The sequence below is a fragment of the Pandoraea sp. B-6 genome (assembly GCF_000282835.1).
GTDB classification, from domain to species: domain Bacteria; phylum Pseudomonadota; class Gammaproteobacteria; order Burkholderiales; family Burkholderiaceae; genus Pandoraea; species Pandoraea cepalis.
Window position 1 is genome coordinate 469 of record NZ_KB290522.1, and the last position, 44,079, is coordinate 44,547.

Annotated in this window: 34 protein-coding genes; 15 read left to right on the top strand and 19 right to left on the bottom strand. The window is 64.7% G+C overall.

The window, feature by feature from the left end; genetic code table 11:
- The 5 genes from A985_RS25265 to A985_RS25270 all read right to left on the bottom strand — a co-directional run.
- Window positions 1-1,254 (bottom strand): protein-glutamate O-methyltransferase CheR (locus A985_RS25265; RefSeq protein ID WP_017233681.1); only part of this gene is annotated, 1,254 nt, incomplete at its 3' end.
- Window positions 1,251-1,739: a chemotaxis protein CheW gene (locus tag A985_RS0112185; protein WP_017233682.1), complete on the bottom strand. Its 489-nt coding sequence runs from the start codon at window positions 1,737-1,739 to the stop codon at window positions 1,251-1,253. The genes A985_RS0112185 and A985_RS25265, both read right to left, overlap by 4 nt.
- Before the next feature lie 35 nt (window positions 1,740-1,774).
- Window positions 1,775-3,448: a methyl-accepting chemotaxis protein gene (locus A985_RS0112190; protein ID WP_017233683.1), complete on the bottom strand. Its 1,674-nt coding sequence runs from the start codon at window positions 3,446-3,448 to the stop codon at window positions 1,775-1,777.
- Between the two features lie 155 nt (window positions 3,449-3,603).
- Window positions 3,604-4,455: a 3-keto-5-aminohexanoate cleavage protein gene (locus A985_RS0112195; RefSeq protein WP_017233684.1), complete on the bottom strand. Its 852-nt coding sequence runs from the start codon at window positions 4,453-4,455 to the stop codon at window positions 3,604-3,606.
- Window positions 4,455-5,795 carry an aspartate aminotransferase family protein gene (locus A985_RS25270; protein ID WP_039830276.1) on the bottom strand — a complete coding sequence of 447 codons (1,341 nt, stop codon included), beginning with the start codon at window positions 5,793-5,795 and terminating at the stop codon, window positions 4,455-4,457. The genes A985_RS0112195 and A985_RS25270 overlap by 1 nt, the downstream gene beginning before the upstream one ends.
- Window positions 5,796-6,060: 265 nt before the next feature.
- Here A985_RS25270 and A985_RS25275 point away from each other — a divergent pair, with 265 nt between their 5' ends.
- Entirely contained in the window at window positions 6,061-6,993 is a 933-nt protein-coding gene (locus A985_RS25275) for a MurR/RpiR family transcriptional regulator (RefSeq protein WP_051060163.1), read from the top strand.
- Here A985_RS25275 and A985_RS0112210 read toward each other — a convergent pair.
- A complete protein-coding gene (locus A985_RS0112210) occupies window positions 6,977-8,194 on the bottom strand; it encodes an MFS transporter (protein WP_083902286.1) in 1,218 nt (405 codons plus the stop codon). The genes A985_RS25275 and A985_RS0112210 overlap by 17 nt on opposite strands.
- Before the next feature lie 130 nt (window positions 8,195-8,324).
- Between A985_RS0112210 and A985_RS0112215 the strand changes: the two genes are divergently transcribed.
- Complete coding sequence (locus A985_RS0112215) at window positions 8,325-9,689, top strand: PLP-dependent aminotransferase family protein (protein WP_017233688.1); 1,365 nt, start codon at window positions 8,325-8,327, stop codon at window positions 9,687-9,689.
- Between the two features lie 130 nt (window positions 9,690-9,819).
- Window positions 9,820-10,233, top strand: a complete 414-nt coding sequence (locus tag A985_RS0112220) for an RT0821/Lpp0805 family surface protein (RefSeq protein ID WP_017233689.1) — start codon at window positions 9,820-9,822, stop codon at window positions 10,231-10,233.
- Between the two features lie 112 nt (window positions 10,234-10,345).
- Here A985_RS0112220 and A985_RS0112225 read toward each other — a convergent pair whose 3' ends face one another.
- A complete protein-coding gene (locus tag A985_RS0112225) occupies window positions 10,346-11,581 on the bottom strand; it encodes an MFS transporter (RefSeq protein ID WP_017233690.1) in 1,236 nt (411 codons plus the stop codon).
- 411 nt (window positions 11,582-11,992) lie between these two features.
- Between A985_RS0112225 and A985_RS0112230 the strand changes: the two genes are divergently transcribed.
- Both A985_RS0112230 and A985_RS0112240 read left to right on the top strand, forming a co-directional pair.
- A complete protein-coding gene (locus A985_RS0112230; protein WP_017233691.1) occupies window positions 11,993-13,597 on the top strand; it encodes an EAL domain-containing protein in 1,605 nt (534 codons plus the stop codon).
- 608 nt (window positions 13,598-14,205) lie between these two features.
- Entirely contained in the window at window positions 14,206-15,057 is an 852-nt protein-coding gene (locus A985_RS0112240) for a TOBE domain-containing protein (protein WP_017233693.1), read from the top strand.
- Between the two features lie 27 nt (window positions 15,058-15,084).
- On the opposite strand, the gene A985_RS0112245 is transcribed toward A985_RS0112240, so the two are convergent.
- The gene (locus tag A985_RS0112245) at window positions 15,085-16,278 is read right to left on the bottom strand and encodes an MFS transporter (protein ID WP_017233694.1); all 1,194 of its coding nucleotides are present in this window, start codon (window positions 16,276-16,278) and stop codon (window positions 15,085-15,087) included.
- A gap of 180 nt (window positions 16,279-16,458) precedes the next feature.
- On the opposite strand from A985_RS0112245, the gene A985_RS0112250 reads away from it, so the two are divergent.
- Window positions 16,459-17,367 (top strand): LysR family transcriptional regulator, encoded by a 909-nt coding sequence (locus tag A985_RS0112250; RefSeq protein ID WP_017233695.1) that lies wholly within the window; start codon window positions 16,459-16,461, stop codon window positions 17,365-17,367.
- Window positions 17,368-17,466: 99 nt separating this feature from the next.
- Here A985_RS0112250 and A985_RS0112255 read toward each other — a convergent pair whose 3' ends face one another.
- A complete protein-coding gene (locus A985_RS0112255; RefSeq protein ID WP_017233696.1) occupies window positions 17,467-18,747 on the bottom strand; it encodes an MFS transporter in 1,281 nt (426 codons plus the stop codon).
- A 256-nt stretch (window positions 18,748-19,003) separates the two neighbouring features.
- Between A985_RS0112255 and A985_RS0112260 the strand changes: the two genes are divergently transcribed.
- Together A985_RS0112260 and A985_RS0112265 are read left to right on the top strand one after the other, a co-directional pair.
- The gene (locus A985_RS0112260; protein ID WP_017233697.1) at window positions 19,004-19,897 is read left to right on the top strand and encodes a LysR family transcriptional regulator; all 894 of its coding nucleotides are present in this window, start codon (window positions 19,004-19,006) and stop codon (window positions 19,895-19,897) included.
- A gap of 49 nt (window positions 19,898-19,946) precedes the next feature.
- Window positions 19,947-20,324 carry a hypothetical protein gene (locus A985_RS0112265; RefSeq protein ID WP_017233698.1) on the top strand — a complete coding sequence of 126 codons (378 nt, stop codon included), beginning with the start codon at window positions 19,947-19,949 and terminating at the stop codon, window positions 20,322-20,324.
- Between the two features lie 62 nt (window positions 20,325-20,386).
- Here A985_RS0112265 and A985_RS0112270 read toward each other — a convergent pair whose 3' ends face one another.
- Window positions 20,387-20,740, bottom strand: a complete 354-nt coding sequence (locus tag A985_RS0112270; RefSeq protein WP_017233699.1) for a DUF2288 domain-containing protein — start codon at window positions 20,738-20,740, stop codon at window positions 20,387-20,389.
- A 191-nt stretch (window positions 20,741-20,931) separates the two neighbouring features.
- Here A985_RS0112270 and A985_RS0112275 point away from each other — a divergent pair, with 191 nt between their 5' ends.
- Window positions 20,932-21,354 (top strand): hypothetical protein, encoded by a 423-nt coding sequence (locus A985_RS0112275; RefSeq protein ID WP_017233700.1) that lies wholly within the window; start codon window positions 20,932-20,934, stop codon window positions 21,352-21,354.
- A gap of 134 nt (window positions 21,355-21,488) precedes the next feature.
- Here A985_RS0112275 and A985_RS0112280 read toward each other — a convergent pair whose 3' ends face one another.
- The 3 genes from A985_RS0112280 to pepE form a co-directional block, all read right to left on the bottom strand.
- Window positions 21,489-22,403: a DMT family transporter gene (locus tag A985_RS0112280; RefSeq protein ID WP_017233701.1), complete on the bottom strand. Its 915-nt coding sequence runs from the start codon at window positions 22,401-22,403 to the stop codon at window positions 21,489-21,491.
- 41 nt (window positions 22,404-22,444) lie between these two features.
- Window positions 22,445-23,419 carry a fatty acid desaturase family protein gene (locus A985_RS0112285; RefSeq protein ID WP_017233702.1) on the bottom strand — a complete coding sequence of 325 codons (975 nt, stop codon included), beginning with the start codon at window positions 23,417-23,419 and terminating at the stop codon, window positions 22,445-22,447.
- Between the two features lie 232 nt (window positions 23,420-23,651).
- Window positions 23,652-24,365, bottom strand: coding sequence for a dipeptidase PepE (gene pepE, locus A985_RS0112290; RefSeq protein ID WP_017233703.1), 714 nt, complete (start codon window positions 24,363-24,365; stop codon window positions 23,652-23,654).
- Between the two features lie 462 nt (window positions 24,366-24,827).
- Here pepE and A985_RS0112295 point away from each other — a divergent pair, with 462 nt between their 5' ends.
- From A985_RS0112295 to A985_RS0112310, 3 genes are all read left to right on the top strand, one after another.
- Window positions 24,828-27,008 (top strand): malate synthase G, encoded by a 2,181-nt coding sequence (locus tag A985_RS0112295; protein ID WP_017233704.1) that lies wholly within the window; start codon window positions 24,828-24,830, stop codon window positions 27,006-27,008.
- A 95-nt stretch (window positions 27,009-27,103) separates the two neighbouring features.
- A complete protein-coding gene (locus A985_RS0112300; RefSeq protein WP_017233705.1) occupies window positions 27,104-28,381 on the top strand; it encodes a DUF445 domain-containing protein in 1,278 nt (425 codons plus the stop codon).
- A 751-nt stretch (window positions 28,382-29,132) separates the two neighbouring features.
- Window positions 29,133-29,378 (top strand): hypothetical protein, encoded by a 246-nt coding sequence (locus A985_RS0112310; RefSeq protein ID WP_017233708.1) that lies wholly within the window; start codon window positions 29,133-29,135, stop codon window positions 29,376-29,378.
- Window positions 29,379-29,477: 99 nt separating this feature from the next.
- On the opposite strand, the gene A985_RS0112315 is transcribed toward A985_RS0112310, so the two are convergent.
- Entirely contained in the window at window positions 29,478-30,785 is a 1,308-nt protein-coding gene (locus A985_RS0112315; RefSeq protein WP_017233709.1) for an MFS transporter, read from the bottom strand.
- A gap of 200 nt (window positions 30,786-30,985) precedes the next feature.
- Window positions 30,986-32,083 carry an iron-containing alcohol dehydrogenase PsrA gene (gene psrA / locus A985_RS0112320; RefSeq protein WP_026131907.1) on the bottom strand — a complete coding sequence of 366 codons (1,098 nt, stop codon included), beginning with the start codon at window positions 32,081-32,083 and terminating at the stop codon, window positions 30,986-30,988.
- 148 nt (window positions 32,084-32,231) lie between these two features.
- On the opposite strand from psrA, the gene A985_RS0112325 reads away from it, so the two are divergent.
- Window positions 32,232-33,095: a LysR substrate-binding domain-containing protein gene (locus tag A985_RS0112325; protein ID WP_017233711.1), complete on the top strand. Its 864-nt coding sequence runs from the start codon at window positions 32,232-32,234 to the stop codon at window positions 33,093-33,095.
- 63 nt (window positions 33,096-33,158) lie between these two features.
- On the opposite strand, the gene A985_RS0112330 is transcribed toward A985_RS0112325, so the two are convergent.
- The 3 genes from A985_RS0112330 to uvrA all read right to left on the bottom strand — a co-directional run bounded on the left by A985_RS0112330 (window position 33,159) and on the right by uvrA (window position 40,929).
- Entirely contained in the window at window positions 33,159-34,010 is an 852-nt protein-coding gene (locus A985_RS0112330) for an undecaprenyl-diphosphate phosphatase (RefSeq protein ID WP_017233712.1), read from the bottom strand.
- 415 nt (window positions 34,011-34,425) lie between these two features.
- Window positions 34,426-34,728, bottom strand: coding sequence for a DUF4148 domain-containing protein (locus A985_RS25285; protein WP_017233713.1), 303 nt, complete (start codon window positions 34,726-34,728; stop codon window positions 34,426-34,428).
- A 270-nt stretch (window positions 34,729-34,998) separates the two neighbouring features.
- Window positions 34,999-40,929 carry an excinuclease ABC subunit UvrA gene (uvrA, locus tag A985_RS0112340; protein WP_017233714.1) on the bottom strand — a complete coding sequence of 1,977 codons (5,931 nt, stop codon included), beginning with the start codon at window positions 40,927-40,929 and terminating at the stop codon, window positions 34,999-35,001.
- A gap of 272 nt (window positions 40,930-41,201) precedes the next feature.
- On the opposite strand from uvrA, the gene A985_RS25290 reads away from it, so the two are divergent.
- Entirely contained in the window at window positions 41,202-42,869 is a 1,668-nt protein-coding gene (locus A985_RS25290) for an SH3 domain-containing C40 family peptidase (protein ID WP_017233715.1), read from the top strand.
- Between the two features lie 63 nt (window positions 42,870-42,932).
- Here the strand turns inward: A985_RS25290 and A985_RS0112350 are convergent, their stop codons facing one another.
- Window positions 42,933-43,592 (bottom strand): TetR/AcrR family transcriptional regulator, encoded by a 660-nt coding sequence (locus A985_RS0112350; RefSeq protein WP_017233716.1) that lies wholly within the window; start codon window positions 43,590-43,592, stop codon window positions 42,933-42,935.
- Window positions 43,593-43,747: 155 nt separating this feature from the next.
- Here A985_RS0112350 and A985_RS29235 point away from each other — a divergent pair.
- The coding region (locus A985_RS29235; protein ID WP_232424611.1) for an FAD-dependent oxidoreductase at window positions 43,748-44,079 on the top strand (332 nt) is incomplete at its 3' end.

Consider the following 44,079-nt stretch of genomic DNA (forward strand, 5'->3'; position numbering starts at 1 on the left):
CTGAGCATCGCCCCGCGCGTCTTCGACCAAGCCGAGCAGATACTCGGCCTGCGCGTTCGCGCGATCGGTCGCAAGCACGGTGCGGCACAATGCGACGGCGCGCACAAAATCGCCCGCGTCGGCCGCCACGCGCGCCTGTTCGAGTTGCGCATCGACGGCAGCGGCATTGGACGCAGCGGCAGCAGCGGTAGCGGACGCAGCCGCAACAGCGGCGCGGGGCGCTGCGGGCGGCTTCGCCACAACGTTCGGCCTCGCCTGCAGCGGGGCAGGCGTGCCCGTGAGACCGACATGGGCCACGAACCGACCCTCGGCGCGTCGCTGCGCCGCGGCGTCGACGGCACTCACCGGCGGCATCATGTTGAACGATTCGAGCGTTCCCGCAATGCGCGACACGCCGGCGGGTGGTGGCACCACGTCGCGCACCGGCCCGGCGACGCGAAACGCGAACGCCTGCACGTGTCCGGTCGACGTCAAGCCATTGCTGGTCAATGTGCCGCCTTCCGCCGGCCCGGCGAAGAGTGTCGCGCCCATGCGCATGAGGCGTTCGAGCGCGGCGATCGCCCGGCGCTGCCCTTCGCGGTCGAAGTAGATCAGCACGTTGCGGAAGAACACGAAGTCGAACGTGCCCAGCCGATCGACCAGCGTGGCATCGAACAGATTGCCCGCGTGCCAGCGCACCTGTGTGCTCAGCGCCCCGACGACGCGATAGCCGTCGTCATCCGGCGTGAAATAGCGTTCGCGAAACGACAGCGATTCGGGCGGGCCGCGAAACGAGTTGCGACCGTAGCGCCCCTCACGCGCGAGGGCAAGTCCACGTTCACTGATATCGAGCGCGTCGACGGTGAAATCGCTGGCACCGAACCCCGCGTCGAACATCGCCATGGCCATCGAGTAGGGTTCCTCGCCCGTGGCACACGGCAGGCTCAACAGCCTCAGCGGCTGGCCTTCACGCACCGTGCCGCGTCGCGTGGCCCGTTCGTCGCGCGCCAATTGCCCCAGCACCGTGAACGCCTCGCGATGCCGGAAGAACCATGTCTCGGGCACGACGACCGCTTCGATCAACGCCTGAAGCTCCTGCGGCGATTGCTGCAGCCATTGCCAGTATTGCGAATAGGCGGGTGCGTCTTGCATCTCGGGTGGGAGCGCGGCAAGCCGCGCGCGCACGGCACGCTCGATGGCATGTGCCCCGAGCGTTTGCGCGTCGAGCCCCATGGTCTCGCGCAGCAGGCGTTCGATGTCGTGGACACGGCTCATGACGACGCCTCCGGTGTCTCGGCCAACGCGTCGCGCGCGGCGTCGAAGAGCAGCGCGCGCGCCTCGTCGGTCAGCAGTTGATCGATTCGCACCCACTGCACGAGGCCGTCGTCGGTGTCGAGCACGGGGCCGAGGTAACGGCCTTCGGGCAGATCGACACCGCTCGCCTGGAACGCCGAGGCGTCGGCGCGCAACGTGTCGGTCGCGCGCTCGACGCGCACCCCGAGACGGCGCGCATTGGGCCCGGGCGCCGGGTAATGCACGAGCACCAGACGCGTGGATCGGCGCTCGGGCGCGCTCACCCCCGTGGCCAGCCGCGTCAGGTCGATAACGGGCACCGGCTCGCCACGATAGCTGAACGCCCCGGCCACCCACGCCGGCGCGGCAGGCAGGTGCTTGAGCGCGAGCCACGGCAGCACCTCAGCCACCTGACTGGCTTCGATGACGTAGTGATCGGTCCCGATGGCGAAACGCAGGAACAACATGGCGAGGTCCGCGAATGACGAAGTGGCGCGTTACTTCACGCCAGCCCCACGGGCGGCAGCGTCTGCACCTTGAAGCGCGAGACGCCGCTCTTGAGTCCGTTGGCGACGTGATTGAGTTCTTCGATGGCCTGACTCGATTGCTGCAGCGATTCGGCGGTCTGCTGCGCCGCCTCGGAGAGTTGCACCAGCGCCTGATTGATCTGCTCGGCCCCGGTCGCCTGCGCCTGCATGCCTTCGTTGACGACCTGGAAGCGCGGCGAAAGCGTTTGCACCTGCGCGATGATCTGGGCGAGCTGATCGCCGACCTGACGCATCTCGTCCATGCCGCGCCGCACCTCCTCGGTGAACTTGTCCATGCCCATCACCCCGGCCGACACGGCCGATTGAATCTCCTTGATCATCTGTTCGATGTCGTAAGTGGCCACCGCCGTCTGATCGGCCAGCCGCCGGATCTCGGTCGCCACCACGGCAAAGCCGCGTCCGTACTCGCCCGCCTTTTCGGCCTCGATGGCCGCATTGAGCGAGAGCAGGTTGGTCTGGTCGGCCACCTTCGTGATCGTAGTGACGACCTGATTGATGTTGCCCGCCTTCTCGTTGAGGATGCCGAGCTTGCCGTTGACCGACCCCGCCGCCTCCACGACGTGACGCATGGCGTCCTCCATGCGCGTGAGGCCAACGTGCCCCGTGCCCGCCAGCGACGCCGCATGTTCGGCCACGCCCGCGACCTCGGTCATGGTGCGGGCCAGATCGCGCGACGTAGCGAAGATCTCGCGCGAGGTCGCGCCGATTTCCGTCGTCGTCGCCGCCGTCTCCGAGGCCGTGGCTTGCTGCTCACGCGACGTGGCGGCAATCTCGGTCACCGACGTCGTTACCTGCAACGCCGACTTCTGCGCCTGTCCGACCAGCCCCGTGAGTTCATCCGTCATCCGGTTGAAGCCCGCCTCCAGCGCGCCGAATTCGTCGCGCCGGTCCAGATCGAGACGCTGCGTCAGATCGCCCGAGCGCATCACTTCCAGAATCTGCATGACACTCCCGAGCGGCACACTGATGGCGCGGAACAGCAACCAGCCGCACAGCAACGCGCACGCGAGCGCCACGACCAGCGTGATGAGCAGCGTTGCCTGAGCCGCCGTCACAGACTGGCTGATATTGCGAGTCGACTCGTCAGCAAAGGTCTTGTTGGTATCGACCATATGCTGGATCGCCGTGCGCCCGCGGCCCCACTCCGGGTAAAGCTGCTCCGACACCATCGAACGCGCCGCGGCGATCTGACCGTCGGCAACCAGCTTGAGCACCTGATTGCTGACGCTGCCATACTGCTGGCGCACGCTGCGCACCTCGTCGTACTGGACGCGGTCGATGCTGCGGTTGACGGTCGTGCCGTATTCCTTGATCCAGTCGTCGATCTTGCCATTGGCGGCGCGAAGCACATCGAGATCGCTCGCTCGGGCCTTGTCGTTGTCGTCGACGGACACGACCTGCTGAAGCATCTGGTAGCTCTCGAACCAGGCGCCGCGCAGCATCGTGCTGTAGTACAGGCCGGGCGTGGAGTCGGTCTCCACGCTGATCGCCTCCTGCTGGATGGTCATCAGCCGCGTAAAGGCGATGCCGGCCATGAGGGCCATCAAGGCGATGATCAGGCCAAAACTGGCCAGAATGCGATGTCGGATCGACCAGTGTTTCACGCCGCGCTCCCGTTCGTTGTGCATACCCGGTGCCGGGGGAGGGGCGACGCGGGCCTGTTTGAGGTTACGCCGATTCTATTACAGTGGCCCGGTCGGGCAACGTCGGTCAGACCTTGTATTTGGGTTTATTTCTGAATTGAGGCGGTCCGGGCACCCGCGGCGGCGCCCGCAACGGCCATTCAGCGGGTCAGGTCGCGAAGGGCGTCGGCCGTCATGGGCACGAGCGCGAGTGGGGCTGCGGCCGCCGTCAACGCGCCGAGCGACGCCGCGTTATCGGGCGAGACGCTGCCATCCGGCAGGTAGAGATTGTTTTCGAAGCCGATCCGGGCGTGACCCCCATGCAACACGGCCGCCAGCGCGCACTCCGCCTCGCGCGGTCCGAACGCGCACATCGCCCACGGTGTGGCCGTGATCGCCTCGCCCAGCGCTTGTGCCCCCGTCTGCCAGGCCGCGAGAAACGGCAGCAGGTCCGACGGCGACGACAACTGCCCCTTGCTGTAGCGGCCCAGTACGAACAAGACCCAATGACGGCCCGGACGGATCGCCCCGCTGGCTCGCAAGCGCCAGTAGTGCGCCACATCCTGGGTGTCGTACAGGATGTACTGCGTCGTGATCCGGGCTTGCCAGAGCCACGCGAAGAACGCTTCGGCGGCGGGCGCATGCGCGGCGTCGGGCAGCACTTCGCGCAACGCCACCGAAATCGCTTCGGGATGCAAGGCACGCACCGTCGCGATTTGTTGCTCGGGGGTATAACAGCCGACTGCCTCGGTCGTCACCTGCAGTACGAGTTCGTTGCCGACGGCACGTTGCACCGCATCGATCCCCGCCGTGTAGTCGGACACTTCGAGGCTGTGCGTGCCATCGGCCTTGCGAACGTGCAGGTGGATCATCGCCGCGCCCGCGTCCAGACAGGCCTTGGCGCATGCACCGAGTTCGTCCGGCGTCATGGGCAGCGCACGATGATCGACGTGCGTGCGTCGGGCGCCGTTGGGCGCGACGGCCAGCGCGAAAGTCCGTGTCGTGCCGGTCATCATGCGCCTCCCGTCATCACGCCGGTGACGTCGGCCACCGCCAACGCCAACCGTTCCACGATGCGGTCGATGTCCGCCGGCTGACAGATGAACGGCGGTGCGATCAACGCGTGATCGCCATGCACGCCATCGACCGTGCCCCCCATCGGATAGATCAGCAGACCGCGCGCCTTGGCCGCCGCCTTGAGCCGTGCGTGCATCTTGTCGGCCGTCGGGAGTGTCTGCCTGGTCGCACGGTCGGCGACGAATTCGACACCGACGAACAGCCCCCGGCCACGCACATCGCCCACGTTAGGGTGATCTGCGAAGACTTCGCGCAGGCGCTCACGCAGTTGCTCGCCACGCGCTTGCACGTTCTCCAGCAGATGCTCCTCGGCAATCGTGCGCTGCACGGCCAGCGCCGCCGCGCAGGCCATCGCGTGCCCCAGATACGTGTGACCGTGCTGGAAGAAGCCCGAGCCGCCGACCACGGCATTGAAGATTTTATCGGTGCACAGCATCGCTCCGATCGGCTGATAGCCAGCGCCCAGTCCCTTGGCGATGACGAGAATGTCCGGCACCACGCCGTCTTCCTCGCACGCGAACAGGTAGCCCGTGCGCCCCATGCCCGACATCACTTCGTCGAGCAGCAGGAGCACGCCGTACTTGTCACACACGGCGCGAATGCGTTTGAAATAGTCGCCCACCGGCGGCACCGCGCCCGCCGTCGCGCCCACCACGGTTTCCGCGACAAACCCGATCACCCGATCGGCGCCGAGTTCGAGGATTTTCGCTTCGAGTTCGTCGGCCAGACGCTGGACATACGCAGCGTCACCCTCGCCCTCAAGCCGTTCGCGATACGCGAAGCAGGGCGAAACGTGGTGCGCCGGCACCAGCAGCGGCAGGAACGGCTCGCGTCGCCACGCGTTACCGCCGATGGCCAGCGCACCAAGGGTGTTGCCGTGATAGCTCTGACGGCGCGCAATGAAGTACTGACGCTGCGGCTGGCCGATCTCGACGAAGTACTGCCGCGCCAGCTTGAGCGCCGCCTCCACGCCCTCCGATCCGCCACTGACGAAATACACGTGATTCAAATCGCCGGGCGCGCTCGCGGCCAGCGTGTCGGCCAATTGCTCGGCGACTTCCGTCGTGAAGAACGAGGTATGCGCGTAAGCCAGTTGCGCCGCCTGCTGCTGCATCGCCTCGATCACACGCGGGTGACCGTGTCCGAGACATGAGACGGCCGCGCCGCCGCATGCGTCGAGATAACGCTGGCCCGTGCTGTCGATCAGCTCGATGCCCTGGCCGCCGACCGCGACGGGCAAGGTTTGGCGCGGATTGCGGTGAAACACATGAGTCATGCCTGAACCTCTGACGGAAAGATGGCGCGTCGCGCGATGACCGCCCAGCCACCCATTTACGCGAACGATGGGGCTCAGTGTAGGGGCATCGCGTCGCTTTTGCAACATATGTTTCACTCGTTTTGTTGTCGCAACACTTTGCTCAATCGCCTGAACTTGCCCGACGCTTGCGCATCGGCCGGGCCCACGGGGGAAAGCGCGTGCGTGGTCGGGGCATTTCATGCAACAATCGTTACATTCCCTCGTCGCCGTGTTGCCATCCCCTATGCCTGAAGCTCCCGCGTTGCCGCAGACGCTCGAACAACTCAACACCTTGCTGCGCGCGCGCTATCCCCAGCTCAGCCCGCAATTTCAGGCGGGCGCGCGTTTCTTGCTCGACCACCCGCAGCGTGTTCCGATCAGCTCCATGCGTGCGATTGCCGCCGAGGCGGGCGTGCAGCCGGCCACCTTCGTGCGACTCGCGCAGCATCTCGGCTTCGACGGTTGGCACGGCCTGCGCGAACTGTTTCTCGAATCGATCCGGCTGGGGCCGCAGCCCTATGCGAGTCGCGCTCGTCAGGTCATCCGTGAGGGCGATGCCGCCCGCATGGTGCCCGAGATGTTCCGCGTGCAGCACAACAACCTCGACCTGACCGAAGCGGGCGCGAATGCGTCGCTGGGAGCGGCCGTCGATTTGCTTGCCAATGCGGGCACCGTGCATGTCGCCGGCTTCCGGGCGTGCTTTCCCATCGCGTTCACGTTCCAATACATCTATCGGCTGTTCCGGCCGACGGTGCATCTGATTCGCGGCGAGGCCGGCACGCTCGAGATGGAGTTGCGTGCGCTCTCGGCACGCGATGTGGTGGTCGTCATCAGCTTTGCCCCGTATTCGAACGAAGCGCTGATCGTCGCGCGAGCGGCACGCTCGGCGGGGGCGCGTGTGCTCGCGCTCACCGACTCCACGGTCTCGCCGCTCGCCCTCGACGCCGATGCGACGGTGCTGTTCTCGCATGAGAGTCCGTCGTTCTTTCCGTCGATCACCGCCGGGATCGCCGTCGTCGAGACGCTCGTGGAAATGCTGCTCGCCCGAAAGGGACGCGGGGCGGTGCGCGCCCTGGAACTGGCCGAAGACCAGTTGCACGGCACCGGCGCTTACGTGAGCCCGACGGGGGGTGAGGGAAGCGCGGGAAGCGGCACCCGCGTCAAACGAGACGCGTGAGCGTAGCGGCCGGGCAGCGTAGCGTCACCGCGAGCGCGGCGCTGCCCGCGATCAACGCCGCAGCCAACAGGGCCAAGGCGACGAGCATGCCCACGTGGTCCGCGAGCCAGCCAATCGTGACCGCCGGCACCGAGAAGCCGAAATACGCGAACAGGAAGTACCCCGCCACCGCACGTGCGCGCATGGCCGGCGCGACCGCCGCATTGACCGCCGCCAACCCGCCCAGATAAGTGAAGCCGTAACACGCCGAACTGGCGATCGCCGCACCGGCCAGCAATACGGGCAAGTTCGCATAACCGACCCCGAACGTCAGCACCACGAAGCCGAGCGGCACGAGCAAAAGTCCGGCGCGCACCGCCTGAACGGGTGCCATGCGTCGCGCGGCTGGTTGAAACAACAATCCCGTCGAGATCACGAAAAACGTGGCAAATCCCGCCCACGCCTCGTGCCCGCGCGCTGCCAGCGCCGCTGGCACCACGCCGATGACGACGCCCACCGCAGCCCACGCGAGTAGTATCGCCATGCCCAGCGGGACGGTGCCGGGCGCAAGCACCGGCCAGCGCAACCACGATGTGCTCCGATGACGCACCGGCGCGGGCAGCGCCGCCACCGCAACGGCCGCCACAAAGGCGAACGGCAGATACGCCCACAGACTCACGGGCGGCAGCGTCGACGGTGCCGCCACGAGGCACACGCCGGTGAGGAGCGCGCCAGTGCCAAAGCCCAGCGATGTGGCCGCCGCGACAAGCGCAGCCCCGCGCGTGGCTGCGTCTTCGCGCGTGCCATATAGCTCGGTCATGTACGCGGTGCCGCTGCCCGCCACGAGTCCCGTCGCCAATCCATAACATGCCCTGGCGCCGCCAAGTGCGACGAGTGTCGGCCAGTGCAGCGTCAGCGCCGTGCCTACCAGACCAAGCAGCAACGCGATGGCCAACGGCACGCGGTGCCCCACACGATCGGACAATCCCGCGAGAAACAGCAATGTCGGCACGAGCGCGCCGACATAGCACGCGAAGGCAAGCGCCTGCGCCCCCGCGCCGTGCCCGCTTGCCGCGGCATAGTGCGGCACCAGCGGCGCTTGCAGATTCACGGCGAACGTGACGACGAATAACTGTAGCGCCAGCAACGGAATCGCCCAGCGCGGCGTTGTTTGGGGTGACTGGCAAGGGTCTGTGTCGACTGGGATCAAGGAATGAGTCATGCAGTGAGCCAACAATGAAGCGACCGTAAATGGCCAAGGAGGACGCGGTATGGCTTCAAGTATTGCCAGCTCGCCAATCCAGTGCAATTATTGAATTGTCCCGATATCAATTTCCGTCCCCGCGCTTCGCATGGCTGCCCCTGCCCGCTATATCGAACACGTCGAACGTCTCGCCGAAGCCATTGCGGGCGGCGAACTCGCATCGGGCGCCCGACTGCCACCGCAACGCGATTACGCCGATGCGCACGGACTTGCCCTCTCCACCGTTACACGGATTTACACCGAACTCGCGCGACGTGGCCTAGCCGTCGGCGAAGTGGGGCGCGGCACTTTCGTGCGCTCGCCTGCCGTCGGCGCGGCGGCGGCGTTCGCGCAATGGGCCCCCGCGCCGGGCGCGATCGGCGGTGTCGATCTGGCGTTCAACTATCCGGTCTTGCCCGAGCAGACCGACGCGTTGCGTCAAGCACTGCGAGAGACGGCCGCCGCTGGGGACCTGAGCGCCTTGCTCGCCCACACGCCACACGACGGGCATCCGTCCGATCGGCGAGCGGCGGCGCAATGGCTATCCCGGCGCGACGGCACGCCCGTCTCGCCCGATGAGCTCGTCATCTGTGCCGGAGGCCAGCACGCGCTTGACGTTCTGCAGTTGGCGCTGTGTCGCGCGGGCGAGCCGGTAGCCGTCGAAGCCCTGACGTATCCCGGCTGGAAAGCGCTCGCGGCCTTGCGTGATATTCCACTCGTTGCCGTGTCGATGACACCGGGAGGGCTCGATCCGGGGGCACTCGATACGGCGTGTCGCGCGCTTGCAGGACGTTTGCGCCTCGTCTACACGATGCCCACGCTGCATAACCCGCTGGGGGCTGTGATGCCGCTCGCACAGCGGCGGGCGCTAGTGGAGGTGGCGCGGCGTCACGACCTGCTGCTGGTGGACGACAGCGCCTACGGCTTTCTCGTCGCCGACGCCCCGCCCGCCCTTCGCCTGCTCGCGCCCGAGCGTACGGTTGAGGTTTGCAGTCTCTCCAAGCCGGGCGCGCCGGGCCTGCGTATCGCCTATCTGGTTGCGCCGCCCGCGTTGCTGCCACGTGTGCACGCGGCAATGCGGGCGAGCGCCTGGAGTGCGGCGCCGTTGATGGCGCAATTGGCGTCGCGCTGGCTCGGCGACGGCACGATCGATCGCTGGACGACGCGCAAGCGCGCGTTGGCGGCGCAGCGTCAGACCATCGCGCAGGCCTGCTTCGCGGGCCTTGGCGCTACGGGGTATGTCGGGGCGTTTCACCAGTTGCTGCCCGTGCCCGCGCCGACGCGCTGCGACGACGTCGTCGCGGCCCTGCAAATGCGGGGGATTGCGGTGACGCCCGTCGACGCGTTCGCTGCGCCCGGGCAGACGGCGCCCGCCGCCATCCGCATCGCCCTGGGTACGCCGCAGAGCGACACCGTGCTCAAGGCCGCGCTCGAGCAGGTCGCCGATGTCGTGAAAGCACTCGCGCGCCGATGACGCACAGGATGACGCCGCCCCTGGTTTCTTTTATGATCGATGCGCTCGCCTGCGGCGAAGGCGTCGACGCAAGACCCGACGCGGCGTTGCGCAGGATCCGTCCCCCTGTCGACACTCTCAAGGACTCCGAATGTCGCCTTTCCGTCTGTCGCTTGCCCGCTCGTTCGGGCTTGGCACGGCGCTCGTCGTCGGCGCCACCCTGGCCGCGCCGGCGTTTGCCGCCTCCAACCTTCTCTTCATGAGCAACTCGCCGCTGGCCTATCTGCACAAGGCCGACAATGCGTCGCTCGCCAAAGCGGCCAGCAACGTGCTGTCCCATCAGCAGGACAACGAAACCGTCGACTGGAGCAACAAGGGCACCGGCAACCCCGTGGCCATTACAGCGCAACTCACGCCGACCAACACCCAGAAAGACGACACCCGTACCTGCCGCGACCTGATCTTGGTTCTCGGCGCAAAGGGGCAGGAAGTCACCCTCAAGCTGCCGACCTGCAAGAAGGGCGATAACGGCCAATGGGAACTGCAAAAGCGCGGCGCTCAGTAAGCATTCAGTCGTCCTCCAGGCAAAAAACCGCTGGCCCGTGATTTTCGGGACCCGCGGTTTTTCATTGCGCCACCCGTGCGCCGGGCACGGGTGAATCCTGCCGACAGCCGCCTCAGGCCGCCGCCGTCTTCTTGTGGCCTTCGACGTCGGGCAACAGGATCGTCACGATCCCGAGCAGCGGCAAATAGGCACAGACGTGGTAGACGAAGTCGATACTCGTCGAGTCAGCCAGTTGTCCGAGCACGGCCGCGCCCACGCCACCCATCCCGAATGCGAAGCCGAAGAACAGCCCCGACACCGTTCCGACCTTGCCCGGAATCAACTCCTGCGCATAGACGAGAATCGCCGAGAACGCCGACGCCAGGATCAAGCCGATCACCACCGTCAGGATGCCGGTCCAGAACAGGTCCGCATACGGCAGCATCAGCGTGAAGGGTGCCGCCCCCAGGATCGACCCCCAGATCACATACTTGCGACCGATCTTGTCGCCCAGCGGACCGCCGATCATCGTGCCCGCCGCCACGGCGAACAGGAATACGAACAGATGCACCTGGGCGCTTTGCACCGACACATGGAACTTGCTGATCAGATAGAACGTGAAGTAGCTGCTGATGCTCGCGAGATAGAAGTACTTCGAGAAGATCAGCACCAGCAGAATGCCGATGGCGAACATCACCTTGCCGCGCGACAGGTGGGCGTGCCCGCCTCGGCGCGCGGCCGGTTTGCCCTTGCTCGCGGCGCGCTGCCCGGCGTACCAGCGACTGACGTGGAACAGCACGAAGATCGCGACGAGCGCGGCCACGGAAAACCACGCCACGCTGCCACGGCCATGCGGTGCAATGATGAGCGCCGCAAGTAACGGGCCGAGTGACGAACCAACATTGCCGCCGACCTGGAAAAACGATTGCGCCAGACCGTGGCGTCCGCCCGAGGCCATGCGCGCCACGCGCGACGACTCGGGGTGGAACACCGACGAGCCCATGCCGACCAGCGCGGCGGCCACGAGCAGCATGCCGAAGTTCGGCGCGACAGCCAGCAGCAGCAGGCCAGCCAGCGTAAAGCCCATGCCGACCGGCAGGGAATACGGCTTCGGATGTTTGTCGGTGTATAGGCCTACGACCGGCTGCAGCAACGACGCCGTGACCTGATAGGTCAGCGTAATCAGACCGACCTGCGCGAAGCTCAGATCGAAACTCGCCTTGAGCAGTGGATAGATGGCCAGGATCAACGACTGGATCATGTCGTTGAGCAAATGGGAGAAGCTGATCGCGGACAGCACACGGAACGCAGTGCCTTTGGCGGCCGGCGAGGGGGCGCCGGGAAGGGACGTGACAGGTTGGCTCGACATGGGAGGGGGATTTGACGTCAAAAGCTTCAGGAAATCAGCACGCTTCCGGCAGTTTTCGTGCAAATAGACATGACTTTGGGACTTGGCCTATTTTTTGCCGGAAATCTAATATGTGAAGTGTAGAGCATGCGTAAATTGCGGTTACGCCAACTTTTGTCGCGATTCCGCCATCCGGCCCGCCGCGGTACATCTCACAAAGACCGATAAAAGACGCTTGCCGGTAACCTTGAACCGCCCACCGGACATCCGCCGGGCCCTCTCAGGCACACGTCGCCAACGGCGCGTGCGGGTTTATCGGGCGTTGGTGACCGTCAGGGATTCGTGTAGAGTCGATTGACGAGTTGTGCCGTGCAACATGAAGCACGCGAAGCACACGAAAGGGCCCCCTCCTTCCTTGGTTGGCAGCAGAACATGATTCAACACTCCAGAGTCGTGCAGTGGCTGGTGACCGGGCTCGTCGTGACGGTCACGCTCTTTGTCGTCCTGATCCTGGGCTGGCTGCGCGTTCATCACATGTCGCAGGCGTTCCTGCAACAAGAAGCGCAACGACAGCGCGCGGCACTCGAGCGCATTGTCGGTACGGCCGAGGACACGCTCAAGGGCGCCGCGCCCTGGGTCGGCCGCGCTTGCGGCGAGGTCAACAGCTCGTTGCAGGCCACGGGCACGCTCAGCCCCTACTTCCGTTCCATCTGGCTCGTCTCCCACGGGAAGATGTATTGCTCGTCGGTGATTCGCTCCGACGAGGCCATCGAAATGCCTTTGCCGGCCGAACTCGTGCCGTTGCTGACCGGCACGCCCGAAATATTTGTCGACAGCACGCCCTATGTGCGCAATTCGCCCGCATTGGCATTGTTCATCCCGACGTCGGCCACCGACGGTGTCCTGGGCTTTATCGACAGCGTGTATCTCACCGAGTCGTTGCATAGCGTCAAGACCAACGAGCTTGCCTGGACGGCAATGACCATCGGAAAAGTGTCGCTGACGTCCGAAGGCCCGCGGCTCGAATCCGTCGGCATCGCCACCCGCGGGGCTCAGGTCACGCTCGACTCGGACCATTTCTCGACGTCGCTTGCCGGCAGCGCCACCCTGACGCGCTCATTGATCGCCACGCAGGCGCCGATCTTTCTGGCATTCGGCGTGGTGATCTCGATTTTGCTCGGCATCCTGACGTTCCGCCATCTCGGCCCGGCCCAGTTCATGCGGCGGAAAATCGCGCTGGGCATCAAACGCCATGAGTTCAAGGTCTACTACCAGCCCGTGATGGAGCTGGCCACGGGCCGCTGCGCCGGGGCCGAAGCGCTGATGCGCTGGCATCACCCTGAGGCCGGTCTCGTGCGCCCCGACGCCTTCATCCCGATCGCGGAAAGCAACGGCCTGATCATCGAACTCACTCGTTCGCTGCTGAAGCAGATTCGCAACGATGTCTCCCGAGGCGCGCTGCCGCAGGGGTTTCACATTGCGGTCAATCTTGCGGAGCGGCATTTGCGCGACACGACCATCGTGCACGACATCGAACGCCTTTACGGTTCGCTCAACGAGACGTATCCGATGATCGCGGAAATCACCGAGCGTTATGTGATTCGCGACACCGCCGCGGCGCGCCATGTGATGGCGGAACTCCAGCGTCACGGCGTGGAAACGGCCTTGGACGACTTCGGTGCCGAAAACAACTCCATCGGCTATCTGAAGCGCTACGACTTCAATTATCTGAAGATCGACAAGGAGTTCCTGCCCGTTACCGAAGACGATACGGTCACGCGCAATATCTGCGATTCCATCATCCATCTGGCCGAGCGGCTGGACATGACAATCGTGGCGGAGGGTGTCGAAAACGAGATGCAGGCGAGTTATCTGCGCGAACGCAACGTCACCTACGCCCAGGGATATCTGTTCGCGCGTCCGATCGCGTTCGACGAGTTGGTACAGTTTGCGATAGCCCACGCGGGCAGAGGCCCGGCGTCGGTGAACTCGGCGTCGGCGAGCGTCGTGCCACTCACGCCTCTCAAGGCAGGTTAAACGCGCATTGCCCTGGCGCGTACCGAAAGCGCCCGACCGGTGACGACCATCGGCCTGGCGCTTGCGTCACGCCGCAACCCGGTCAGAAGACCAATTGCGGCATGTTGCTGCGTGGCGTGGGCATGGCGGCCGCCCGTGTGCTGTCACGCATTTCGGCACGCAGCAACCACAACCGTCGCGCGACAAAATGTCTGAAGCGCATTTCACCTGCGGAGAAAGAGATTTGCATCTGATGCCGCTTGCCGTTGGGCAACATGCGAACCAGACGATAGTATCGAGCCCCGTCAACCGTTTCCTTGATATTCCTGACGCGCATCATTTCACCCCGTTTCTGTTGTGTCAGGTGAGTAGGCACTTCGACAACCGTCGCAGTCCCGGTGGACCCGTATCAGACGTGGACTTCAGCCTGACGCGCGACTCACCGGCCAGGGGGGGCATGCGGCGAAATTCAATGTAGAGGAGCAACGTCCCCCATTCGTCCCCCAAAGAATAATCCGGCGTCGGCTTCGTTGGTGCGTGGCAACACTTCCCTGTCCGGCGTCGGTGTTCGCAGGTCCGCCGGCCCTCTACAATGCGCTTACCTGCCAAGTCCAATAGAAAACATCTTTATGGTTTCCGAACCGCCTTCAACGCCCAACGGGCTTTCGCATCATGGACTGGACGATGCGCTGCAAGTGAGCGGATCGCTTTGGGTGCATCGTGGCAATGCGTCGCTTGGCGGCCACGCCAGAATTGCATTGCTCGAACAGATTGCCGCGCATGGGTCGATCACGGCCGCCGCGAAAGCCGCCGGCATGAGTTACAAGGCCGCATGGGATGCCGTGGATGCGATGAATCAGCTCGCCGGCGAACCGCTGGTGGCACGCAGCACGGGCGGCCGTGGCGGTGGTGGCACCCGTCTCACCGCACGCGGCGCGAAGCTCGTGGCGGCGTTCCGGGCGGTGGAGGTGGCGCAACGGCAATTCCTCGCGCGCGTGGCGACCGATCTGGAACATTTCGACGAGCAGTGGCCCATCATCGCGCGGCTGGGACTGCAGACCAGTGCACGCAATCAGTTGCACGGCACGGTCACCGCGATTCGGCGCTGCGGCGTGAATGACGAAGTGACGCTCACGTTGCCCGGCGGTGAAGCGATCACAGCATCGCTCACGCACCACAGCACGCAGACGCTGGGGCTGGCGACCGGCAGCGATGCGTTCGCACTCATCAAGGCCCCGTGGATCGAAATCGCGCGCGGCGGCGATCTCGCGGGTTTGGCTACCGCGAACCGCCTTGCAGGCACGGTGGACGCCATCGCCGACGACGCGGGACAGGCCGAGATCATTCTGGCGTTGCCCGGCGGCAGCCGGCTCGCCGCCGTCATGCCGCATGACACGCTGACCGCTCGCGGGTTGACGGTGGGTGTCGGCGCGACGGCCGCGTTCGCGGCCGCCAGTGTGATTCTGGGGGTCATGGCCTGACGCACTCGCGTCGGGCCCGCGCGTGGATCACAACGCGGGCGTTTCGCAGTTGGGCACGACGGATGGCTTTGCGTCGCGACGATCCAGACGCAGGCTCAGCAGCGCCACGCCCACGCCCGCCAGCGGCGCGAGCGCCGCCACCCAGGGCACGGCCGTCAGCCCGGGACCGTGTTCGATAACGAAGCCGCCGAGCCACGCGCCGATGGCGTTGCCGAGGTTGAACGCGGCGATATTGAAGCTCGACGCCAGGCTTTCCCCCGCCCCCGAGGCCTTTTCCATCACCCACAGTTGCAGCGGCGCGACCGTCGCGAAGGCGGTTGCGCCGAGCAGGGCCACGAAGACGATGGCCAGCCAGTGCGAGTGCAACGCGAACGTCATCAGCCCCAGCACCCCAGCGAGCGCCAGCAGGCTGCCCAGCACTGTCGGCACCACGCGACGATCCGCAAACTTGCCGCCCAGCAGGTTGCCGACGACCAGACCGCCACCGAAGATCAACAGAATCGGTGAGACCGCGCCCTCGGCAAAACCGGTCACTTCGGTCAACAGCGGGGCGATGTACGTGAACACGCCGAACACGCCCACCCAGCCGAGCACCGTCGTGAGCAATCCGAGCAGCACGGGACGGCGTGCCAGCGCCCGCAGATCCGCCCGCCAGTCACCCGCATCCTTAGGCGCGGCGATCTTCGGCACGAACCCGGCGATCACGAGAAACGCGAGCGCACCGATCAGCGTCACCGCCCAGAAGCTCGCGCGCCAGCCAAAGTGCTGCCCCAGCCAAGTACCGAAGGGCACGCCGAGAATATTGGCGACGGTCAGCCCCGTGAACATCACGGCGATGGCCGACGCACGGCGCTCGCGCGGCACGAGGCCGGTGGCGACCACCGAACCGACGCCGAAGAACGTGCCGTGCGCGAACGACGTCAGCACGCGGGCTGCCATCAGCGCCGCATAGCTCGGCGCCAGCGCACAGGCGGCATTGCCGATGGTGAAGATCGCCATGAGCACCAGCAGAACGGTCTTGCGCGGCCAGCGCGCAGTGACCGTGGTCATGAGCGGGGCGCCGACCACGACACCCAGGGCATAGCCGGAGATCAGCAGGCCGGCGGCCGCGATCGAGACGCCGAAATCGGCGCCGACGTTGAGCAGCAGACCCATGATGACGAATTCCGTCACGCCAATGCCAAAGGCACCGGCGGTCAGGGCATAGAGAGCGATAGGCACGAAAGACTCCTGTCTCGGGATCAAGGAAGGTCAGGCCACTCAGGGAATGGCGATACACGAATGTGCGGAATATAGACGCCCTTGCATTGGTGAAATAGACTGCGCAAAGGAACATGATTTGTGACTTGATGTCACAATGGCCCGCATCCCCTTTCACAGGAACGCCGGAGGACACCGCCGATGGGTCGACAGGACGTCAATCGCTCCGGCGATATGGAAGTTTTCTCGCGTGTGGTCGAGCTTGGCGGCTTCTCGGCGGCGGCGCGCGCGCTGCATATGACGCCGTCCGCCGTGAGCAAGCTGATTGCGCGGCTCGAGGCGCGTCTGGGTGCCCGCTTGTTCAATCGTTCGACGCGCCGCCTGCAACTCACCCCCGAGGGCACGGCCTTTCACGAGCGGGCGATGCGCGTGCTGGCCGACATCGAAGCCGCAGAGCGCGAAGCGGCGGCGGGTGCGGTGCCGCGCGGGCTGCTGCGGGTGAATTCCAGCGTACCGATCGGCTCGCACTATCTGCTGCCGGTCATTCCGGCATTTCTCGCGCAATACCCCGAGATCCGTCTCGATCTGACACTCACCGACACGGTCGTCGATCTGCTGGAGCAACGCGCCGACGTCGCCGTACGGGCCGGCCCGCTGCGCGATTCCCGGCTGGTCGCTCGCAAGCTCGGCGAGAGTCGTGTGCATGTGGTGGCGTCACCGGACTATCTCGCCCGCAACGGCCCATTGCGCACGCCGGCCGACCTGATTCACCACAACGTCATGGCCTTCAATTTCGACCGTCAGGTGCAGGGTTGGCCATTTCTCGACGGCGCCGGCGGCATCACGCACTACCCGCAGGTCGGCAATATGGTCGTGAGCGACGGCGAGATCATGCGCAAGCTCGCGGTCCAGGGGCTGGGGCTGGCCCGCCATTCGCGCTACCACGTCGACGACGATCTGCGCGCCGGCCGGCTCGTCACCGTGCTCGATGACTACAACCCGGGCGATCTGGAGCCCGTGCATGCGGTGTATGTGGGGCAGGGCGGCCATTTGCCCGCACGCGTGCGGGCGTTCCTCGACTTTCTCGTGGCGAACGTGCGTCTGCCGTAGCGGGGCAAGCGTGTGGCACGCGTCGAGCCCATTTCACGCGCTTCCGCCATTGACAGACGCAATGCGCCCGGGGCCTGGCGCCCAGGGCTGCGCGGACGATCAAGCCCGCGCCAGGCCGCGATGCGACCAGACAAAGAGCGGCCATGCCAGCGCGGCACACACGAGCCCGCCGGCCCACACCAGTCCCCAGCCGCCAATCGACAGCAGCAGCGGAATCGCGAGCGGCGTGAGGAACATCGTCATAAACACACCGGTGTTGCCGATACCAAGCGCCGTTCCCGCACGCGACGCCCCGGCAAGCGTGGCCAACTCAGTGAATGCCACCCCATGCCAGGCCGACGCCACCACACCCCCTGCAATCAGCAGCGCGATCATCCACGGCGTGCCATGCGCCAGCCATTCCGGGCGATGCGTCAGCGCCGTCACGAGCAGCGCCAGCGAGGCGAAGACCGCCCCCACCGCCATCGCGCACAGACGCAGATATTGCGGACGGTTGCGGCGCTTGTCGGTGAAGCGCCCGCTCCACACCCGCGTGATGGCGGCCCCCGCCTGTACGGCGCCAAGCGTGAGCGAGATGGTTGCCACGCTGGCGTGCGCCACATCATGCAGAAACACCGTGCCGAACGTGAGCACCGCGATCTGCGGCATCGCAAGGACCGCCATGCCCAGCGCCGTACTCAGCAGGCGGGCATCGCGCAACGGCGAATAGCTTGCGGCCGCGCGTGCGTCGGCGGCCGTCTCCCCGCGTGCCGACTTGCCGGCGTCCTCCTGCAGTGCCTCCGGCGGTTCGAGCAGCCACCGCCATGCTACGACCGCGGCAGCAAACGACGCCGCAGCCAGCCCGGCATAGACCGCTTCGAAGCCGAAGTGCTGCGCCGCGCCGGGCAACACCAGCGCGCCGACCCCGCCGCCGAGCGGCACGGCGCATTGCCGCACACTCATTGCCAGTCCTCGCTCGCGATCGTGAAACCAGCGCATGATGGCGCGCCCGCTCGAGCCATTGACGCTGCCACCGAGGATGCCGATCGCCAGCATCCCCGCCGCAAGCATCGGCATCGACGGGACGAAATGCGCCGTCGGCACACCCCAGATCGCCAGGCCAACAAGCGCGAACGCCGTCACCATCAATCCGACAAGCAGCACGCGCCGGTCGCCCCAGCGGTCGGTGAGCATGCCCCACGGCAGTTCGGAGACGGCGATGCCCAGCCCGATCATGCCGAGCACGATGCCGAGATCGCTATTGGCCAGGGCGTAGGCGCTGCGCATTTGCACTGCGGTGGCGGGAATGCCACCCATCGCAGCGGCAAAGCTGGCATTGGCGGCCACGCCAACACCCAGCACCTTCCAGCGGTGGTTGCGGCCCAAGCCGCGGGGGGCCATCGAGGCATTCGATGCCGGGGCCATCCGACGGGCAGTGGCGGGAGCGGTACACAGACGTTCGTTCATGTGTGACGGTGCGCGGCCCGCAGGCACACGGCTCATAGGGGAAGAGGGGGGGAGTCGCGGCGTCCGACGCGTGCCGATGCACAGTTCGGGCCACCATGAACCGCATCCTACGGATAGACATTGCATCGGAAAAGCGGGAAAATTCGATGCCGTATATCGTGTTTTCCGGATCATCATCGCAAGGGCCACCATGAACCCCCGCGCCTTCGACCTCACGCAGTTGCGTACGTTTATCGCCATCCACGACGCCGGCAGCATTTCGGCGGCAGCGGAGCAGATCTTCCTGTCGCAATCGACGGTCAGCGAGCAACTTCAGAAGCTCGAAGCGCGCGCCGGCCAGCCGTTGCTGGTGCGATCGCGCAAAGGCATGCGTCCGACCCCGGCGGGCACGCGGTTGCTCACCTATGCACGGCAGATCTCGGCACTGTCCGAGGCAGCGTTCGAGGATCTGCAGGGCGTGCTGCTCGATGGCGAGTTGCGCATCGCCATCACCGACTATTACCGTCCGCACGACGTCGGCCGCGTGCTCAAGCGATTCACGAGCCTTTACCCGCGCCTGCGGCTGCATGTGAGCGCCATGCAAAGCGCGCAGATCGAGCGCACCGCCCTGACCGGCGAACACTTCGACGTAGGGTTGGTGTTGCGTCTGATGAACGAGGATATCGGCCGTGGCGCGAAGGCGCTGGGCTACCGGACGTCGGGCACGCTGGTGCGCCGCGAGCGTCTCGTGTGGGCGATGTCGTCGACGCTGGGCGAGCCGCTGGGCGAGCCGCTGCCGCTGGTGACAATGCCGCCGTCATGCACGCTGCAAAGCCTCGTACTCACCGTACTGGAGCGGCACAACGTGCCCTATCGCATCTCCCACTCGGCGGCGGGCGTGGCCGGCATGCAGTTGGCGCTCGGCGCGGGGCTGGGGATTTCGTGCCTGAATGAATCGGCACTCACCCCCGATCTCGTCGTATGTCCACCGTCGCTTGGCCTGCCCCCGCTGCCGCGCGCGGAATTCCACCTGCTGCCCGGACGCGCCGACGAGACCGACCTGATCCGTCACGCCCGCAATGCGCTGCTGCGCCTGTTCGCGTGATACCTTTGCCCCCTGATCCCGATTTTGTCCGCTCATTGCGGTTGCCGTCATGCCGGAAGCCACGCCGATTCGTCTGAATTTCAACACCCGCCGCGCGCTGCTGTTCGCGCTGACGGCCGAGCGTCTGTCGGCCTTTTACGAACATGGGCAGTGGATGACGGACAAGCAGGGCGCGACGCTCGCGCAACTGTGGCTGTCGCGCTCGAAGCTTCAGCTACCGCTCGAAGAGCGCCGGCTGCTTTCAACGTTGAGCGACGATTTCGCGCGCGAACTGGCCGGCACGCTCTCGCGCGAAGCCGGCCTGTATACGGCGCATGAAATGACGGAATCGCTCGACGCGGACTATGCGTTTGCGTCGGCGGTAGCGCAGGATCTGTTGGAAGACTGCACGCGGCGCCTCATCGAGGCGGGAATTCCGGAGTCATGACGGCGTAGCGAATTCGAGGCGTTGACGGGGTTTATCAGCGCGCGCGTCACGCCATCACGCCATCATGCAACGATGCCACGTTCCTGTACGAGCACCCACGGCGCGACAACCACTGCCCAAAGCTCCGGCGTGCGCGCGGAGAAATCGGCGGCTTGCTCGGCCTGCATGCGCTGCACCAAGGCCGACGATAGCCATTGCGACACGGTGGCCTTATCGTCGTTGGCAACCGCCTCGGCGACCGATACGAGGTCGACGCCGGGCGCCACATACAGCAGCACACCGCGCGCGAAGAACGATTCCAGATCCTTCCAGTCGATCTTGGCGGTTTCACCGAGCAGGCGCAAATAGACGTCGCTGGCACCGGACGCGGCGGCTTGGGAAGCTTGAACTGATTGGGCGGACTTGGGCGAATCCATGACAACGGGCTCCAGAGGGCGCGGGTCGACGACAACGACTGCGCCGGGCAAGCGTAAATAACGAAAACCCGCATTGTAATGTGCCCCGGCATGCGCGACGGTGGTAGCATCGGAACCCCACGTAGCGCGCCGGTGCCGCAGCGACATGGCACGACCGCCGCGGGGTGGCTAACGTTTTACCGAGGAACCGCATGTCCAAACAAAAAACCGATCCCAAGCTGGAACAAGCGCTGACGCGCGGCGATCTCGCCATGCGCCAGATCAACTCTGCCCGTGCGACCGCGCTGCTGCGCGCCCTGGGCGAGATGATCGTGGCAGCGTCGGCAACGATCGGCGTCGAAGCGGTGGTCGACGTGCCCAATGGCGACAAGGTCTACGACCCGGAAGAGGGTGTGTGGCCGCAGGCGCTCATGCTGTCATTCGACGGCCCCATCGAAGAGGCCGACGAAGAAGAGCTGCGCACCGTACGGTTGAGCGCTGAAAAGTATCCGGAAACCTTCGAAGTGGTGTGGCACCGCGCCGATGGCAAGATGGGTCGCCATGAAGCGCGTCCGCTCGCGATGGTCGCGTTTCTGACCGACGTCGAAGTACCTTGGCTCGACGACGAAGCCTGATCCCGAATCGGTCCTGACACTGTCGCTGTCGCTGACGGTACGAGGGGGCGGCATCGCCGCTGTCGCGTGTGCTGCGTGCCGGTAAACCGCCGCCCGAGGCTCACACCTGGGCGGCGGTTTGGTTTGCGCAGGGGCTACACGTCGTAGCGTGCCGACGTTTCGCCATCCCCCGGTCGATCCCAGACTGCAATCACGAGTCCGATGGCGATGAAGCCTGCGCCGAGCAGGCCTTCCTGACTCAGCCGGTCGCCGAAGAGCGCGAATCCGAAAAGCGTCGCGAACAGGGGATCGCTGGTCTCGATGATCTGCACTTTGCTGGCCTGACCGCTCTCCACCGCCCGAGTGGTGAAATAGAAGCCCCCGATCGTTGGAAGCAGCACGAGCGCGCATAGCGTTATCCAGGCCACGCCGCTGGGCATGGCGAATCCCTCGCGCAGCAGGGGTATCGACAGAAAGGCACTGCCGAACCCGAACAGCCAGACGAGCTGCGGCAGTCCCGACCCGATCCTGAACCACTTGGCGAGGAAGATGAACAGCGCGTAGCCGCATCCACCGGCCAGCGCCAGGGCGATGCCCGCGGTGCTGCCGTCGATGCCGCTTTCGAACAGGCCCATCACACCGACGCCGAGGACGATTGCCAGAAAGGCGGCCGTCTTCCGACGCGTTGTCGTCTCCCCGAGAAACCGACCGGACAACGCGAGCGTCGCGCCGCCCGCCGCATACGTGAGGAACGAGACGAGCGGAATCGATGCGTGCGAGAACGCCGTCGTCTCGAAGTGGTAAAGGCTGAAAATGCCGAGAAACGCGAGACATGCAAACTGAGGCCAGCGACGGGCCAGCCGAACGGTCTGCGTGCCGAGATCGTGACGACAGGCACAGAGCAGCGACACCACGACGAAGGCACCGAAGCATTTCCAGAAGGCGATCATCGCGGGCGTGGCCCCTTGATCGAATCCGGTTCGCGTCAACACGCCGATCGTGCCGTTCAGAACGGCGGCGACCAGCGCGCAAATCTCCGGCCCGTAGGCTGTGCGATTAAATACGCCCATTTTCCGATGTGAACTTAATAGATAGGCAATAAGCGACGCACTCATGGCGTTTGAGGTGCTCTGACGAAGTCGACAAAGGTCACGCGGCCGCTTTGATCCGACGAGAAGATTCCTCCCCACTTGTCATCCCATTCGGAAAACGCGGTGTCTGCTCGAAGAATCCGGGTGGCGGCAGCGAGATTCCAATGCGGGATCCCCGGCAACAGATGATGCGTAAGATGGAATGAATCGCCGTGCATCCCGATGAAGATGCGTTCAACCCAGCACGAATAACGGTTTCGGGCGCCGAAGCACCACTCACTGGATGCGTCCATGAACGGGTAATGCTCGGACAATTCACTGAACCAACCAATTACTGGAAAAACCAGGATCAGCGGAATCCACCAAAAGAACATAAGATTCGCCAGCCATCCCTGCGAATAGGCAATCACAGCCATCGACGCATGAAAGGCAAGAATCAACCAGGATTCTGCTTGGGATTCGTTTGGGCGCACAGAAAAAGACAGGCGACTCAGAATCAGGGACTTGATATAGCGGAGTGTGAACCGGCCATATATCGCGCTCAGTACGAATCGCCGGAAGAAGTCTGGGCCTCGTTGGGTCTCATATATCCCTGCGCCCAGCAGCTCCCGATAATCGGGATCGTGATTGGCATCGCCGAGGTGTGAGTGATGCAAAATTACGTGGGATTGCCGATAGGCAAACATGGATTGCATGATTGGCCAACCGCAGAATACTCGGCTCACAACCCGATTCAAAGCCTTGGATCTGAACAGCGTCCCGTGCGCCCCATCATGGAAAAGACTTGCTAATGCACGCTGTCTAGCCCCGATGATCAGAACTGACAACGGATACAGCAGCGGCTGCACCTCTAATGACAGCAGGCAGCCGGCAAGAATCCAAACGTAATCGAGAACGATAGAAAAAAGCCCTCGATGGTTGTTTCGCTCGCACAATGCCTTGATGCGGCTCTTTTGATCTCCGGTAAGCGCGAGACTCGTGTATTTCCGTACCATGTTCCCCCTCCGCCAAACGTTCCGATGACGGAAGGGGACATCCCCATTTTTCCGTCAACGCTCATCACGCTCCGAGGGGGAAGCGCGCACCAAATTTGATTTCGCATTCTGCCAGCGGAAATACACCTGCAGAATGCAATTGGGTGCGAAAAGTCAGATTTAAGAATTTTCGGATATTTGATCCGGCCCGAAGCCGGCCGTCATCTGCGCGACGGCACAATGCCCGCGCGTATCAGATCGACGCCAGCGCAAACGTGCGGCCCGTCGCGAGCTTGTCCACGACACCGCCCTGCTTGAAATGCAACGCGTCGAATTCACCGAGCACGGTGGCGTTCTCGCCCTGCACATGCAGCGCCGTACCCTCTGGAATGGCAACGACGCGTTCGTCCGGATTGATCGCCAGATACTCGGCCAGACGCTCCTCGCGCGATTCACCGTTGTGCCCCGTCGGCTTCCCACTGATGAAATGCGGATTCACCTGGAACGGAATCAGGTTGAGCGCTTTGAGCGTCGGCGGCTCGACGATCGGCATGTCGTTGGTCGTGCGAATGGTCGGGCACACCACGTTCGCCCCGGCGCTCCACCCCACGTAAGGCATCCCCGCGTTCACACGCTCGCGCAGCAGGCCCACGATGCCCGCGTTGTACAGGCGATCGAGCAGCACGAACGTATTGCCCCCGCCCACCACGACGGCCTGCGCCTGCTCGACGGCGGCGCGCGGATCCTTGTGATGATGAATCGACTCGAGGGCATAGCCCAGCCGCTCGAACGTCGGCTTCACGCGCGATTCATACTCGTCGTAGCTGTACGTGATGCCCCCGGCGTACGGCACGAACAACACGTGTTTCGCGCGATCCCTGAGCACCGCATGCACCTGATCGTCGGCATGCGCCAGAAAGCCCTGGCTGCCCTTGCGGGAACTGCTCATCATCAAGATCTGTTTCACGACTCATGCCTCCAGGGCAGATGTTTTCGGGGGAACGGCCCGGCGCGGGCGCGTCGCGCACCTTCGGCGCAAACGGTGAGTGTACCCGTCACCTCAACACAGGCACGACGCACCTCGAACCGCGTAGCGGTCGCCGCCGCGTACGGCGCCCCCATTTCTCATGAAGTGAAATGCCATATCGAATGCTGCAAACGCACCACCCGCTTTCGGTATCCGACGCAAAGCCCCGTGGCGCCGGCCTCATACGCAAATCCTTATGCCGCCTATAAGTTGCGGGAGTATCACGACGCGAAATCCCGGGTTTCCGAGCGCCCGGAGAAGGATTACACTCAGGGTCTTATATAAGACTGCCCCTTATCGTCAACCACCCGGTCGTCATCCTCACGCCAACCGCGTGGGTGTCTCGGCAAGGTCACTGGACGAAATCGCGTCAACCTGGTTTTCAAACTCGAGTACAGCATCATGACTTCCACTTCCCAGCGTGGCGGCCTGACGGTCGCAGACAATCTGATCGCGTTCATCGAAAAGGAAGCCCTGCCGGGCACCGGTGTCGATGTCGATGCGTTCTGGAAAGGCTTCGACGCCATCGTTCATGACCTCGGCCCGAAGAATCGCGCCTTGCTCGCCGAACGCGACCGCCTGCAAAGCGAACTCGACACCTGGCACCGTGCCAACCCGGGCCCCATCGCCGACGCCGCAGCCTATCGCGCGTTCCTCGAAAGGATCGGTTACCTGTTGCCCGCGCCTGCCAGCGTGCAGGCCACCACGGCCAACGTCGACCATGAAATTGCCGAGCAGGCCGGTCCGCAGCTCGTGGTGCCGCTCTCCAACGCCCGCTACGCCCTGAACGCCGCCAACGCGCGCTGGGGCAGCCTGTACGACGCGCTCTACGGCACCGACGCCATCCCTGAAACGGACGGCACAGAAAAGGGCACCGGCTACAACCCGAAGCGCGGCGAACGCGTGATCGCCTTCGCACGCGGCTTCCTCGATCAGGCCGCACCGCTGGCCGACGGCTCGCATAAGGACGCCACCGGCTATCGTGTCGAGAACGGCAAACTCATCGTCACGACCAAGACCGGCGAGACGGGCCTGGCCACGCCTGCCCTGTTCGTCGGCTATCAAGGCGACGCCGCGGCGCCGACGGCCGTGCTGCTCAAGCACTACGGTCTGCACTTCGAGATCCAGTTCGACGCCAGCCACCCGATCGGCAAGACCGACGCGGCGCATATCAAGGACGTGCTCGTCGAAGCCGCCGTCACGACCATCATCGACTGTGAAGACTCGGTCGCCGCCGTGGACGCCGACGACAAGGTCGACCTCTATCGCAACTGGCTCGGCCTGATGCAAGGCACGCTGACGGAAGCCGTGGAAAAGGGCGGCAAGACGTTCACGCGCCGTCTGAACGCCGACCGCGAATACACCGGCGCCAACGGCCAACCGGTGACGCTGCACGGCCGCTCGCTGCTGTTCATCCGTAACGTCGGTCACCTGATGACCAACCCGGCGATCACCGATCGCGAAGGCCGCGAGATTCCGGAAGGCATTCTCGACGGCGTGGTCACCGTGCTCGCGTCGCTGCATGACCGCAAGCATCGACTGAACTCGCGCACCGGCTCGATCTACATCGTCAAGCCGAAGATGCACGGCCCGGCCGAAGTGGCCTTCGCCGATGAACTGTTCGGCCGCATCGAAGCGCTGTACGACCTGCCGCGCAACACGCTCAAGATGGGCATCATGGACGAAGAGCGTCGCACGAGCGTGAACCTCTCGGCCTGTATCGCCGCCGCCGCGTCGCGCGTTGCATTCATCAACACGGGCTTCCTCGATCGCACGGGCGACGAGATGCACACCGCGATGGAAGCCGGTCCGATGATGCGCAAGGGCGACATGAAGTCGTCGGCATGGATCACGGCCTACGAGAAAAGCAACGTGCTCGTGGGTCTGGCCGCCGGCCTGCGGGGCCGCGCGCAGATCGGCAAGGGTATGTGGGCCATGCCGGATCTGATGCAAGCCATGCTCGAGCAGAAGATCGCGCATCCGAAGGCCGGGGCGAACACCGCCTGGGTGCCGTCGCCGACCGCCGCCACGCTGCACGCCCTGCACTATCACATGGTCGACGTGCAGGCCGTCCAGCAGGAACTCGAGAAGATCGACTACGCGAAGGAACGCGACACGCTGCTCACGGGCCTGCTGACGGTGCCGGTCGTGGCGAAAGCCGAATGGTCTGCCGACGAAATCCGCAAGGAGATCGAGAACAACGCGCAGGGCATTCTGGGCTACGTCGTTCGCTGGATCGACCAGGGCGTGGGCTGCTCGAAGGTGCCGGACATCAACGACATCGGCCTGATGGAAGACCGCGCCACGCTGCGCATTTCGAGCCAGCATCTGGCGAACTGGCTGCGTCACGGCGTCATCACGCGCGCGCAGGTCGAAGAGACCTTCAAGCGCATGGCCGCCGTGGTCGACAAGCAGAACGCAGGCGACGCGCACTATCGTCCGATGGCGCCGAACTTCGACGACTCGCTGGCGTTCCAGGCGGCAAGCGCCCTGGTGTTCGAAGGGCTGACGCAGCCCAGCGGCTACACCGAGCCGCTGCTGCACAAGTACCGTCTGGAACTGAAGGCGAAGCAACGCGGGTAATCGCACGACGATAAGTCGATCGGTTCGCGGCTTATCATTGGACGCTCGACGGGGTAACCTGTCGGGCGTCTTTGTATTTTAGGAGCCGGCTGCGCATGGACCCCGCCATCGCCCTGCAACGCGCCGAGCGTCGCGCCCTGTGGTTTCTTGTGGCCGCGCTGGTGATCTTCGTCGCCACGCTCTTCATGCCGGAGCACTTCGTCACGGGCTGGATCCGGGCAGCGGCCGAAGCCGCGATGGTCGGCGGACTGGCGGACTGGTTCGCGGTCGAAGCGCTGTTCCGGCGCATTCCGATCCCAGGGCTCGCGCGGCACACGAATATCCTGATTCGCAAGAAAGACGCCCTCGGCGACGGTCTCGCCCGCTTCGTGCGCGAGAAGTTTCTCGACACCCCCTCGGTCGTTCGGCTCATCCGGCAACAAAACCCGGCGGACGCCGTCGCGCACTGGCTCGGCTCGTACGAGAACACGCGTCAGTTGAGCGCGGTGCTGGTGAAAGTGGCCAGCGGTGTGCTCGACGTGATGGACGAGCGCAACGTGCAGGCCTTTATCCGCCGCGCGCTCGACACGATGATCGACCGGCTCGACCTGTCGCAATCGGCGGCCGCCATGCTCGACACGCTCACGCGCGACGGCCGTCATCAAGCGCTGCTCGACGAGACGCTCGACTACCTCGTCGAGCTCCTCAATGAGCCGCAGACGCGCGAATTCATTTCGGCGCGCATCGTCGACTGGCTCAAGAGTGATCATCCGAAGAAGGAGAAGGTGCTGCCGTCGGAGTGGATCGGCAACAAGGGCTCCGACATGATTTCGGCGGCCGTCACCCGCCTGCTGGCGCAAATGGAAGCGGACGAATCGCATCAATTGCGTCAGGCGTTCGATCGCGCGGTCGCGGGACTGATCGAGCGGCTCAAGCACGACGCCGACTTCCAGGCGAAGCTCGACGCTTTCAAGACCCAACTGAAAGGCGACACCGCGTTGAACGCCTATGTCGGCGGTCTGTGGAACGAGTGGCGAAGCTGGGTGAAGCGCGACCTCGCGCGCGACGACTCGGTGATCGGCGCCAAGATCACCGGCGCGGCCGCGTGGATGGGTCAGGAGCTGGCGCGAAGCGACTCGCTGCGCAAAGCGCTCGACGCGCAATTGCTGGATGCCGCCGAGCGCATGGCACCGGGGTTTGCCGACTTCGTGACCGAGCACATCCGCGCCACAGTGCATGGCTGGAATGCCGAACATCTGTCGCAACAAATCCGCCTGAGCGTCGGACAGGACCTGCAGTACATCCGCATCAACGGCACACTCGTCGGTGGACTGATCGGCGCCGTGCTCTATTTGATTGCCCAGGCACCGGTGCTGCTTTCGCGCGGCCACTGACGAGCATCGGCGTCGGACCGGGTAGCAAACGCGCACCGCTCAACCGGACTGAATCTGCCGCCGCCCCCCTTTTGCTGCGTTGCGCCGACCGTTGCACAAATACCGGCCAACCCTAGGGAAAACCCGTGGTTTTTTCGCAACGCAGCGGCGTTGGCACCTCGCGGATTGCCGAATTCCAAAAAACCAATGAAAATCAATCACTTAATACGAGCAATAGGGGTGGATGCCACCGGTCTGACGCGGATCACAGCACGAATTAGAGGGAAATGTCGCGGCGCGCAACAACTTGTTTGATCTGACGGGGTTTATCGCGAAGTGCGACAGCAGTAGAGTGACAACATGATGAAGTCAGTCGACGTCGTGGCTCGCAGGGTGCACCGCACCGCGGACGACGCCGGCTCGTACAGGAGCATTACCATGGCTGCCCTCGGTTCTTTCCTTCTGCTGGCGAGTGCCTCGCTGCTCACCGCGTCGTATCTGCGCAGCCGTGCCGCGCGTACGCCCCGTCAGCAAGCGCGCGTGACGCGTCGCTGAACGCTTCGACGCCAAGCGATACCGGGCGCATCACTGCGGCGCATAGTGTCTGAGCTCGTTGTCCTGCACAACGAATCAGGCTTTTCGACGTTTGATTGTTTCATTTTCAGCAATACTCCCTTCTCCGGGAGCGCATTTTTCTCCTTGCTGCGTGGGCGTAGATTGGCGCCAATGATGGCGCCCATGGTGGACGTCTCGCCAGACAGGAGAAATGAAAATGAAGTCCATTCTGATCGCTTCGGCCTTCGCTGCCGCGCTGTTGAGCGCAGGTGCCGCGAGCGCCGCCGAGAATGCCCAATCGGCTGCCCAACCGCAGCAACCCCAGACGCAAGCGCAAGTTCAAGTGCGAACGCAGGCCCAGCCGGGTGCCGTGGCAGCCACCACGCAAACGACGACCGTCGCCCCGGCCTATGAAGTCCCGGGCCGCGTGAATCGCGCCGGTTCGATCTACTTCGGTCAGTAAGCTGCGCAATAAAACGGCAAGCCGGGGCGCTGCCCACCGGCCTGCCGAATTCCCGATGCTCGGGCACCCCCACACGCCTCCCCGTCCCGTCGTTCCCCCTCAGTAGGTTCGCTTCATCGCTGCCGCACACGCGGCGGACAAGCATCCCACCGCCAGCACATACACCGCGATCCACCATGGTTTGTGACCGCCGTATTCGAGCAGCGTCGCCGCCACCAACGGTGTGATCGAGCTGGAAACGATTCCCGACACTTGATACACGACCGAGATGCCCGTGTAACGAACCCGCGTGTCGAACAGTTCGCAGAACATCGACGCCTCGGGACCATAGACGAACGCATATACAACGCCCAGCGGCACAATCACCGCGAGCGACACCCACCAGACGCTCGTCGCATAGTGCATCACCGCCAATGCCGGAATCGCCGACACGCCACAGGCCAACGCACCCCAGCCGAACACTCGACGGCGTCCCACGCGGTCCGACAGCTTTGCGGCATACGGAATCGTGACGATCAAGACCATGGCCGCGAGCGTGACCGCCAGCAGGATCGGCGTCTTCGGAAAGTGCAGCGTGCCAACGAGATACGAGATGGCGAACACCGCATAGACATTGAACACCACGCCATCGATGTAACGCGCGCCCCAGCCCAGCAGCACGTTACGCCGGTAATCGCGCGCAATCTCCGAGAGCGGCACATGCGCGACGCGCTGACTGTCCTTGATGCGCGCGAACTCGGGCGTCTCCAGCACGCGCAGCCGGATGAACATACCCACCGCCACGAGCACCACGCTGAGCATGAACGCCAGACGCCAGCCCCATGCCATGAACTGCGCATCGGTCAGTGTCGATGAGAGCAGCGCGACCACACCGGTCGACAGGCACAATCCCACGGCGAGCCCGATCTGCGGATACGCCGCGAACCGCCCGCGCCGGTCGTGCGGCGCGTACTCAAACGCCATGAGCACCGCGCCGCCCCATTCGCCGCCCAGTCCAATGCCCTGCAACAGACGCAGGAACAGCAGAATCAGCGGGGCCGCCATGCCAATACTGTCGTAGGTCGGCACCAGTCCGATCAGGAACGTCGACACCCCCATGATGGAGAGCGTGACAATGAGCAATGGCTTGCGTCCCAACCGGTCGCCGAAATGGCCGAACAGGATGCCCCCGATCGGCCGCGTGGCGAATCCCACCGCGTAGACCGTATAGGCGAGCGCGGTGGCAATGAAGGCATCGCCGCTGGGAAAGAAGAGCTTGTTGAAGACGAGGCCTGTCACAGTGCCGTACAGGAAGAAGTCATACCATTCGACGGTCGTGCCGATCAGGCTGGCCAGCGCGACCGTGCGCACCGCTTTTTCGGCGGAGACGGCATCGCTGCCGCCCACGCCCGTGAGAACCTGTTCCATTGCGCCTCCTGTTGATGCGCCGCGCCGTGGCGGCGCGCTGCGACGCACCGGTCTGCGCCGGGCGTCTGTCTCCTGGATGTCTCGGTGCCGCCTTTGGATCACGCGGCTATGTTTTGATGATGCGGATTACGGGGACTGCGGGTAAGACGCGAAAACACGCATGCGCGCGAACGCATACGACCGTAGCGGCCACCTGACGATCAGGCGGTGGCGCCGATGAAATTGCGTCCGCGCGGACCGTCGAGCGCGGCGGCGATCATCGCGCTCGATTCCGGCTCGGACACGCCATAGGCCGAAAACTCGGTCGCCACGCCCAAACCGTTGAGAAACGCGGTGAGCTTGTCCGGGGCGCGGCCAATGTCGCCGTCGAACACCTGCGCCAGCACCGCGTCGCGATCGACACGGCGGCCTATCGCCAGACGCATCACCGCCGGCAAGGTGAACGAGCACGCAATGCCGTGCGGGAGTCCATGTCGAATCGTCATGTCGTACGAAATGGAATGCGCCAACGCGGTCTTCGTGTTGGAGAACGCCATGCCCGCTTGCAGTGCCGCGAGCGCCGCCTGAGCGCGCAACGTCTCGTCGTCCAGTGACACCATCAGCTGCGGCAACACGCGCATCATGTCGCGCGCCGCCGTCACGGCGAAGGTGTCGGAAATCGGATTGGCGTTGACATTCCAGATCGCCTCGAGCGCGTGCGAGAGGGCGTCGAGCCCGCTTTGCAGCGTGATGGCGTGCGGCAGCGAGCGCGTCAGTTGCGGATCGACAATCGCCGCCTCCGGCCACGTCTCGGGTAAATGCAGCGAGTACTTCTTGTGCTTCACATGACGATCCCACAGCGTGGCCCACGGGGTGACTTCGCTGCCGGTGCCGGCCGTCGTCGGAACGGTGATGAGACGCTTGGTCCGCGATGGCCGGAAGTCGCCCCCCGCATCAAGCGCATCGACGAGCGTCGCAAAGCGATCATCCTCGCCCGCGACCATCAACAGCTTGGCCGTGTCGAGCGCGCTGCCGCCGCCCAGCGCCACGATCACCTCGCACTGGCCGTACCGCCGCCAGAAATCGCTGTACATCGGGGCGAGTTCGCGCACATCCGGGTTCGGGCTGACACGATCGATCGTCCCCGCCAGCCGTTGCCCGAGCAGCGCTTCGACGCGTCCCGTCATGCCGAGCGCCCGCGCTTCGGGCATGGTGACGAGCACAACCCGCCGCTCGCCGACCAATTCGGGCAACTGAGCAAGGGCACCCGCACCGAAGCGAACATCGACCGGATTATGGAAACGTGAACATGCAGTCATGGTGAGGAGGTGCCGCTGCACCCGCGGGCGCTGCGATCGATTGACGAAGATTGAGCTGGATTATGGTGAGGACCGTTCTATACTTCCAATTCACAATTTTTCGTTAAAGTATTGATAAAACCTATACCTCGTCACGGGAGCGTCATCGATGCGGATTACCCAACTGCGCTCGTTCCATGCGGTGGCGCACCACGGCAGCGTGACGCGCGCGGCCCAGGCGCTGCATGTGAGCCAGCCCACGATGACCACGCAGATTCGTGCGCTGGAGGAGACCTACGGTGTCGAACTGTTCTACCGGCACGGTCGTGGACTGACGCTCACGCCCACCGGAAAATCGTTGTATGCGGTGAGCCTGCGCATCTTCTCCGACGAAGCCGAAGCGCTTGGTCTGCTCAAGGAGCACGGTGAGCTACGCACCGGCGAACTACGCCTGGGTGCCGTCGGACCGCATCACGCGATGGAGATCGTGGCGGCATTCCAGCCGCGTTACCCCGGCATTCGCATTTCCATGCGGCCGGGCAATTCCGAAGAGATGATCGAGAGCCTGCTGGCCTATCGCACGGACGTGGCGGTGCTCGCGCGCTATCACGACGACGCGCGTCTGCATGCCGTGACCTACCGCACCCATCCGGTCGTGCTGTTGGTGCCGCGCGCGCACCGGTTCGCCAAGCGACGCAGCGTGCCGCTCGCGGCGCTGGCTGACGAGCCGATGCTCATGCGCGAGCCGGGATCGACCACGCGGCACGCGCTCGAAGCGGCGTTGCAAGCGGCGGGGGTGACACCGACCGTGGCGATGGAGATCGGCAGTCGCGAAGCGATTCGCGAGGCGGTGATTCTGGGGCTGGGAATCGCTGCGGTGTCAGCGCGTGAGCATACGCCCGACGCGCGACTTGCCACCGTATCGATCAGCGACGCACGCGTGGAGACGACAACGGTCGTTGTGTGCCTGGCGCAGCGGCGAGCGTCGCGAGCGATTGCGGCGTTTCTGGAGGTCGTGGCGGGACTGGTGTAACGCCCGTGGGTATGGCGTGGGCAGTGCCTGGCACGCCGCCCACGCAAGACGTCACCTGACCGATTACAGATATTGGCTCGCCGCCAGCACGACGCCCGAGGCCACGAGGCAGTAGATGCCGAACAGATACCAGCGGCCGTGTTCGAGCCAGCGCGACAACCAGCGCAGCGCCACCAGACCGGCAAGGAAGCTGAACACCATGCCGACGAGGCTCGGCGTGAGCACCGTCATGTAGTGACCGGAGAACGATTGCGCGCCGCCCGACTTGTACAGGCGGTAAGCTTCCTTGGCGATCACCGGCGGCGTGAGCACCACGGCCAGCGCGAAGCTGAATTCCTCGACACGAATTTTATCGAGCCCGCGCATCATCCCCGTCGAGATGGTCGATCCCGAGCGCGAGAAACCACGGAACGGCAGGCACAAGCCCTGCACCGCGCCGATCCAGGCCGAGTCGGCACCGCGCAACGGGCGATCGCCCATCGGCGGACGCTTGCTGCCTGAAATCAGAATCAGGATGCCCGCCATCGCGAGGCCGCCGGAGATGATGTACAGATTGCCGAACAAGTGCTCGATCTCGGCGTGTTGGGAGCCACGCATCAAGACCTTCTCGATAAACAGCATCAAGGCCAGCCCGATCACGCCCGTGAAGCCCGTCGCGATGACGACTTGCTTCGCGTTATGCATGAAATCGTGCTTCGACGAGAAATAGCGCTCGCGCCACGACTTCCAGAAATAGACGATGACGGCGAGCATCGTGCCGGTGTGCAGCATGACGAGCAATAACGTCATGGCGGGCGCCGACGGGTCGAGACCCATCAGTTTCTCGGCCATGATCACGTGTGCCGAACTCGACACGGGAAGCAACTCCGCCACGCCCTGCACAATCGCGAGCACGAGCACTTGCAGATAATCCATGCGAAATCCTTGTGAAATGGGCAAGGAGCCTACGCCGGATACATGACACTTTCGTGACGGTCACATGACGGCGGCGCCGGTTCCCTACCCACCACCGGCTGCCGCGCATGATACTCCAACAGACGTGTCACGAAGTGGGCAAGTGAGCCGTTTCCGACGGGTACCTTGGGTCAAGGCGGCGCGACTTGCCCACCGGAAATCCACAGCTTGGTCACAGGTGCGCCACAGCTTACCCACAGGGTTATCGACAGATTTGTCCACAGGGCGCGACGCATCGCAAAGGGGGACGCACAAAACAAAATCGGCCACGCGAAGTGGCCGATTTGTGATCGGAGGCGCCGCCCCGGAGTCCCGACGCGCCGCACAGGCGCTGGCTCACGGGAGGTGCCGCCAGTACTGCGATGGGTGACGCGAATCAGCTACCGAAGTACGTGCTGCCGGCAAGGGCAAGGTTGATGATCGACCCCGGGGTCGCGGCTACCGCTGCAGCGCCCGAGTTGGCGATCGACTTCGGATAAACCGAATCGTGTTGCTGCAGCAGACCGGCTTGCTGGGCTTGCGCCAGCTCCTGACCGACCTGAGCGCGGGTCAGCATGCTGGTTTGCGGCACCCACGAGAATTCCGTCGGGCCGTCGAAGGCATCGCTGGCAAAGGCCGAACCGGCCGACACGGCCAACATTGCGGAAACCAGGGCTGAGGTAATAAGAGCGCGCTTCATGATGTTTTCTCCTGTCTGTTTGAGTCGCGGCGATGTTCAATTCATCGTCGACAATTGCAGTCTATTGGCATCGACATGCGCAATAAAGACTATATTCGTCCATGCTAAATTTCTGAATATGAAATAATCGGGTTGACTTTGGGCGATTCTGCCCATCTCGGTGCGCGCACACTTACGCGCCCAATGAAAACGGGACGCCATCAGGCGTCCCGCGTCCCCCAGTTGGGATTCCGGATCGCGAGCCCGTGATCGGCGCGCGATGTGGGTCGGCTATTTCGACGTGGCGGCGGCTTCCGATATCGCTGCCGAGGCCCCCGGCGCCACCGTTTGCGCAAGCACTGGCTTGAGTGCGATGCCGGTGTGGCTCGCCGCGACCTGCGTCAGCGCATCGGGTGACGTCGCGGCGACGACCGTCCCGCCGTTCTTGCCGCCCTCCGGGCCCATATCGACGATCCAGTCGGCTTCGGCAATCACATCGAGGTTGTGCTCGATGACGACGACGGTATGCCCGCCATTCACCAGCCGATGGAGCACATGGATCAGACGCGCCACGTCCGCCATGTGAAGGCCGACCGTGGGCTCGTCGAGCACATACAGCGTGTGCGGCGTCTTTTGTCCGCGGCGCGTGACGTCGTCGCGCACCTTGGTCAACTCCGTCACCAGCTTGATGCGCTGTGCCTCACCCCCCGACAACGTCGGCGACGGCTGCCCCAGCGTGAGATAGCCGAGCCCGACGTCCTGCATCAGTTGCAGCGGATGCGCAATGCTCGGCATCGACGCGAAGAACTCGACGGCTTCGTCCACTTCCATCGTCAGCACGTCGCCGATGCTCTTGCCGCGCCACGTGACGGCCAGCGTCTCGGCGTTGAACCGCTGCCCGTGACAGACGTCGCACAGCACCTTCACGTCGGCGAGAAAGCTCATGCCGATGGTACGCACGCCCTGCCCCTCGCACGCCGGGCAGCGGCCTTCGCCGGTATTGAATGAGAAGCGTGACGCCGCATAACCACGGGCGCGGGCTTCGAGCGTATCGGCAAACAAGCGGCGAATCGTGTCCCAGAAGCCAATATACGTGGCCGGGCACGAGCGCGGTGTCTTGCCGATGGGCGTCTGATCGACTTCGAGCACGCGATCGATGGCCTCCCAGCCGGTCACCGACGCGCAACCGTGCCACGCGTGCACCACAGGACCGCGAGGCTGCGCCGGTGCCGCCGACGTCGCACGCGGCTTACCGTCCGCCTTCACCGCGTGACGCACCGTTCCCTTGCGGGCACGTCGCTCGGCGGGTGACGACAGCACCGAACGCCCCACCGCGTCGAGCAGGTTCGTCATCAGCACGTCGCGGGCGAGCGTCGATTTTCCCGACCCCGACACGCCGGTAATGGCCGTAAGTCGCGCCAACGGCAACGACGCCGTCACGTCCTTCAGATTGTGGAGCGTGGCGCCATGCACCGTCAGCCAATTCGGCGGCACCGCCTCGACGCCGGTCGCAGGCGCAATGACTTCACGGCGTGGATGAATCGGGTGTTGCAACGGTTGCGCCAGGAACTTGCCGGTCAGCGACTCGGGGTGCGAGGCCAGATCGGCGACGCTGCCCTGCGCGACCAGCATGCCGCCACGTTTGCCCGCACCGGGACCGATGTCGATGATGTGATCCGCGCGGCGAATCGTGTCTTCGTCGTGCTCGACCACCACCAGCGTATTGCCCTGATCGCCCAACTTGCGCAACGCGCCGAGCAGAATGCCGTTATCGCGCGGGTGCAGGCCGATGGTCGGCTCGTCGAGCACGTAGCAAACACCCTGCAGATTGCTGCCGAGTTGCGCCGCGAGCCGAATGCGCTGCGACTCGCCGCCCGAGAGCGTCGGCGCCGCGCGATCGAGCGTGAGGTAGCCGAGCCCGACTTCCTCGAGAAATGCCAGACGTCCCTGAATCTCGCTGATCAGATCGCGCGCGATGCTCGCTTCGCGACCGTGCAATTCGAGGCCTTCGATCCACTCGCGCACATCGGTCACGGTCCACTGCGCAACGCCGGAGATCGCGTGCTCGTCGAACGTCACCGCGCGCGCGACGGTATTGAGCCGCGCCCCGTGGCAATCCGGACACGGCTGATCGCCCACGCCCTCCGGCTCCTGCTCCTCCGACGGCAACGAATGCTCGCGCCCCCGGTTGTCCTGATTGAGCACGGTGTCGTCGAACGCTTCGCGCTGCTCGCGCGTGAGCGCCAGGCCCGTGCCCACGCACGTTTGACACCAGCCATGCTTGCTGTTGAACGAAAACATGCGCGGATCGAGATCCGGATAGCTCGTGCCGCACACCGGGCAGGCGCGCTTGACCGAGAACACCTCGATCTGGCCCACGCCTTCGCCCGGTTGCTCGTTGCCCATCGCGTCGCCGAGACCGTCGAGCGGCGCGAGCAGATGCATCACGCCCTTGCCTTGCTCGAGCGCCGCCGCCAGCAGCGTGCGCAGCAAGCCTTCGGTCTCGGGCGTGACGATCACGTCGCCCACCGGCAGTTCGATGGTGTGCTCGCGGAATCGATCGAGCTTTGGCCACGGGTCGACCGGCAGGAACACCCCATCGACACGCAGATGCGAATGCCCGCGCGCCTTGGCCCACTTCGCGAGATCGGTGTAGATCCCCTTGCGGCCCACGACCAGCGGCGCGAGCAGCCCCACATGCTGGCCGCGCCGATCGCGCATCAGTTGCGCGACGATGGAATCGGGGCTTTGCGCCGTAACGGGCGAACCGTCGTGAATGCAGTGTTGAATGCCGAGCTTGACGTACAGCAGACGCAGGAAGTGCCAGACTTCGGTCGTGGTCGCCACCGTACTCTTGCGTCCGCCGCGCGAGAGGCGCTGCTCGATGGCGACCGTCGGTGGGATGCCATACACCGCATCCACTTCCGGGCGCCCCGCCGGTTGCACGATGGATCGCGCATAGGCGTTGAGCGATTCGAGATAACGGCGTTGCCCTTCGTTGAAGAGGATGTCGAAGGCCAGCGTCGACTTGCCCGACCCCGAGACACCCGTGATCACACTGAACTTGCCGCGCGGAATGGCGACGTCGAGCGCTTTCAGGTTGTGTTCGCGGGCGTTGACGATACGAATGTCATTGCCGCCGGCCGGCTTGCGCTGCGCGCGTGCCGCACGCAAGGCCGTTTGCAGCGGCATACCCGGATCAGCGACGGCATCGGCCGCCGCCGCTGACCGGCCGGGCGCCACGATATTACGTTCATAGTCGGCCAGGGCGCGCCCGGTGTGCGACCCCTCGCACGCCACCACCTGCGCGAGCGTACCCGCGCACAGCACTTCACCGCCGCCCTCGCCGCCTTCCGGCCCAAGGTCGATGATCCAGTCGGCCGCGCGCACCACATCGAGATTGTGTTCGATGACGAGCAGCGAATTGCCGCCGTCGAGCAGCTTGGCGAACGCGCGCATGAGCTTGGCGATGTCGTCGAAATGCAGCCCTGTTGTCGGTTCGTCGAAAATGAAGAGCCGACCGCGATGCGCTACCTTCTGTCCGCTCGCCGTCTTCTTCTGCGCCGCTTCCGCCAGGAAACCCGCAAGCTTCAGGCGCTGGGCTTCGCCGCCGGAGAGCGTGGGCACCGGCTGACCGAGCTTGACGTATTCGAGACCTACGTCGACGATCGGCTGCAAGACGCGCAACACTTCGCGATCCGACGAGAACAACTTCACCGCCTCGTTGACGGTCAACTCGAGCACGTCCGACACGCTCAGCTCGCGCATCGCTTCACCGGGCACGGCGCGCTGAATCTTCACGTCGAGCACTTCGGCGCGATAGCGCTTACCGTCGCAATCGGGGCAACGCAGATACACGTCGCTCAGGAACTGCATCTCCACGTGTTCGAAGCCCGAGCCGCCGCATGTCGGGCAGCGCCCGTTGCCGGAATTGAAGCTGAAGGTACTGGCGTTGTAGCCCCGTTGCAGCGCCGCTGGCACGGCGGCGAACAGTTTGCGAATCTCGTCGAACGCGCCGACATAGCTCGCCGGGTTCGAGCGTGCCGTCTTGCCGATCGGCGACTGATCGACGAACACCACGCCCGACAATTGTTCGGCGCCGATGAGTTCGTCGTGGGCCCCCGGGGCTTCGGTCGGGTCGCCGAAGTGGCGCGCGAGTGCCGGGTTGAGGACGTCCTGCACCAGCGTCGATTTGCCGGATCCGGACACGCCGGTCACGCACACGAGCCGCCCAAGCGGAATCTCGACACTGACCTGCTTGAGGTTGTGTTCGCGCACGCCGGTGAGCGTGAGGCTCGGCGTCGCGGCGTCGACCGGGCGCGCGCGCCAGTTCGACGCGTTCGCCACGTGCTTGCGTCCGCCCAGGTAGCTGCCGGTCAGCGTATCGGCATGGCGCACTTCCTCTGGCGTGCCGTCGAAGACGATCTGGCCGCCGCGCTCCCCGGGTCCCGGCCCCATGTCGATCACGCGGTCGGCGGCCAGCATCACCGCCGGATCGTGCTCGACCACCACCAGCGTATTGCCCGCGTCACGCAGGCGATGCATGGCGGCGACGATGCGGTCCATGTCGCGCGGATGCAGGCCGATACTCGGCTCGTCGAGCACAAATAGCGTATTGACGAGCGACGTGCCGAGCGCCGTCGTCAGATTGATACGCTGCACTTCGCCGCCCGAGAGCGTGCGGCTCTGACGGTCGAGCGTGAGGTAGCCGATGCCCACGTCGCACAGATACTTCAGCCGCGTGCCGACCTCTTCCTGCAACAGCTTGAGGGCGTCGTCGAGCAGGCTCGACGGCAACGTGAGCGAATCGAAGAACTGACGCACACGCGAAATCGGCATGAGCATCAGGTCGTGCATGGTGAGGCCGGGCAGCGCTTCGAGCGACTCGCGCGACCACGCCACGCCACGCGGCATGACGCGCTGGGCGGGCGGCAAAACCGCGTCGGCGTTCTCCTTCGAGCCGAGCCGCCAGAGCAAACCCTCCGTCTTCAGGCGAGCACCGCCGCAGGTTTCGCACGTGGTGTAGCTGCGGTACTTCGAGAGCAGCACGCGAATGTGCATCTTGTACGCCTTCGACTCCAGATAGCCGAAGAAGCGGCGGATGCCATACCACTGCTTGTTCCACTCGCCTTTCCAGTCGGGATCGCCTTCAATGACCCACTCGCGATGCTCGGGCGAGAGTTTCGACCAGGGCGTGTCGCGCGGAATGCTCGCCTTGCCCGCGTATTCGAGCAGGTCGCCCTGAATTTCTTTCCACGCCGGCGTCTGAATGGTCTTGATCGCGCCGCCGCGCAGCGTCTTGCGCTCGTCCGGGATCACCAGACCGAGGTCGACACCGATCACGCGGCCGAACCCGCGACAGGCTTCGCAGGCGCCATAGGCCGAGTTGAACGAGAAGAGCGCCGGTTGCGGATCCGCGTAGTGCAGGTCGCTGTCGGGGCAGTGCAGATCCTGCGAATAGCGCCAGATGTCGGGCTCACCTTCGTCGGCCAGCACGTAGACATTCACACGGCCGCGCCCGCGCTTGAGCGACGCCTCGATGGCTTCCATCGCGCGCGCCTTCTCGGTGTTCTGCAGGCGGAAGCGGTCGGCGACGACATCGAGCACCTTGCGCGCGCCGTCTGCCGATGCGACTTCGCGTTCGGCCTGCACGCGCGTGTAGCCCGATGCCGAAAGCCATTGCTCGACCTCATCGGCCGTGACACTGCCCGGCAACTCGACGGGGAACGTAACGACCAGACGCGGATCGCCGGGCGCGGTGCGCGCCATCAGGTCAGCGTAGATCGTCTCGGGGGTGTCGTGTCGCACCGGCTGTGCCGTCTCGCGATCGAACAGCGCCGCCGCGCGGGCGAACAGCAGCTTGAGGTGGTCGTTGAGTTCGGTCATCGTGCCGACCGTCGAGCGCGAGCTGCGCACGGGGTTGGTCTGATCGATGGCGATGGCCGGCGGCACGCCTTCCACGTGATCGACCTGCGGACGATCCATGCGGTCGAGGAACTGGCGGGCGGAGGCACTGAAGGTTTCGACGTAGCGGCGCTGGCCTTCGGCAAACAGCGTGTCGAAGACCAGGCTCGACTTGCCGGAACCGGACGGGCCGGTCACGACGGTCATTTCACCGGTCTGGAGATCGACGTCGAGATTCTTGAGGTTGTGCTGGCGGGCACCACGAATACGAATGGCGTGGTTGGACGACGGGTCGGGTTTCGGGGATGAGGTATCCACTGGATCAGGGCCGCTTGGTTGACAATGAACAGCGTGACGTCTGACAGCGCGCGTGCGCGCCTCGGGGGAACTACTGTATCAGGCCGATGCGACAGTCGCTGACAGCATCCACGCGTCGCTCGGCTTGACGTGATTGTACTGTATATTTGTACAGCATTCACACCACCCCCGAAGGCACGGCAGCGCCTCGTTGCATGCCTCGCCGCGCGCTTCAATTTCACGCCTGTGTCGATGGAGTAGCATGACGACATCCGGACTCTCTTTCGCATAACATGGGTGCCCTCCTTGCGGCGCGCGGCGTGATCGTGCGTGCCACGTCTTCCGTCGCGCATGTCATGCACATCACTCGGCGCAACGCCTCGAACGCCCCGCGGCGCCCCGTTACCCGCCTTGCCGGCCTCACGTCGCTGCTGCCGCTCGTCGTGCTCGCGGCGTGCGCAGGCGCACCGCAACCGCCCACGGTGTCTCAGTCGGCGGCGGCTGGCACGGCAACGCACTACAACGTCGGCCGCTTCCCCATCGAGCATTACGATCAGAACGTCGATCACTGGATCCGGCCCGATGCGCCCGACTACGATCGGCCGCTGCTCTCCGCGCAGGAGCAAACGCGTCGGTTCGAGGCCTTCCGCGCGCGCTACTTCGGCATCTCGCCGCGCGACCCATCGCCGTGGAACGGTACGTGGCTGTCGACATCGCTGCTCAACGCCGCCGGTGCGCAGCAGATCGCGGATTCGCAAGCGCGGCGCGCCAGACGTTTCGATAACGGCGTGCCCGGCGTTGCCAAGACCTATGGCGAGAACTTCCATGCGCACACGTCGGCGTGGATCCGCGCCATCGAAACCAACATGGCGCTGGCGCAACTCGACGCCGATCAGGCCGGTGGGCAATACGATCCGCGCCGTCGCGGCATCACTGTCGATAACGCGCTGGTACGACAGCTCCCCACGCACGACCCGGCCTTCTACGATTTTCATCAGGCGGGCGAAGGCTATCCGTTCGATGCCCTGCAGGACTCCGCGCTGCGTCCCGGCACGCCGGTCTACACGCTCGCCCGCAGCGCCGACGGTGCGTGGCTGCTCGTCTATTCGCCGGATCTGATCGGCTGGGTCGATGCCCGCACCGTGGCCTCGGTCGACGAGCATTTCATCGCCACGTGGCGTGACGCGGCACAGCGCCGCCTCGGCGCCATCGTGCGCGCCGACGTGGCCTTGGCCGACACGCCGCCCGGCGCGACCGCGCCCATCTACCGAACGTTTGCACCGATCGGCACCGTGCTGCCTGTGATGCTGCGCGACGGGCAACAGATCGCGATGTTCCCCGTGGCCGATCTTCGGCGTCAGGCACACATTCGCACGACCGCGCTCGACGCCTCGACGCTGGTGCCGATGCCATGGACAATCACGCCGCGTCATATGGCGCAGGTGATGAAGCAACTGATCGGGCGTCCGTACGGGTGGGGCAACACGCTGTTCTACAACGACTGCTCGGCAGAAACGCGCAGTCTCTTCGCCCCGTTCGGCGTGTGGCTGCCGCGCCATTCGTCGGATCAGTTACGGGCGGGCGTACGCACCGACCTGCGCGCCGCCGATATCGACACAAGGTTGCGCACGCTGGCCGAGCGCGGCCGGCCGCTGATGACGCTCATCCATATCAATGGCCACATCATGCTGTACCTGGGCAATGCGCAGCGCGACGGCGAAAGCGTGCCGATGACCTATCAGAACGTGTGGGGCCTGTCGCCGGCGGATAACAGTCGTCGCAATGTCATCGGTGGCTCGGTGATCCTGCCGTTGCTCAAAACTTACCCGGAAGATCCCGAGGCTCGCTCGCTCGCGGGCAAGTCGCTGTTTGAGATCAGCGTGATCGGCAGCGAGACCTCGGCAAACGGGGACGCCGCACGCGTACCGAGCACGGATACTCCGGAGGAGATGCCACAGTAAAACGCTCGCCGGCGCGGTGCCGCAAAGCCTATAAGACGCTTGCGCACCGCCTGCGCCGGCGGATCACTGCCGAATCAGCGCCATCGCGCAGTCGAGCACGGTGCGCTTGAGATCGGCCATGCCTTCGGGCGGCAGGAACGGTCCCATCATGTGGCGATACGACACTGTCTTGCTGATGGCCGACGTCAGCATGAAAAACATCACGTCGGCGTCCTGCCCCGGGCGCTTCTGCGCTTCGAGCCAGTCGGCCACGAGCGGCACCATCGCGTCGCGATACGGGCGCACCAGTCGCTGCATGATGATGTCGAGCCGCTCGCCTTCCTCGGTCGCGGCCGTCGAGAAGAACATACCGATGTCCGGATTCTCGAATACGACTTCCACGAACCCCCGTACCGCCTGCTCGATACGCTCGGCAGGTTCCAGCGGCGCGTGCCGCAGCGCCAGCGTCTGCTCGATCATCGAGCGCGTGAGCGTCGCGATCTGATCGACGACCGCGATCCACAGGGCCTCCTTCGAGCCGAAGTGGTGCGAGATCAGGGCGGCGTCGACCCCGGACGCCTCCGCGATCTGCCGCACGCTGCTCGCATAGAAACCGCGCTGCGCAAAGATACGCCGCGCGTTAAGCAACAACGCGTCGGCCCCATGCGAGCAGTTGCACGTGGGACGCCCACGTGTGCGTTTGCGGGGCGGTTCAGCTTGCGAGACGGCTTTGTTCGGAGTCATGGAGCAATGGGTGGGTCGAGTTCGCGACAGCAATGCGCCAAGTCTACCCGACCCTAACGCCTCTGCCTGCCCAGGCAATTGCCATTTGACACGCCGGGGCCACGCTCGCTATTATGCGCTTATTCATCACTTGTTGAATTTGGCATTTCCCCCAAATGTCTCGTGCAAACCGAATCGTGATTGTCGGTGGCGGTATCGCCGGCCTGAAGCTGGCAACGCGGCTGGGCCGCACGCTCGGGCTGGCCGGCACGACGCATGTGACGCTGGTCGACAGTCACCCCACCCATCTTTGGAAGCCGATGCTGCATACCGTGGCGGCAGGCACGCGCGATGTCACGCATACACAAGTGACGTATCTCGCCCATGCGTGCGGCAATGGCTTTACGTATCAGGCGGGGCGCATGTGCGGGCTGGATAGAACGCGCCGGGAGGTTGTGCTCGGGGAGATGGACGCGCCCGACGGCTCGCGTTTGTTGGGCGAGCGTCG

Bases quoted from the DNA above. Each gene is read 5' to 3' on its own strand.
- A985_RS0112185 (WP_017233682.1), bottom strand. From the start codon at position 1,739: ATGTTGTTCCTGCGTTTCGCCATCGGGACCGATCACTACGTCATCGAA.
- A985_RS0112190 (WP_017233683.1), bottom strand. From the start codon at position 3,448: ATGCACAACGAACGGGAGCGCGGCGTGAAACACTGGTCGATCCGACAT.
- A985_RS0112195 (WP_017233684.1), bottom strand. From the start codon at position 4,455: ATGACCGGCACGACACGGACTTTCGCGCTGGCCGTCGCGCCCAACGGC.
- A985_RS25270 (WP_039830276.1), bottom strand. From the start codon at position 5,795: ATGACTCATGTGTTTCACCGCAATCCGCGCCAAACCTTGCCCGTCGCG.
- A985_RS25275 (WP_051060163.1), top strand. From the start codon at position 6,061: ATGCCTGAAGCTCCCGCGTTGCCGCAGACGCTCGAACAACTCAACACC.
- A985_RS0112210 (WP_083902286.1), bottom strand. From the start codon at position 8,194: ATGACTCATTCCTTGATCCCAGTCGACACAGACCCTTGCCAGTCACCC.
- A985_RS0112215 (WP_017233688.1), top strand. From the start codon at position 8,325: ATGGCTGCCCCTGCCCGCTATATCGAACACGTCGAACGTCTCGCCGAA.
- A985_RS0112220 (WP_017233689.1), top strand. From the start codon at position 9,820: ATGTCGCCTTTCCGTCTGTCGCTTGCCCGCTCGTTCGGGCTTGGCACG.
- A985_RS0112225 (WP_017233690.1), bottom strand. From the start codon at position 11,581: ATGTCGAGCCAACCTGTCACGTCCCTTCCCGGCGCCCCCTCGCCGGCC.
- A985_RS0112230 (WP_017233691.1), top strand. From the start codon at position 11,993: ATGATTCAACACTCCAGAGTCGTGCAGTGGCTGGTGACCGGGCTCGTC.
- A985_RS0112240 (WP_017233693.1), top strand. From the start codon at position 14,206: ATGGTTTCCGAACCGCCTTCAACGCCCAACGGGCTTTCGCATCATGGA.
- A985_RS0112250 (WP_017233695.1), top strand. From the start codon at position 16,459: ATGGGTCGACAGGACGTCAATCGCTCCGGCGATATGGAAGTTTTCTCG.
- A985_RS0112255 (WP_017233696.1), bottom strand. From the start codon at position 18,747: ATGGCCCCCCGCGGCTTGGGCCGCAACCACCGCTGGAAGGTGCTGGGT.
- A985_RS0112260 (WP_017233697.1), top strand. From the start codon at position 19,004: ATGAACCCCCGCGCCTTCGACCTCACGCAGTTGCGTACGTTTATCGCC.
- A985_RS0112265 (WP_017233698.1), top strand. From the start codon at position 19,947: ATGCCGGAAGCCACGCCGATTCGTCTGAATTTCAACACCCGCCGCGCG.
- A985_RS0112270 (WP_017233699.1), bottom strand. From the start codon at position 20,740: ATGGATTCGCCCAAGTCCGCCCAATCAGTTCAAGCTTCCCAAGCCGCC.
- A985_RS0112275 (WP_017233700.1), top strand. From the start codon at position 20,932: ATGTCCAAACAAAAAACCGATCCCAAGCTGGAACAAGCGCTGACGCGC.
- A985_RS0112280 (WP_017233701.1), bottom strand. From the start codon at position 22,403: ATGGGCGTATTTAATCGCACAGCCTACGGGCCGGAGATTTGCGCGCTG.
- A985_RS0112285 (WP_017233702.1), bottom strand. From the start codon at position 23,419: ATGGTACGGAAATACACGAGTCTCGCGCTTACCGGAGATCAAAAGAGC.
- A985_RS0112295 (WP_017233704.1), top strand. From the start codon at position 24,828: ATGACTTCCACTTCCCAGCGTGGCGGCCTGACGGTCGCAGACAATCTG.
- A985_RS0112300 (WP_017233705.1), top strand. From the start codon at position 27,104: ATGGACCCCGCCATCGCCCTGCAACGCGCCGAGCGTCGCGCCCTGTGG.
- A985_RS0112310 (WP_017233708.1), top strand. From the start codon at position 29,133: ATGAAGTCCATTCTGATCGCTTCGGCCTTCGCTGCCGCGCTGTTGAGC.
- A985_RS0112315 (WP_017233709.1), bottom strand. From the start codon at position 30,785: ATGGAACAGGTTCTCACGGGCGTGGGCGGCAGCGATGCCGTCTCCGCC.
- psrA (WP_026131907.1), bottom strand. From the start codon at position 32,083: ATGACTGCATGTTCACGTTTCCATAATCCGGTCGATGTTCGCTTCGGT.
- A985_RS0112325 (WP_017233711.1), top strand. From the start codon at position 32,232: ATGCGGATTACCCAACTGCGCTCGTTCCATGCGGTGGCGCACCACGGC.
- A985_RS0112330 (WP_017233712.1), bottom strand. From the start codon at position 34,010: ATGGATTATCTGCAAGTGCTCGTGCTCGCGATTGTGCAGGGCGTGGCG.
- A985_RS25285 (WP_017233713.1), bottom strand. From the start codon at position 34,728: ATGAAGCGCGCTCTTATTACCTCAGCCCTGGTTTCCGCAATGTTGGCC.
- A985_RS25290 (WP_017233715.1), top strand. From the start codon at position 41,202: ATGGGTGCCCTCCTTGCGGCGCGCGGCGTGATCGTGCGTGCCACGTCT.
- A985_RS0112350 (WP_017233716.1), bottom strand. From the start codon at position 43,592: ATGACTCCGAACAAAGCCGTCTCGCAAGCTGAACCGCCCCGCAAACGC.